The 48,694-nt window shown below is 41.3% G+C and carries 44 protein-coding genes, 2 tRNA genes and 1 pseudogene (1 of these 47 running past the window's edge); 27 read left to right on the top strand and 20 right to left on the bottom strand.

Annotated features, from left to right (window positions below; genetic code table 11):
• Window positions 1–634 precede the first annotated feature (634 nt).
• From V7K53_RS30505 to V7K53_RS30490, 4 genes are all read left to right on the top strand, one after another.
• Window positions 635–1,927: an ATP-binding protein gene (locus V7K53_RS30505; RefSeq protein WP_335194276.1), complete on the top strand. Its 1,293-nt coding sequence runs from the start codon at window positions 635–637 to the stop codon at window positions 1,925–1,927.
• Entirely contained in the window at window positions 1,917–3,746 is a 1,830-nt protein-coding gene (locus V7K53_RS30500) for a tetratricopeptide repeat protein (RefSeq protein ID WP_335201220.1), read from the top strand. The genes V7K53_RS30505 and V7K53_RS30500 overlap by 11 nt, the downstream gene beginning before the upstream one ends.
• Window positions 3,747–3,837: 91 nt before the next feature.
• Entirely contained in the window at window positions 3,838–4,254 is a 417-nt protein-coding gene (locus V7K53_RS30495; protein WP_335201218.1) for a XisH family protein, read from the top strand.
• Window positions 4,242–4,577, top strand: a complete 336-nt coding sequence (locus V7K53_RS30490) for a XisI protein (protein WP_335201217.1) — start codon at window positions 4,242–4,244, stop codon at window positions 4,575–4,577. Before V7K53_RS30495 ends, V7K53_RS30490 begins: the two co-directional genes overlap by 13 nt.
• 147 nt (window positions 4,578–4,724) lie before the next feature.
• Here V7K53_RS30490 and V7K53_RS30485 read toward each other — a convergent pair whose 3' ends face one another.
• The 5 genes from V7K53_RS30485 to V7K53_RS30465 form a co-directional block, all read right to left on the bottom strand.
• Window positions 4,725–5,789: a PstS family phosphate ABC transporter substrate-binding protein gene (locus tag V7K53_RS30485; protein WP_335201216.1), complete on the bottom strand. Its 1,065-nt coding sequence runs from the start codon at window positions 5,787–5,789 to the stop codon at window positions 4,725–4,727.
• Between the two features lie 161 nt (window positions 5,790–5,950).
• Window positions 5,951–7,204, bottom strand: a complete 1,254-nt coding sequence (locus V7K53_RS30480) for a serine/threonine-protein kinase (protein ID WP_335201215.1) — start codon at window positions 7,202–7,204, stop codon at window positions 5,951–5,953.
• A gap of 1,385 nt (window positions 7,205–8,589) precedes the next feature.
• On the bottom strand, window positions 8,590–9,216 hold the full coding sequence (locus tag V7K53_RS30475; RefSeq protein WP_335201214.1) for a cytochrome c oxidase subunit 3: 627 nt from the start codon (window positions 9,214–9,216) through the stop codon (window positions 8,590–8,592).
• A gap of 123 nt (window positions 9,217–9,339) precedes the next feature.
• A complete protein-coding gene (ctaD, locus tag V7K53_RS30470) occupies window positions 9,340–11,076 on the bottom strand; it encodes a cytochrome c oxidase subunit I (protein WP_335201222.1) in 1,737 nt (578 codons plus the stop codon).
• A gap of 67 nt (window positions 11,077–11,143) precedes the next feature.
• The gene (locus V7K53_RS30465; protein ID WP_335201213.1) at window positions 11,144–12,229 is read right to left on the bottom strand and encodes a cytochrome c oxidase subunit II; all 1,086 of its coding nucleotides are present in this window, start codon (window positions 12,227–12,229) and stop codon (window positions 11,144–11,146) included.
• Window positions 12,230–12,633: 404 nt separating this feature from the next.
• On the opposite strand from V7K53_RS30465, the gene V7K53_RS30460 reads away from it, so the two are divergent.
• The 3 genes from V7K53_RS30460 to V7K53_RS30450 all read left to right on the top strand — a co-directional run bounded on the left by V7K53_RS30460 (window position 12,634) and on the right by V7K53_RS30450 (window position 15,223).
• The gene (locus V7K53_RS30460) at window positions 12,634–13,569 is read left to right on the top strand and encodes a COX15/CtaA family protein (RefSeq protein WP_335201212.1); all 936 of its coding nucleotides are present in this window, start codon (window positions 12,634–12,636) and stop codon (window positions 13,567–13,569) included.
• A gap of 322 nt (window positions 13,570–13,891) precedes the next feature.
• On the top strand, window positions 13,892–14,845 hold the full coding sequence (locus tag V7K53_RS30455; RefSeq protein WP_335201211.1) for a heme o synthase: 954 nt from the start codon (window positions 13,892–13,894) through the stop codon (window positions 14,843–14,845).
• Between the two features lie 165 nt (window positions 14,846–15,010).
• The gene (locus V7K53_RS30450) at window positions 15,011–15,223 is read left to right on the top strand and encodes a type II toxin-antitoxin system HicB family antitoxin (protein ID WP_335201210.1); all 213 of its coding nucleotides are present in this window, start codon (window positions 15,011–15,013) and stop codon (window positions 15,221–15,223) included.
• A 75-nt stretch (window positions 15,224–15,298) separates the two neighbouring features.
• Here V7K53_RS30450 and V7K53_RS30445 read toward each other — a convergent pair whose 3' ends face one another.
• The gene (locus V7K53_RS30445; RefSeq protein WP_335201209.1) at window positions 15,299–16,387 is read right to left on the bottom strand and encodes a pentapeptide repeat-containing protein; all 1,089 of its coding nucleotides are present in this window, start codon (window positions 16,385–16,387) and stop codon (window positions 15,299–15,301) included.
• A gap of 222 nt (window positions 16,388–16,609) precedes the next feature.
• Here V7K53_RS30445 and V7K53_RS30440 point away from each other — a divergent pair, with 222 nt between their 5' ends.
• The 4 genes from V7K53_RS30440 to dhaL all read left to right on the top strand — a co-directional run bounded on the left by V7K53_RS30440 (window position 16,610) and on the right by dhaL (window position 20,482).
• Complete coding sequence (locus tag V7K53_RS30440) at window positions 16,610–17,371, top strand: 3'-5' exonuclease (protein WP_335201208.1); 762 nt, start codon at window positions 16,610–16,612, stop codon at window positions 17,369–17,371.
• 223 nt (window positions 17,372–17,594) lie between these two features.
• The gene (locus tag V7K53_RS30435) at window positions 17,595–18,470 is read left to right on the top strand and encodes an MBL fold metallo-hydrolase (protein ID WP_335201207.1); all 876 of its coding nucleotides are present in this window, start codon (window positions 17,595–17,597) and stop codon (window positions 18,468–18,470) included.
• Between the two features lie 203 nt (window positions 18,471–18,673).
• Window positions 18,674–19,750 (top strand): dihydroxyacetone kinase subunit DhaK, encoded by a 1,077-nt coding sequence (gene dhaK / locus V7K53_RS30430; RefSeq protein WP_335201206.1) that lies wholly within the window; start codon window positions 18,674–18,676, stop codon window positions 19,748–19,750.
• Window positions 19,751–19,852: 102 nt separating this feature from the next.
• On the top strand, window positions 19,853–20,482 hold the full coding sequence (gene dhaL, locus V7K53_RS30425) for a dihydroxyacetone kinase subunit DhaL (RefSeq protein WP_335201204.1): 630 nt from the start codon (window positions 19,853–19,855) through the stop codon (window positions 20,480–20,482).
• Window positions 20,483–20,492: 10 nt separating this feature from the next.
• On the opposite strand, the gene V7K53_RS30420 is transcribed toward dhaL, so the two are convergent.
• Window positions 20,493–22,784 carry an IMS domain-containing protein gene (locus V7K53_RS30420; protein WP_335201203.1) on the bottom strand — a complete coding sequence of 764 codons (2,292 nt, stop codon included), beginning with the start codon at window positions 22,782–22,784 and terminating at the stop codon, window positions 20,493–20,495.
• A gap of 766 nt (window positions 22,785–23,550) precedes the next feature.
• On the opposite strand from V7K53_RS30420, the gene pdhA reads away from it, so the two are divergent.
• From pdhA to fba, 4 genes are all read left to right on the top strand, one after another.
• Window positions 23,551–24,585 carry a pyruvate dehydrogenase (acetyl-transferring) E1 component subunit alpha gene (pdhA, locus tag V7K53_RS30415; protein WP_322670249.1) on the top strand — a complete coding sequence of 345 codons (1,035 nt, stop codon included), beginning with the start codon at window positions 23,551–23,553 and terminating at the stop codon, window positions 24,583–24,585.
• An 88-nt stretch (window positions 24,586–24,673) separates the two neighbouring features.
• Window positions 24,674–25,543 (top strand): aldose epimerase family protein, encoded by an 870-nt coding sequence (locus V7K53_RS30410; protein ID WP_335201201.1) that lies wholly within the window; start codon window positions 24,674–24,676, stop codon window positions 25,541–25,543.
• Window positions 25,544–25,604: 61 nt separating this feature from the next.
• Window positions 25,605–25,676: transfer RNA gene (locus tag V7K53_RS30405), tRNA-Lys, on the top strand.
• A 326-nt stretch (window positions 25,677–26,002) separates the two neighbouring features.
• On the top strand, window positions 26,003–27,082 hold the full coding sequence (gene fba, locus V7K53_RS30400) for a class II fructose-bisphosphate aldolase (RefSeq protein ID WP_100898838.1): 1,080 nt from the start codon (window positions 26,003–26,005) through the stop codon (window positions 27,080–27,082).
• Between the two features lie 191 nt (window positions 27,083–27,273).
• Here the strand turns inward: fba and V7K53_RS30395 are convergent, their stop codons facing one another.
• The 6 genes from V7K53_RS30395 to V7K53_RS30370 form a co-directional block, all read right to left on the bottom strand.
• Window positions 27,274–28,086: a carbon-nitrogen hydrolase family protein gene (locus V7K53_RS30395; protein ID WP_335201199.1), complete on the bottom strand. Its 813-nt coding sequence runs from the start codon at window positions 28,084–28,086 to the stop codon at window positions 27,274–27,276.
• Window positions 28,087–28,869: 783 nt separating this feature from the next.
• Entirely contained in the window at window positions 28,870–29,193 is a 324-nt protein-coding gene (gene trxA / locus V7K53_RS30390) for a thioredoxin (RefSeq protein WP_104909616.1), read from the bottom strand.
• Window positions 29,194–29,533: 340 nt separating this feature from the next.
• Window positions 29,534–30,697, bottom strand: a complete 1,164-nt coding sequence (locus tag V7K53_RS30385; protein ID WP_334717191.1) for a GuaB3 family IMP dehydrogenase-related protein — start codon at window positions 30,695–30,697, stop codon at window positions 29,534–29,536.
• 149 nt (window positions 30,698–30,846) lie between these two features.
• The gene (locus V7K53_RS30380) at window positions 30,847–31,377 is read right to left on the bottom strand and encodes a YdcF family protein (RefSeq protein ID WP_099101842.1); all 531 of its coding nucleotides are present in this window, start codon (window positions 31,375–31,377) and stop codon (window positions 30,847–30,849) included.
• A 409-nt stretch (window positions 31,378–31,786) separates the two neighbouring features.
• Window positions 31,787–31,860: transfer RNA gene (locus tag V7K53_RS30375), tRNA-Arg, on the bottom strand.
• Window positions 31,861–31,893: 33 nt separating this feature from the next.
• On the bottom strand, window positions 31,894–32,991 hold the full coding sequence (locus V7K53_RS30370; RefSeq protein ID WP_335201198.1) for a tocopherol cyclase family protein: 1,098 nt from the start codon (window positions 32,989–32,991) through the stop codon (window positions 31,894–31,896).
• 29 nt (window positions 32,992–33,020) lie between these two features.
• On the opposite strand from V7K53_RS30370, the gene V7K53_RS30365 reads away from it, so the two are divergent.
• The 3 genes and pseudogenes from V7K53_RS30365 (at window position 33,021) to V7K53_RS30355 (ending at window position 34,906) form a co-directional block, all read left to right on the top strand.
• Window positions 33,021–33,632, top strand: coding sequence for a DnaJ domain-containing protein (locus V7K53_RS30365; protein WP_335201197.1), 612 nt, complete (start codon window positions 33,021–33,023; stop codon window positions 33,630–33,632).
• Window positions 33,633–33,748: 116 nt separating this feature from the next.
• Window positions 33,749–33,838 (top strand): annotated as a pseudogene (locus V7K53_RS34165) (hypothetical protein); the annotation flags it as partial.
• A 318-nt stretch (window positions 33,839–34,156) separates the two neighbouring features.
• The gene (locus tag V7K53_RS30355; protein WP_335201196.1) at window positions 34,157–34,906 is read left to right on the top strand and encodes a hypothetical protein; all 750 of its coding nucleotides are present in this window, start codon (window positions 34,157–34,159) and stop codon (window positions 34,904–34,906) included.
• A 595-nt stretch (window positions 34,907–35,501) separates the two neighbouring features.
• Here V7K53_RS30355 and V7K53_RS30350 read toward each other — a convergent pair.
• Window positions 35,502–36,335, bottom strand: a complete 834-nt coding sequence (locus V7K53_RS30350) for a metallophosphoesterase (RefSeq protein ID WP_335201195.1) — start codon at window positions 36,333–36,335, stop codon at window positions 35,502–35,504.
• A gap of 218 nt (window positions 36,336–36,553) precedes the next feature.
• Complete coding sequence (locus V7K53_RS30345; protein ID WP_335201194.1) at window positions 36,554–37,381, bottom strand: metallophosphoesterase; 828 nt, start codon at window positions 37,379–37,381, stop codon at window positions 36,554–36,556.
• A gap of 303 nt (window positions 37,382–37,684) precedes the next feature.
• On the opposite strand from V7K53_RS30345, the gene V7K53_RS30340 reads away from it, so the two are divergent.
• On the top strand, window positions 37,685–38,830 hold the full coding sequence (locus V7K53_RS30340) for a nucleotide-binding protein (protein ID WP_335201193.1): 1,146 nt from the start codon (window positions 37,685–37,687) through the stop codon (window positions 38,828–38,830).
• 316 nt (window positions 38,831–39,146) lie between these two features.
• Here V7K53_RS30340 and V7K53_RS30335 read toward each other — a convergent pair whose 3' ends face one another.
• Window positions 39,147–39,419: a GlsB/YeaQ/YmgE family stress response membrane protein gene (locus V7K53_RS30335; protein ID WP_094348080.1), complete on the bottom strand. Its 273-nt coding sequence runs from the start codon at window positions 39,417–39,419 to the stop codon at window positions 39,147–39,149.
• A gap of 476 nt (window positions 39,420–39,895) precedes the next feature.
• Window positions 39,896–40,159, bottom strand: coding sequence for a hypothetical protein (locus V7K53_RS30330; protein WP_335194330.1), 264 nt, complete (start codon window positions 40,157–40,159; stop codon window positions 39,896–39,898).
• Between the two features lie 269 nt (window positions 40,160–40,428).
• On the opposite strand from V7K53_RS30330, the gene V7K53_RS30325 reads away from it, so the two are divergent.
• The 6 genes from V7K53_RS30325 (at window position 40,429) to V7K53_RS30300 (ending at window position 44,124) form a co-directional block, all read left to right on the top strand.
• The gene (locus V7K53_RS30325; protein WP_335201192.1) at window positions 40,429–41,061 is read left to right on the top strand and encodes a bifunctional 4-hydroxy-2-oxoglutarate aldolase/2-dehydro-3-deoxy-phosphogluconate aldolase; all 633 of its coding nucleotides are present in this window, start codon (window positions 40,429–40,431) and stop codon (window positions 41,059–41,061) included.
• A 112-nt stretch (window positions 41,062–41,173) separates the two neighbouring features.
• A complete protein-coding gene (locus V7K53_RS30320) occupies window positions 41,174–41,689 on the top strand; it encodes a L,D-transpeptidase (RefSeq protein WP_094348083.1) in 516 nt (171 codons plus the stop codon).
• Window positions 41,690–42,138: 449 nt separating this feature from the next.
• Window positions 42,139–42,672: a L,D-transpeptidase gene (locus tag V7K53_RS30315; protein ID WP_335201191.1), complete on the top strand. Its 534-nt coding sequence runs from the start codon at window positions 42,139–42,141 to the stop codon at window positions 42,670–42,672.
• A 118-nt stretch (window positions 42,673–42,790) separates the two neighbouring features.
• Window positions 42,791–43,354: a Uma2 family endonuclease gene (locus tag V7K53_RS30310; protein WP_335201190.1), complete on the top strand. Its 564-nt coding sequence runs from the start codon at window positions 42,791–42,793 to the stop codon at window positions 43,352–43,354.
• 100 nt (window positions 43,355–43,454) lie between these two features.
• Window positions 43,455–43,745, top strand: a complete 291-nt coding sequence (locus tag V7K53_RS30305) for a type II toxin-antitoxin system prevent-host-death family antitoxin (RefSeq protein WP_335201188.1) — start codon at window positions 43,455–43,457, stop codon at window positions 43,743–43,745.
• A complete protein-coding gene (locus V7K53_RS30300) occupies window positions 43,729–44,124 on the top strand; it encodes a type II toxin-antitoxin system VapC family toxin (protein WP_335201187.1) in 396 nt (131 codons plus the stop codon). The genes V7K53_RS30305 and V7K53_RS30300 overlap by 17 nt, the downstream gene beginning before the upstream one ends.
• Here V7K53_RS30300 and V7K53_RS30295 read toward each other — a convergent pair whose 3' ends face one another.
• A complete protein-coding gene (locus V7K53_RS30295; protein WP_335201186.1) occupies window positions 44,125–45,723 on the bottom strand; it encodes an Hsp70 family protein in 1,599 nt (532 codons plus the stop codon).
• An 899-nt stretch (window positions 45,724–46,622) separates the two neighbouring features.
• Here V7K53_RS30295 and V7K53_RS30290 point away from each other — a divergent pair.
• On the top strand, window positions 46,623–47,576 hold the full coding sequence (locus tag V7K53_RS30290) for a hypothetical protein (RefSeq protein WP_335201185.1): 954 nt from the start codon (window positions 46,623–46,625) through the stop codon (window positions 47,574–47,576).
• Between the two features lie 194 nt (window positions 47,577–47,770).
• On the opposite strand, the gene V7K53_RS30285 is transcribed toward V7K53_RS30290, so the two are convergent.
• Window positions 47,771–48,193, bottom strand: a complete 423-nt coding sequence (locus V7K53_RS30285) for a type II toxin-antitoxin system VapC family toxin (protein WP_335201184.1) — start codon at window positions 48,191–48,193, stop codon at window positions 47,771–47,773.
• On the bottom strand, window positions 48,190–48,441 hold the full coding sequence (locus tag V7K53_RS30280) for a hypothetical protein (RefSeq protein WP_335201183.1): 252 nt from the start codon (window positions 48,439–48,441) through the stop codon (window positions 48,190–48,192). Before V7K53_RS30280 ends, V7K53_RS30285 begins: the two co-directional genes overlap by 4 nt.
• Before the next feature lie 171 nt (window positions 48,442–48,612).
• Here V7K53_RS30280 and V7K53_RS30275 point away from each other — a divergent pair, with 171 nt between their 5' ends.
• Window positions 48,613–48,694 carry the 5' end (the start) of a hypothetical protein gene (locus tag V7K53_RS30275; protein WP_335201181.1) on the top strand. It continues 113 nt past the right edge of the window, so 82 of the gene's 195 nt are visible here — the first part of the coding sequence; the start codon lies at window positions 48,613–48,615; the stop codon falls past the right edge of the window.

Raw genomic sequence — 48,694 nt, 5'->3', positions numbered from 1 at the left:
TTGATGTCGCAAAAGCTGGTTTTGATGTCGCAAAAGCTGGTTTTGATGTCGCAAAAGCTGGTTTTGATGTCGCAAAAGCTGGTTTTGATGTCGCAAAAGCTGGTTTTGATGTCGCAGAGCTTTATCTCATGTAGAGACGCAATTTATCGCGTCTAAAAAATTGACGCGTTAGAGAGACGCGATAAATCGCCGTCTCTACAAAGAATGTACTCGTTAATTATTCCTTGACAGACTACTAACTAATAGTAACAACAGCTACCATCGCATCGGCTAGAGGGAAATGAGACGAAGCACACTAAAAATTTATTTTTATAACTGAAAATTTTATTTTATTTATATGTTAAGTAGCTTTTAGGATGTTATCTGTATAATCTATCATTCAGTTTAAATTATTGAATGTATAATCTATCATTCAGTCTGATTAATTATTGACCTCTGTTACTCATTAATAGGTTGAAAATTGGTAATTCTGGCATCTCTTTTTAACACATAACATACCACTCACCTAGTAGTTATTTATTAACGGAATCGAAGAAGTTATCTAGGCGTACTCTATCCTAGACATGACCTAAACTTGTGCTTCAAAAATCATGAGCCATTATATGAATAGTTAGCACGTTAACAGCACCATCCAATGTCTCAAGACTTATTAAACTCCTTTCAAGAAGCATACAGCAATCTCGAACTGTTTCCGTTGATGGAACGGAACGAAATGGAAAGATTTCGAGTCGAATATGGTGATGATTTGATTGCAGACCTGAACCAATTAGTCGAAGATAGTCCGAATGGAGATGGCAAAATTGTCTTTACAGGACATCGAGGATGTGGTAAGTCTACTTTGTTAGCTGAATTTAGCCGACAAATTCAAGATAAGTATTTTGTAGTTCTCTTTTCTATTGCTGACAAAATTGAAATGTCGGCTGTTAATCATATTAATATACTGTTTGCGATCGCAGTTAATTTAATGACAGAGGCAGAAGCACGCAAAGTTGATATTCCACAATCTACTAAAGAAGCTCTTTATAAGTGGTTCGCTACCCGCACTCGCACTGAAGAATCCAATTTGCAAGCAGAAGTTAGTATAGGTTTTGACCTTTTAAAGTTGATTAGTTCTAAATTAAAAGCTGATGCAAGCGTTCGGGATGAAATTAAGCAAGAGTTTGAACGCAAGTTATCAGATTTAGTTGCCAGAATTAACGAAATTGCTGCTCTAATTCAAGCTGCAACGAAACAAAACGTTTTAGTAATTATTGATGATTTAGATAAACTGGACTTAGGCAGAGTTAACGAAATTTATCGAGATAACATTAAAGCTCTCTGTCAACCTAACTTTCAAATTATTTACACTATCCCTATTGCAGTTCTTCGAGAAACATTTATTAGCACAATAATTGCTACTGAAACCAACGACCAAGTTGTAGCAATGCCTGTCTTAAAAATATTTGATAAAGGTAAAAACCGCTTCCCAAATGCCCAACCTCGCCCAGAAGCAACAAAGATTCTCGGTGAGGTTTTACAAAAGCGGATTTCAAGTGAATTAATCGCAGCAGAAACGGCTGAAAAAATCGTAATTTACAGTGGTGGCGTATTACGAGAATTAATTCGGATTTCTAAGGAATGTTGTCGTATATGTTTGCGAACGATCCGGCGAAATCCTTCAGCCCAAGTTATTATTGATGATAAAATTCTTTTGCAAGCAATCAATAAAATTCGCAATGATTTTTCGATCCGTTTAGGAAAAACTGATATCGATATTTTGCAGAGCGTTTATGAACAATTTATGCCCAACGACCCCAAACAAGCAGAGTTTTTAGATTTGTTACATGGGCTGTATGTTCTAGAATATCGCACTGATGAAACTTGGTATGATGTTCATCCAATTATTATCGAAAGCTTGAGAAGACAGGGAGCCATTAATGTTAAATGAGGAATTATTAGATGATGAAGGAGAAAATCAAGATGCGTATGATGATTTAATTGTTTCTATTGAAGCTCAAAAGCGGGGATTAAATTTACTGATTGCAGTTTGCGATGATGCGAGCTTTCGCGATGAGATTATTGCTCAATATGAAGCTGAACTACAACCCGCCTTCGGTGCATATCGAGTAACTTTAGCACGTCAAGAACCTAGTCTCAAAGCTGCTCTTAACCAATTGGTACAACAAGAAGAATATCTCCGTCAGCAGAACCTGGCGGTAATCACTGTGACGGGTGCTGAACAATTGTATTTTCTCAGGTTGGGAAATGAGCAATCAGAACAGGAAAAGTTTTTTGGTTACTTACAGTGGACTAGGGAAGGATTGCGCGAATTTCCATTTGCGATCGTGCTTTGGGTAACTAACCAAATTTTAGTCAACCTAATTAAAAAAGCTCCTGATTTTTGGAGTTGGCGCAATGGTGTATTTCGGTTTGAATCTCAAAAGACAAATGCTATTCCTGGGAAAGAATTAGAAAATATCCGCTTTGTTTTTCGAGATACAGAATTAGCTAGCACAGATACTAATGAAACTAATCGCTTTTTCTTACCTATTCAAGATTTACAAAGGTTAATCGAGAAAGTAGAACAAGAACGGGGAACTAAAGACCCTACCTTGGCTACTTTATACTCAAGATTGGGCGATATTTACCACAGCAGATTAGATCGTGGTGAATCTCAAAACTATCAAGAAGAACAGGAATTAGCAATTAAATATTGGCGACAGGCGAGTGAGCTACAAAATGAATTAGGTTTGCAGATAGACTTAGCTAATAGCCTCAACAATTTAGCAGGAATATATCGTGCAACGGGAAACTATAGCGAAGCCGAACCCTTATATAAACAAGCTTTAGAACTGAGAAAACGCCTGTTAGGAGAAAATCATCCTGCTTTTGCTACTAGCCTGAATAATTTGGCAGGACTTTACAAATCTACTGGCCAATATAGTAAAGCAGAAGTTTTATATCAACAAGCTTTAGAACTGAGGAAAGGGTTGTTAGGAGAACACCATGCCGATGTTGCCGCTAGTCTGAACAATTTGGCATTACTATATGATGAACAAGGACGTTATGACGAAGCGGAACCTCTGTATTTGCAATCATTAGAACTCGAAAAACGTCTGCTGGGTGAAAATCATCTTTCTTTTGCTCTTATACTAAATAATTTAGCGCTACTTTATTATCATCAAGGACGTTACAGTGAAGCTGAACCTTTATCGCAACAAGCAATAGAATTAGATAAGCGATTTTTGGGAGAAGAAAATCCTGATGTTGCCACAGATTTGCACAATTTAGGTTTAATATACCGCGCTCAAGGACGCTACAGTGAAGCGGAATCTTTGTTTTTGGAATCATTAGAACTCAAGCAGCGTGTATTACAAAAGGCGCATCCGCTTTTAGCAGATACTATCTACGCTCTTGGTTATATGTACAGGGAACAGGGACGTTACAATGAAGCGGAACCCTTATGTATAAAAGCCTTAGAACTTGATAAGCACCTATTGGGAGAAAATCATCCCAATGTTGCCGAAAGTCTGAATAATCTGGCAGAGATTTATCGGGAAACTGGACGTTACGGTGAAGCAGAACCCCTGTATTTGCAAGCTTTAGATATTTGTGAACGAGTCTGGGGTGTAAATCATCACCGTAGTGTCACTATTCGTCAAAATTTAGAGAAACTTTCCACAGCAATGCAGAATAATGGAGAGTGCGATGTCTTGTCTACGACACGCTGCGCGAACGACAACCCGTTTGGGGAACGCACTGCATAGAGCAAAAATCTAATTTTGGGTTCAGCTAAACGCTAAAATATCATAAAAATAGAATATTTTCATTTTGAGACTCTAATCTAGAGATAGCAAAATGGCTAAAGATGTTTTCCATCAACAGGTAAAAAAAGCATTAATCAAAGATGGGTGGATAATTACTCACGACCCTTTTACAATTCGTGTTAGTGAAGCCATTAAACTACAAATAGACTTAGCGGCTGAAAATGCCATTGCCGCAGAACGGAATACAGAGAAAATAGCTGTTGAAATTAAGAGTTTTATTGCAGATTCAGATATTAGTGAATTTCATACTGCACTCGGACAATATTTGAATTACTGCCAAGCTATTGAAGAGAAAGAAGCAGACAGAGTGCTTTATTTAGCTGTTCCTATCGAAACATATGAAGACTTTTTCCAACTTTCTTTTGTCCAACGCACCCTTCATCGTTACCAAGTTAAGTTGATAATTTACGACCCAAAACGTGAGGAAATTCGGCTATGGATAAAATAGAACGCTATCGACAATTTATCAAACAAATTCTCAGCGAACATCAACAAATCACGTCTTATAACGATACTGTCAAATCACAATTAATTTTAGACAACGAAAACAACCATTATCAACTAGCTTACGTTGGCTGGCAAGGAGATAAGCGGGTGTTTGGCCCGGTCATGCATTTTGATATTCAAGATGGGAAAATATGGATTCAGTATAACGGTACAGAAGAGTCTGTTGCTGAACGATTGGTTGAGTTAGGTGTACCTCCTTCTGATATTGTTATTGGGTTCCATTCTGCTTTTAAGCGCCAGTTTACTTCTTATGCTGTCGAGTGAATGTAAATATTTTCAACTCAGATGATAAATACATAAATAGTAAATGTTGCGTAGTTTACCGTCGTAGGCATCGCTTCCCCAATATCCCCGACTTCTTAAAGAAGTCGGGGATCTGAATAATCTGTAGTGGAAAGTGCGATCGCTGTACTAGCGAACGCCAACGAAACCAGCTTGTTCAATTGCTCTTTGCCCTTGGTCAGTTAATAAAAGATTGGCATAAGCATTTCCAATCTGCTGTTCTGAACCTTTATTCTGCTTAATAATCACAAACAAATTAGCAATCATCGGATAGCTGCCATTTTTGATCGCCTGAGTATTTAGCTGGTTGCGCTGACGCGGACATTGTTCAGGTGAAACCATCGGCTGCTGATAGGGGGTAATTAGCCGATCGGAAGTCTGACCCAATGGCAAAGCCTTGACGCTACATTGAAAGACTACTGAACGGGCAGAAGCGTAATACACACCACCAGGGGTTTTACTGAGTTGGCGCACTGCATCTGTAGCAGAGTAGACATACTGCACATTAGAGCCAAATGCTTGCCCTTTTAAGTCGCGAAATATTACTATATCTGCGTCCTCTGGTCGTTGAGAAAAAGCTGTGATGGGTAGATTTGGCCCGCCGACTTGATTCCAGTTAGTAATTTTCCCTAAATAAATTTGCTGCAATTGTTCAACAGTTAAACCAGGCACATTGAGTGATGGGTTGACTACCACTGCTATCCCATCCATACCCACTTGACGTTGCTCAAGGGTGAAGCCTCGCTCTTTTGCCATAGCTTGTTCTTCATCTGTGAGGGGACGGGAAGACTGAGCAAAGTCTAGTTTCCCATCAAGCAACATCCGAATCCCGGAGCTAGAACCAGGACTACCATTAACAGGATTTACATAACGTAATTGTAGTTCCGGGCGATCGCTCTGGATCTGAGAATCTACCAACTGCCGAATAGATGCCCAAGCCGTACTACCTCCGTAATTGAATGAGGCAGGGGGAACATCAGCAACTGTCTGAAAACTTGATGCATTATTAGAGATGCGATTGAAATTTTGATTAGAGGAGTTAACGCTGTTGCGGGAGAATACATTTGGCTTCAATAACCACCAAAGTAATCCGCCAATAACCATAAGTGTGAGAACTTTACCAATAATCAAACCTCTGAGAAAGAGAGAGATTTCGCTGTTAATTAAAGCTTTTCTTTGATTTGTATTGTCCATATTTTTAAATATTGTTTCATTGTATTTATCTTACAGGAATATCTAAGTATTTATCCTACAGTAATCTTGAAATATTTAAATTTACAGTAAATTTGTAATAGCTAGTTAATAGCCAGTCTGATGATTGCTGCTAGATGATTAACTTTTCTAATGTAGTGAAATTAAATTTGCTCTTTGGTAGCTTTTGCAATGGTGCAATTGCTTTGACAGATTTTTCTGTTAGGTGCTGATTTAGCTAGTAGATTACTTGTATTAGTTAACGGGAACTCAACAAATCTTTCTAGAAAACTCTTGAGTGGAGTAGGTTGATTTGGAAGCGATGTCCCCGTATTAATAAATGTGTAGATTAAAACTATTACTATCAAACTCGTAGTTGCACCAAGACCAATACCCAGTAGCAAAATAAAGTTTCTATAAGTTAGCAAATAGGTATCATCAGCCTTGGGGTTGATGTCAGGAGATTGTGAAGACTGTGGTAAGGCTACGTCAGAATTAAGTGCTTGTAAAGCTTCTGTGGCAGACTGATAACGCTGGTTGTAGCGATCGCGAACCATTGTATCTAAAATATTTGCCAGAGCATCACTTACCTCTGCCTTATCGCGCCAGATAACTTCTCCAGTACTGGGATCTTCTGGTAATTGCTCAGGCATTAAACCTGTTAAAGCTTGAATGCCAATCATCCCGACTGCATAAATATCGCTGCAAAGTTTTGGCTTTCCCTTAGCCTGTTCGCTTGGCATATAGCCAGGAGTCCCAACCGCAATTGTTAAGCCTGCTCCCAAAGCACCAATTTTCTTAATACTCCCAAAATCAATTAGCACAATCTTTTGATCGGAGTACCGCCGCATTAAGTTTTGAGGCTTAATATCTCGATGAATAATATCGTGCTGATGAACGAAAGCCAGTACTTCTAGAATATCTTTTAATAAATTTACGACTGTATTCTCGTTCAGACGCTGACCTGGGACAATTTCTTGAGTCAACGCATGACCGTCAATAAATTCCTGGACTAAATAGAAATCTCCATCTTCATCAAAATGGGCAAACAGTCTCGGAATTTGATCGTGGTCGTTGCCTAGCTGATATAAAACTTCCGCTTCCCGATCGAATAGCTTTTTAGCGATGGGTAGAACAGCAGGGTTGGAATCTTTCGGGTGGAAATGTTTGACCACACAATGAGGTTGTCCTGGTAAATCCAAGTCAATGGCCAAGTAGGTATCACCAGAACCTCCACTTCCTAAGTGTTTGACAATCTCAAAGCGATTCCGAAGTGTTTTTCTGTTGAAAGACGATCGATGTCTGTTACGTATAGCACCCCCTAATAGGTAAGTATTATCAGATTCTCCGCTTCCCATCACTTTGACAGTCTCAAAGCGACTCCGGAGTGTTTTTCTGACTAAAGGGTTGTGGCTCATGTGGCGTATACTACTTCTTAATTTACTGACCATTCAGAGCTTGAGTAAGGTTATGAATAACTGCTTGCTGCTAGATTTACTGGTATTTGCGGCAGTTAGCCATCGCGCGACCTATGCTTTGGATACGTTTGCTGCTTAGTTGCTTGATTGCTTTGTTTAATACTCTTATAAGTATCTTAATACAAAATTAATTTATGAAATACTTCTGTAATATTATCACTTAAGTAAATTTAACACTAGTCCACAGGGTTTAAACTGTGGGCAGAGAATAATATTTATCAGTCAGGATGGTTATTTTTAACTGTTAAGTCTGATTACTGACAAAACCTTGAACAGTGAAATTTAAAGGCACAAATACCTTTACGGTGTTCGCCACAGTTTTGTTACCAGATTTTAGGCGTTATTAACTGCGATCGCTTTGTCAGATCAATGTGAGTTTGACGAAAAAACTAAAAAATATCGGGTAAGTTTTTGAGTTAAATATCGAGTGATGGTTTTTGAGGTAAATTAGGTGTAACTTTTTAATCACTCACACATGTTACGATCTCGATCTACTCATAATTCTGGCAAACCTGTAATGTGTATTCGCTTTAACGAAATACCACAATTAACACGTGTGATACCAATTCTTAAAAAATAATCCATCCCTACCTACCCTTAGCAAGACAAGGGTACGCGTCAGCGCTGGTTGGGTTATATGTCGCAAACATTTTTTGAATTGGTATCAACTACTTAAATGAGAAAGCAAAATTGCGAATTACAATACTTGCAATCTTTCCAATAACTTCAAGTTTCTACTTTTATGACTATAAGAAATATTAGGACGGCATTTCCTTAAATTAAATCCGCATAAATTTGCGAACTTTCTTTGTTTATTGGTTTACTCAGTCCTTAGAATATCAATTTACAGTATATTAACTGGTTATTCAATACTTTCTCCCAAACATCCTACTTTTCCGACCTTTCCCACCTTTTACTTTACTTGCATCTATATCGCTTCCAATAACTCAATTGCATAATAGTAGGAATAGTCTTAGCTAAAACTAGCCCTTTCAAGGTGACAAATGAACATACGTTGTTTCAGCGCTACCATCTTGAATCCTCCGCTCAGATTTTGGGCTTTCTGAAAGTTGAAATAACCAATCTTTGTTTCAAATTTCACCACCTTGAAAGGGCGAGTCCTATTAGCTTGTTTTTATATATTTTTTATTTAACTTTTTTAGGAAACCGATAAATATGTATTATCTGTAACCATTGTATAAGGATAGTACTGCTACGTCTCTACAATCTTTTTCACTGATATTTTTATTCTGTTAATAAAAAAAGCCCCTTAGTGGGGGCTTATTAAGTTGTCCGCGTGGATTGAACAACTAGTTAATTAATACTCACAGTAGATACAGTAATCCGAACAAAATAATCCAAATCACGTCAACGAAGTGCCAATAGATTTCGGCTGCTTCAATACCAAAGTGCTTTTCGTTACTATAGTGACCTGGAAGGCGCGATCGCCACAACACAGCAACAATTGCCAAAACGCCGAGAGTAACGTGCAATCCGTGGAAACCAGTCAAAACGTAAAATGCACTGGCAAATAAATTGGTAGTTAAACCAAATTCTAAATGGGTATATTCATATACTTGACCCACCAAGAAAATAGCACCCATTGCAGCAGTAATTGCTAACCAGATTTGCGCACCCCGTGTATCGTTCTTTTTAATAGCTGTGTCGGCATTGTGCATGACAAAACTACTAGAAATTAGATTGATGGTGTTAACTCCAGGTAGCAATAGTTCTAATTCTGGGGTACCGGCTGGGGGCCATGCAGGTAAGGTAGCACGGAAAGCCAAGTAGGCTCCGAACAGTCCCAAAAAAATCATCCCTTCAGCAATCAGGAAGACTATTAGCCCAAACAGACGATGGTCTGGATGTTCTTCATGATGACCGACGGACGCTTCCGCTGCATGGTGATGATTCAGTTCCGTTTTAGCTGGGTCAATAGTTTGACTTTGCATGAATTTTGATAAGTGGGGAATGGGGAGTTAAAAGTTAAGAGTTAAAAGTTAGGAGTTAAAAATTTTGAACTAACAACTTTATTAAAGTCATAACTCATCATTCATAACTCATAACTCCTAACTCTATTTCCGGTCTTCGGGATTGGCGGCAACCGCTGGGTCGGGTTCTGCTCTTAATACTGAGTTTGGCCCACCAGATAAGACGGGATTGGGATCGGATAAAGGTACATCTTCATTAGCATTTTCCAAACCGTAGTCGTAGGGGCCTGTAGCCAGTACTGGGGTTCGATCGAAATTCTCGATCGCTGGTGGTGAAGTTGTCATCCACTCTAAGGTAAGTGCCCTCCAGGGATTATTACCAGCTTTCTCGCCGTATAACCAACTCCAAATGGCATTGATGATGAAGGGGAATGTCGAAACTGCTAGTATGTAAGCGCCATAAGTGCAGATTTCGTTGAGAAAGGTAAATTTGGGGTCATACTGGGCAATACGGCGGTTCATGCCCATTAATCCCAGCTTGTGCATTGGTAAGAAGGTCATATTTAGACCAACTATTGTTAAGGCAAAGTGAACCTTACCCCAAAATTCGTTCACCATGCGTCCCGTCATTTTTGGGAACCAGTGGTAAATCGCTGCATAAATGCCGAGAACACTACCACCAAATAGCACGTAGTGCAAGTGTGCTACCACAAAATAGGTGTCGTGAACGTGAATATCAAAGGGCACTGCTGCCAACATCACGCCACTGATCCCGCCAATTACAAAGGTGCCAACAAAGCCAATAGCGAACAGCATGGCACTGTTAAGCCGGATTTTTCCACCCCACATGGTTGCTAACCAGCTGAAAATTTTAATTCCTGTGGGTACGGCAATGATCATCGTGGTGATCATAAAGAACATCCGCAACCAACCGGGGATACCGCTGGTAAACATGTGGTGCGCCCAAACAATTAGCCCCAAAAAGCTAATAGCAAGAGACGAATAAGCGATCGCTTTATAGCCAAAAATCGGCTTGCGGGAATGCACGGGGATAATTTCTGAAATTGCGCCAAAAAAGGGCAAAATCATGATGTAAACCGCTGGGTGGGAGTAAAACCAGAACATGTGCTGGTAAACTACAGGGTCGCCACCGCCAGTTGGATTAAAAAATGTTGTCCCGGCGATTAAGTCAAAGGCAAGCAGAATCAAACCTGCTGCTAGCACTGGTGTAGATACCAAAGTCAGTGCCGAGGTAGCAAACATCGCCCAGCAGAACAAGGGCATTTGATGAACCCCCATACCAGGGATACGCATCTTGAGCAATGTCACCAAGAAATTGATTGCCCCTAAAATCGATGACGTACCTAGTAAAAGGACGCTCATAATCCAAATTCCCTCACCGACTTGACCTGTTACCAAGCTCAGGGGAGGGTAGGAAGTCCAACCCGCATCTGGTGCATCGCCTACCACTAAACTAGCGATCAACAATAAACCCGCAGGGGGAATCATCCAAAAGGCAACAGCATTCAAGCGCGGAAATGCCATATCCTTTGCCCCAATCATCAAGGGAATGAGGAAGTTAGCAAAACCCGCACCAGCTGGCACGATCCACAAGAAAATCATGATCGTGGCGTGCAGCGTAAATAAGCTGTTGTAAACTTCAGGGGTGACAAAATCGACTTCTGGGGTTCGCAGTTCTGTACGAACCAAGTCAGCCATCACCCCACCAATGCAGTAGAAAATGAACGTAGTAACTAGGTATTGAATCCCAATCACCTTATGGTCGGTGTTGAAGCCAAAGTAGTCTTGCCATTTTCTGATCCCCGTCTCTTCACTAAGGGCGGGGATATTGGCAGTTTCTTGCAACTGAGCTTGTGTCATAGTCATTAGTCATTGGTCATTAGTCATTAGTCATTAGTCATTGGATTTTGACTAAATAACATATTGATTAATGGTGAACTTGATGCAGAATTTCTGGTTTAATTCCCATATCCTTGGTGTAAGGAGCAAGAAATTCATTTGGGGATAGATCGGCAGGGTTAACAGCAATGGCTTGATTTAGCGTTTCTTTGCTGGCAACTAGCTGTTCTTGCATCCACTTGTCAAAGGCTTCTTGTGGCTCAACAACTACTGGCGCTCTCATTGCACCGTGATAGGGGCCACAAAGTTCAGCACAGATCAGGGTATAATCTCCTGCTTTTTGGGGGGTGAAGCGAATCTCGCTTTGCCTACCAGGAATCGCATCTTGTTTCAGGCGGAACTCTGGCACCCAGAAGGCATGAATGACATCGTTGGCGGTCATACTGATTTGCACTTCTCGCCCGATGGGGACGTGCATTTCACCTGTAGTTATACCAGTTTCAGGATAAGTGAAAATCCAGGCATATTGTAGACCAGTGACGTTGACTTGTAATTCTGCTGGTTTACCTGCTTTATCAGGAGTTCCCCCAATTGTCGGAGCAACACTACCTACACCTGGGGCATTCCGCTTTTGCGGAATTTGGTCAGCATTACGAACTGCTGCGGTAGCTGGGTCTTGCATTGCCTCATCAGATTTTTCTTGATTGAGGTTGGGTTCGGTGCTGGGAGGAGTATCGCTTAAAGTTGCCGCCATCGCACTTCCAGGCATTGCCATTGACTCCTGATTCATCATCGGCGCTTCATGAATAGCATGGGGATCAAAGCCACCGATTTCGTTGTAGACATCAAAGCTGTAAACAGAAATACCGATAACGATAATTGCTGGGATCGCTGTCCAGAGAATTTCTAGAGGTATATTGCCTTCAACTGGTGGACCGTCTTTATTGTCACCTGCACGCTGACGATATCTAAATGCAGAGTAAATTAAAATACCTTCAACGAGCAGAAATATCCCTGTAGAAACGATCATCATCGCGTTGAACAGACCATCCACCAAGACGGCTTCATCAGTGGCGGCTGCTGGCAACAGACCGTGATTTTGACCGTACCAAAAGCTGGCTAGCGTTAGCACGATGCCAATGAGTAATGTCCAGATGGAAGTTGGAATCTTCACGGCTTACTTAATTGAATTTACTATGTTATCTCGAAGCTACTCACTTACTAAGGTAGTCTAGGCTGTCAGACATAGGGGACAAAGGTCTGAAATTTTTATTAATTTCTTTGGCTATTTTAGTAATTTTGAGTATGAGTTTACTATCATACAACGCCAAAAATAGATGAAAATCAGTGAAAAAGTTTAAGGAAAAATTTAGAATGCTTAAATTAATTGTGATTAATCCTTTTCTGACATCTTGAAAAATACCTAAAGCTTCAGGTAAAACCTTTCTGGAGTGATTCAAAGTATAAGTGAGTGCTAATCTATAAACCCTTAGCCTATACGCTAGGGTGGAGATAGGACGCTAAAAGAAAATTGAAAATTTTAACAGATCCACCAAGAGCGGGCAGAAGGTATCGTTAATGAGCGAATTTGTCCTACAACAACAAAATGAAGCGGCTCTTCAGCAGCAAAAGCCCAAGGAAATGATTCGTCGCTTGGTGTGGAAAATATGCATAGCCACCTTAATTTTGATGGCAATAGGCAGTGCCACCCGCGTGATGAATGCTGGACTTGCTTGCCCAGACTGGCCCTTATGCTATGGCGAACTGGTGCCAGCCAAGCAAATGAATCTTCAGGTGTTCCTGGAGTGGTTTCACAGATTGGATGCGGCTTTAATTGGTGTAAGCGCGATCGCACTCTTCGGTTTGTCCTGGTGGCATCGTCGTTTCTTACCCAGATGGCTGCCTTGGGCATCAACATTCGCCCTGTTTTTAATTGTCTTCCAAGGCATCTTGGGGGGACTTACCGTTACCGAACTGTTGCGGTTTGATATCGTTACCGCTCATTTAGGAACGGCGCTATTATTTTTTAGCACCCTCCTGATTATCGGCACGGCACTCACTCCCTATCAGGGAACTGGAACCGTTGGTAAGTTGCCTTGGGTCGGTTTAACTGCTGCTGTTCTGGTTTACCTGCAAAGTTTGCTGGGTGCTTTGGTAGGCTCTCGCTGGGCGCTACACCAATGCCTCGGCGGTTCTCAACTTTGTACGGTAATGTACAGCCATATTGCTGGTTTGGTGCCGCCAACAGTGGCAACCTTGGCAATGGTATTTATCTGTTGGCGGACACCAGCGCTACATCCAGCCTTACGGCGACTGGCAAATATAGCTGGTGGGTTGTTAACCTTACAAATCTTGTTGGGATTCGCCACTTTCAAATTACACCTCCAAGTCGAGCCTCTCACAGTCTCTCACCAAGCTATAGGAGCTACTTTGCTGGGTACTTTGGTGGTTTTCACAGTTCTCGCACTGCGTGACTCAGTGAGTGCTGATTCACGGGTGCTGAGTGCTGAGTAGGGAATGGGGCATTGGGGAGGCAGTGCGGTCTTCTCCCAAGGGGAGACGCCAAGGGCGATAGCGCAGCGTTAGCGAGTCCGCGAGCGTCTGGGGTCTTCCCAAATGGAGCAACTGCCGTCATTGAGCATTGGTTTTTCTCCTTCATCTCCCCCTGCTCCCTCATCTCCCCCTGCTCCCCACTCTTCACTAAACGACGAAAGCCGCAACGGCGAGTATTGCGACCCACGCAGGTGCAGAAAATCTGTGTTTTCGTTTGCCTAAAAGAGCCAGCTTGAGCGGGGGCTGCATATAAGTTGTTGAAAAATAAGGAACCAGAGCCAAAATGATTGAGACTAATGTCTCTCGCCACCACGAAACATTTTTACAGGTAATTCAAAGTTACTACCAGCTAACCAAGCCTCGGATTATTCCGTTGCTTTTGATTACCACAGCTGGGAGTATGTGGATTGCTGCTAAGGGAGAAGTAGACCCATTGCTGTTGCTAGTAACTCTGACTGGTGGCACTTTGGCTGCTGCAAGCGCCCAGACGATTAACTGTGTCTATGACCGGGATATTGATTATGACATGGAGCGGACGCGCCATCGTCCGATACCTTCGGGTAAGGTGCAGCCACGCGATGCTCTAATTTTTGCGATCGCACTGGCGACGATTTCCTTCACACTCCTAGCAGTATTTGCCAATTTGTTAGCCGCAGTGCTAGCTTTCTCTGGCATCGTCTTTTATATTTTGGTCTATACCCACTGGCTAAAACGCCACACCACCCAGAATATAGTTGTTGGTGGAGCTGCTGGGGCAATTCCAGCTTTAGTGGGTTGGGCTGCTGTCACAGGCACATTAAGCTGGTCAGCATGGTTAATTTTCGCCATCGTCTTTTTGTGGACACCACCCCATTTCTGGGCTTTAGCTTTGATGATTCGGGACGATTACGCAAAGGTAGGGATACCAATGCTACCTGTGATTGAAGGTGATACGGCAACCGTGAAGCAGATTTGGTACTACACGCTGGTGACAGTATTTGCAACCGTGTTATTGGTTTATCCCTTGGGCGCGAGTGGAATTCTTTATGCTGCGATCGCCCTAAGTCTGGGAGGATTATTTATCCACAAATCTTGGCGGCTGTTGCAAAATCCAGAGGATCGCACTGTCGCTAGAGAGTTGTTTCTCTATTCCATCTCCTACATGATGCTGTTGTGTCTGGGGATGGTAGTTGATAGTCTTCCCGTTACCCATAATCTAATTAATGCAGCGATCGATCAGTTGCATTTTATAGCTTAGGGGATGGAAAATTTAGCGATCGCGTTTGGTAAAGTGGCGCGATCGCATTTTTGGAAATTAAAAATTATACATAATAATTAGAGTTTGGCGGATTTGCGATTAAAAATAAAATTTTAGTTATAACCAAATTGATCAAAAAGCTGAATGAAGTTGTAAAAAATATAAATGTTGACAAATTACATTCGTACAGCAATGCACAAAGCAACCTACGAGTTGCTTGAGGATGGAACTTTCTATAGCGAAATTCCAGAGTGTCCAGGAGTTTGGGCAAACGCTGCAACACTAGAAGCTTGCCGGGAAGATTTGCAAGATGCTCTTGAAGGATGGATTATTTTAGGATTGCGTTTGGGTCATACTCTACCGATACTTGATAGTTAAGTTACTTAATCTTTGTAAGTCTATCAAAAAGAAGTGCGCTGGTTCTCCCAGTACAACCCAATTTAGGCTTAAAAGCTAAAAGTTTTCAAGGAATCTGTCTTCTTCGCTGCTCAAAGATTGATACAATTTGCCATCAGGCATGATTGCTCCCTTCAAGCTAGCACCGTCCAAATTAGCATTGGTTAGATCAGCGCTCCGTAAACTGACACCAGTCAAGTTAGCACCAGTCAAGTTGGCACCAGTCAAGTTAGCACCAGTCAAGTCAGCATCAGTCAAGTCAGCATCAGTCAAGTTAGCATCAGTCAAGTCAGCACCAGTCAAGTCAGCATCAGTCAAGTTGATACATCTCAGATTGCTAGTACTTAGATCAGCTTTTCCTAGTTTGGCTTTACTGAAGTTAGCATTACTCAGATCAGCACTAACTAAACAAGCTGCTTCTAAGTTGGCATCAGCTATATCGGTATCAATCAGTTTTGTCTCACGCAGGTCTGCAAACTTGAGATTCGCTTTCCTGGCTTTGGCATTTGTCAAGTTTGCTCCTCTCAAGTTGACTCTAACCATTTCTGCATTATCTAAATTTGCTTCTTTTAAAACAGTCCTACTTAGGTTTGCCCACCCAAGCTCTGCATTTTGGAGAGAAGCTTGGCTGAGGTCTGCTTCACTCAGTTCCGTACAAAACAGCTTTGCAGACACTAGTTTTGCAAAAAGGAGCTTTGCCTCTCTGAGTGTTGCTTTCTTTAAGTTTACCCCTTCAAGATCGGCTCTTCTCAGGTCAGTCTGATCTAGGTTAGTTTTGCTCAAATCTGCTTGACACAAGCATGCTCCTGTCAGGTTTGCTCCTGTTAAATTTGCTCCTGTCAAGTTTACGTGACTTAGAATAGCCCCGCCTAAATCTACACCAGAAAAATCCCTTTCTCCTGCATCATATTGCTTTATAAGGTCATGCTCTTTCATTCCTTCAGCTTGCATAACAAACAAATCACCCAAGTCACAGCCAAAGTAGTTACACAAAACTTCAGCAGTATTGCAGTCAATTCGATCAAACTCTTCTTTATAAAGTCTGCCAATAGCATTGACGCTAATACCAGTGTTTTTAGCTAATTGGTACTGGGATAAATGCCGTTTTTCCATAAAGTCTTTTAACTTACAGCTAATCTTTCTCATAAATGCTCTTTAAGACTTAATTACGAGGTATACATTAGCTTACACTAGTAAATACTATTATCGCTATCGTATACTACGATAAAAATAATATACCCGCTAGTGTTGACAAAGCAATACGGACAAAGTAACGTGTATATATTCGGCAACAAAATTGCCAAAAAAAATGCCCTCAAGCTTTCAACTTGGTAGGCATGTTTTCAATTATTTATTTCTACTTCTATTATGACCCAAAATTCTTTCGTTTCATCCAATGCTCAGTTTCCTACACCCGATCAGGTTCTAATCCTTGATACAGAAACCACAAACTTAGACGTTAAGACAGGGCAGGTTATAGAGTTAGGAGCTATTTTGTATTCGGTGAAGCACCAAACTACTATTAAACAATATTCAACTCTTCTCCCAGCACAGAGTAATCCGGCAGAGTATATAAACCGGATTAAGCCAGCACCGTTAATGGAAATAACAGAAGAACAAGCGGTTGAAAGTGTGTTGATGATAACTGAGATGGCAAAGAAGGCGCAAGTTATTGTGGCACACAATGCTGAGTTTGATCAGAAGTGGTTTGGTTCTTCAAATAATGGAAAGAGTCTGCTACCTGTTTTGTTGAACTCTAAAAATGAACCACTTCCTTGGGTTTGTACCTGTACTGAATTTGAATGGCCTCGTCAAATCCGATCTGGTCAATCTCTTATTGAATTAGCAGCAGCGCATGATGTTGGTATTTTTGGAAATCATAGGGCATTAACAGACTGTCAATTAATTGCATATCTTTTTGATCGGATGGAGAACCTTAGCGCCATGTTTCAAATGGCGTTAAGACCCAAAGCTTGGTTTAAAGCTCTTGTAACCTATGACAATAGGGAACTTGCAAAAAAGGCAGGTTTTAAATGGATTCCTGAACTTAAGAGTTGGGTGAGGAAAATGGCAGTGGATGATACCAAAGAACTTCCTTTTATGGTAAACCAAATTGAATTTTGTCAGTAATCTAGACGAAGTTCATTTATTTCTGAAATAAAGCGATTGCGCCTATGTTATCCCAGGCGTTGGCTAGAGGTGCGATCAATCTTTAACTTTAAGTCCAGATAGGCTGTCTTTTTTAAGATAGCCGATATCTAACCTTCAGGAGTCTACAGTTTAAGTCAACTTTTGCTAGCGTAGTGATATAAGGTTTATCGCTCCCCAAGCGCCTGGAAGCAAAAGGATTAATATGGCTCATTTAAATCAGCGTCGTCCCCAAAATGTCAACGGCGATTTTTATGTAGATAGTACCTGTATTGATTGTGATACCTGTCGCTGGATGGCTCCTGAAGTATTTTATGATGTTGATGACCAATCGGCTGTTTATCATCAGCCATCGAATGAAGCGGAAAGATTAGCAGCGCTTGAAGCACTTTTAGCATGTCCTACTAGTTCTATTGGCACAGTTGAGAAACCAAAAGATATCAAAGTTGCTCAAGAAAAGTTTCCAATATTAGTAGCGGAAAATGTTTACCACTGCGGCTATCATTCTGAAAAATCTTACGGTGCTGCTAGCTATTTAATTCAACTTCCAGAAGGTAACATTTTGGTGGATTCTCCCCGGTTTACGCCGCCTTTAGTCAAGCGTTTAGAAGAAATGGGGCCAATTCGTTATATGTACCTAACTCATAAGGATGATGTGGCAGATCATCAAAAGTTTGCCGAGCATTTTCAGTGCGATCGCATCCTCCACACTGATGATATTACTGCGGATACTCGCAATGTAGAAATACAGCTAACTGGTTCTGAACCATTTTCTTTGACACCAGATTTCTTAATTATCCCAGTTCCCGGTCACACTAAAGGACAAACTGTTTTACTCTACAAAAATAAGTTTCTATTCACTGGCGATCATCTCGCTTGGTCAGAAAGCTTGCACCAACTGACTGCATTCCACGGTGCCTGCTGGTATTCTTGGTCAGAACAGACTAAATCAATGCGTAACTTGGCTAATTACTCTTTTGAGTGGGTACTACCAGGTCATGGACGAAGGTTTCATTCCGATCGGGAAACCATGCGCCAGCAGATGCACAAGTGTATTCAGTTGATGGAATCTTTGAATTGACATTAAATAACTGACTTTTCACATTATATGGAAAAGCCCAGGAAAAACCTAAGCCCTTAACCCCCTTCCTGACGCGAGAAAGGGGAAATTTCAAAGTCTCTCTCCTTTTAGGAGAGAGATTTAGAGAGAGGTCAGACTATATTGCATACAAACCTGAAGCGCTATAACCTGAGTTTTAGCACCCTTTTAACCAAACACGGATTATGAAAAAGCTGATCAACAAGCCAGAAGACTTTGTGCGCGAAAGTCTAGAAGGTATGGCGGCGGCTCATTCCGATTTAATTAAACTGAACTACGATCCGACTTTTGTCTATCGAGCCAATGCACCTATTCCGGGTAAAGTAGCAATTATTTCAGGTGGTGGCAGTGGACATGAACCAATGCACGCTGGCTTCGTGGGCAAAGGAATGCTGGATGCCGCTTGTCCTGGTGAGGTTTTCACTTCACCAACTCCAGACCAAATGCTAGAAGCAGCAAAGCTTGTAGATGGAGGCTCAGGTATCCTTTATATCGTCAAAAATTACAGTGGCGATGTCATGAACTTTGAGATGGCAACGGAGTTAGCCCGTAGTGAGGGCATTCGATCGCTAAATATTTTGATTGATGACGATGTAGCAGTTAAGGATAGTCTCTATACCCAAGGACGGCGGGGTGTGGGAACAACAATACTAGCGGAAAAAATTTGTGGTGCGGCGGCTGAGGCAGGGTATGATTTGCCACAAGTAGCAAATTTATGTCGTCGGGTAAATCTGAATGGGCGGAGTATGGGAATTGCTCTAACATCTTGTACAGTTCCCGCTAATGGAACACCGACATTTGAATTAAGCGATCGCGAAATTGAATTAGGCATCGGTATACACGGTGAGCCAGGAACAGAACGTACAGCCCTCAAATCAGTAGATGAGATTACCGAAATATTGACGCGATCGCTCCTTGAAGATGCAGCATACAGCCGCATGCTACGCGAGTGGGATGAAGATAAAGAACAATGGGCAGATGTAGAGCTAACAAATCTCCCATTTGCCAAAGGCGATCGCTTATTAGCTTTCGTCAATAGTATGGGTGGAACTCCGATTTCCGAACTGTATATTGTTTACCGTAAACTCGCCCAAATCTGCGAGCAGCAAGGATTGCAAATTGTGCGAAACTTGATAGGGCCTTACATCACATCTCTAGAAATGCAAGGTTGCTCCATTACCCTGCTGAAATTAGATGACGAGATGATCCGGCTTTGGGATGCACCAGTCAAAACACCAAGTTGGCGCTGGGGAATTTCATAATTACGAACTTTTACTGAGCTTGTCCTGAGCTTGTCCTGAGCGTAGCCGAAGGGCGTAGTCGAAGTGCAGCCTCTGGTAGAGAAGTATTACGAATTACGAATTATGTTGAGTCAGTCGCAGATATTACAGTGGTTGCAGGCTTATGCAACCGAGATAGAACAGAATAAAGCCTATTTGACAGAATTAGATGCTGCGATCGGAGATGCTGACCACGGGATCAATATGGATCGCGGCTTCAAAAAGGTAAGCGCTCAGTTACCAACTCTTACAGACAAGGACATCAGCAGCATTCTTAAAGCTGTGAGTATGACCTTGATTTCTTCCATTGGCGGTGCTAGTGGTCCTCTTTATGGCACCTGGTTTTTACGAGCCAGTACAGCAGTAGTTGGTAAGCAAGAATTAACAGAACAAGATGTTTTAGGACTACTCCAAGCAGGTTTAGACGGCGTGGTGCAACGTGGCAAAGCGCAACTAGGAGACAAAACGATGGTGGATGTGCTATCTCCGGCTGTAGCCGCTTTTGGGCAAGCTGTAGGAGAAAGTAAAGGAACGCTGGAAGCTATGCAAGAGGCTGTAGCAGCAGCCCAAAAAGGGTTGCAGGAAACTATACCAATGCAAGCGAAAAAGGGACGGGCTAGCTACCTGGGAGAACGAAGTATCGGACATCCAGATCCAGGAGGGACTTCTGCTTATTTGATGTTGAAAAGTTTGTTAGTAGTATTGGAAACCTAAACATTACAACTTATCTAATTATCTGATTCACAACAGATGCATCCTGAATACGCCATTTACCTCGTTGTCGAATTAAATCATACCGAACTCGCAAATTGTCATTAGAAGAGTTTTTAAACTGACCATTTTCATATAACTGCGTCGCTTCTTTCACCGTAGCTACCACTGCGGCACGATCTGCGAATAAATCAATTTTCTCTACAGATTCTACCTTTACGCTATGCTCGTACTTGCGGTAGCGGTTGTCAGACCTAGCCTGTTGAGCGATCGCCCGCCATTGAGACAAAGCTGAACCAGTTAGAATCTGCTCTAAATTATTAATCTCATGATTCGGCCCTAAAGCTTCGGCTTTAGTAGATAGCCAAGTGCGAATGATTTGCTCTGCCGCTGCATCTGTTAAAGAGCCATCTAGTCCTTGTGGTGGACTATTTGGAGGGGGAATAGATATTGGTGGTTGATTTATTTGTACAAACAACTGTGAAGGAGGTGCTGATCTTGTTGGAAAAAACAGATTTTTTAACCATCCAAAAGTTGTTGTGGCTAACACCCAGAAAACTAAAATACTCACTAAAGAAATAAACACTCTCCATACCAGCCGTGTTTTCCCTTCAATGGTGTTAGCAAAAGTTCGCCGCCGCCGAGGACGCCGAGAATGGGGACGATTATCCGATACACGCTCCCGGATATTAGATGGAGTAGGTTTTCTCCGCCGACGCTTTTGGTTATGAGCAGGTGTAGCACTTTTAGCTGAACCGTTCAAATTCTGATTAGTGCCTCTGCTCGTTCGTTCAGCAGCAGGAACCTCTGATTTTACACTTCCAGATGAATTCCACATCGGTGGTGAGAAGTTTAAATGTTCTGGTGTTTCTGGTAAATCTAGGTCAGGTGTTCTGCTGTGGTTAAATTGCTTTGGAGTCCTAGTCGAATTTTTAGGGAAAGGCGAATTATTTATCTGCGGCTGGGGAAAATTTTGGGGGTTAATTACAGCCCACTCATTTGTTGTTTCTGCATCCGTTGGCAGTGCTTCTAAATAAGCTTGTACCTGTTGGTTAGCAAAGTAATCTTTTAAAAAAGCTTGCTGGTTTGCTAAATCCCGAAAATGGGGAAATACTTCGTGTTGCAACCACTGTTCTGCATATAGACACAGCCCTGGTAATAAATCAGGAGAGTCTTGAGATTTTTCTCTAATAAAAGCTAAAGCTTCGTACTCCTGACTAAGTTCTAAAACTCGAGTTGCTTCTTCAGTTTGTCCCAAAAGTAAAGCACATAATGACTGTTCTAAATGTACATCTTGACGCTTACCCAGACGTATGAGCATTTGCCTTGCTTGACGGATTAAAGCCGGTTGCCGTTGAGCAAATCCCCGCGCTATCAAGGCATAAACAGCTAAGTAAGTGGCAACAGCAGAATTACGTTTGCTTTGGGCTTCAAATAACTTATGCTGTTCGGCGACTGTTAAGTGGTTGCGTAACTGCTGAATAAACCGCAGAAAGTCATCTATGTTTAAACCAGAATCATCATTATTCGTGCCATCAATCCCGCCACGATCTTCTAAGAGATTTTGTAATAATTCCAAACCTTGGCTTCGTTCGGCAGTCTTTTCTTGAGGTAGTGCCAACAACTCCAAAATTCGATATGGTCGCAATTTATAAAGATCCGCCTGAATTTCCGCCTGGACACTGGCGAACAACCCTTCGCGTACTAACAGTTCTTGACCAGTTTCTAGAGATATAGCGGCATTTTCATAGTGACCTTGTTGCCACTGTTCGCGACCTAATTCTAGACAAGCAAGGGCGACAGTGAGGACAACATCAGGATGTTCAGCACTTTCGTGTATTTCTTCGTCTGCTAAATTATTGCCCTTTCTTGCACTTGTAGCACTATTTTTATTTACCAGGTACGGACGACCTAGTTTTAATACAAGTTCGTATTCCCCCAACTCTTGCAAAATTAATAAAGCGCCAACTAATTCGTCTTGGCTAATTTCGATGCCCAGGCTTTGGGTATCACTACCCCTTTTGGTGCCTTCTGGACGATTTTCCAGTGCTACTGCGGCAGCAGCAAGGTTATCAGGGTCATAGGCGTGAGCAAGATAAAGCTGATCGTAGGTACTGCGTTGTTTTGGATCTGATAAAACCACGTAAGCTTCTTCTATGAGTTGTTTACGAGAAGAAATTGCTGCCTGAGAATACTCACGTCGTGGCAATTGTACAATGCGATCGCTGTATGCCTGTCGCAATTGTTCATCACTTGCCGCTAACGGTAGTCCTAAAATTCGGTAGTAATCTAGCGGAATTCGCACAGCCTACTTCCCCTGCACCGCGATCAACATAATTTACCTAGAGCGTTCCAGGCCGTAAAACCGTGCCATAAAAATGCCGTATAGAATTTACTCTACAAGTGTATATTGCAACAACTTGTTTTGTACCTTCCCGAAATTTTGAGTCACATTTTAGTACTAATTTTTTGCTTTCGCCTAGAAAGCCTCAATTGTTTGTTTTAATTCTTAGTATTTTTGTTTAACACAACTATTATCAGCCTTCGATACCACAAACCACAACTACCGCTTTTGATCGCAGCATAATTGTTGTGGCTGGAAGAATCTATTGATGATTGATTTTTTTGGTACTTTCCCACTAGATAGGTAACAAAAATACCACTATTGGGGATTTACCCTGATAACAGGAGAACGAAATCATATCATAATTTACCTTTAATTACAATTACCTATTTGGATATTATAGATTTTTGCCTCCTTTTTTTTAAATTGTTAATGGATATGCAGAAAGCAGTCTATCTTGATTGCTAGTCTGTGAAGGGGAATAGTGAGGGAGAAAACCGAAAGCGCTAGATATTGCCCTTAGAGTCAAATCCTCACGGGGCATGAGCTGAAAAGTTAAAAATCAAAAATTAAAAATTCAGCTATTCCCTAAGACCCTTTTTTGGTGCATAAATAAAGTTTGATTGTTGGGTCTTACAAACGCTAGCCTGTTAAAAGCTGAGGTGTTATCAGACCAACTTATTTAAGACCGTAACTTTAAGTTGTACAACAGGGATACTCAAAAATAATGGTTCAAGAGCGTACTTTACCCACTTTTAATCCTGCTACTACGCAAATTACTAAGGAAGAAGGGTTACGGTTGTATGAGGATATGGTATTAGGGCGCTTGTTTGAAGACAAGTGTGCTGAAATGTACTACAGAGGCAAAATGTTTGGTTTTGTCCACTTGTACAACGGTCAAGAAGCCGTTTGCAGTGGTGTTGTGCAGTCGATGCGACCGGGTGAAGATTACGTTTGTAGTACCTACCGCGACCACGTTCATGCTCTGAGTGCGGGAGTACCAGCAAGAGAGGTAATGGCAGAATTATTTGGCAAAGCCACAGGTTGCAGCAAAGGGCGCGGTGGTTCCATGCACATGTTTTCTGCCGAACATCGCTTGCTGGGTGGCTATGCTTTTGTGGCTGAGGGAATTCCTGTAGCAGCTGGAGCGGCTTTTCAAAGCAAATACCGCCGCGAAGTGCTGGGAGATAAAAATGCTGACCAAGTGACAGCTTGCTTTTTTGGTGACGGTGCAGCTAATAATGGTCAGTTTTTCGAGACACTAAATATGGCAGCCCTATGGAAACTGCCAATTCTGTTTGTGGTCGAAAATAATAAGTGGGCTATTGGGATGTCTCACGAACGAGCCACTTCCCAGCCAGAGATTTATAAAAAAGCCAGTGTCTTTAACATGGTGGGCGTGGAAGTAGATGGCATGGATGTACTAGCAGTTCGAGCCGTGGCTCAAGAAGCTGTAGCCCGTGCCCGCGCAGGTGAAGGCCCAACATTAATTGAAGCGCTTACCTACCGCTTTCGGGGTCACTCCTTGGCAGACCCAGATGAAATGCGAAGCAAAGCGGAGAAAGAATTTTGGTTCGCCCGCGACCCAATTAAGAAGTTAGCAGCTTATTTGCTGGAGCAAAACCTGGCGGATGAGGGAGAAATCAAAGCAATTGATCGTAAAATTCAGGATGTAATCGACGAAGCCGTTAAATTCGCCGAAAGCAGCCCAGAACCCGACCCCAGCGAGTTATATCGTTTCGTGTTTGCAGAAGACGAGTAACAAAGTTAGGAGTTAGGAGTTAGAAGTTATGAATTTTTAACTCTTAACTCCTAACTCATAACTATCCCTAATCCCAGGACTAAAATTTGTGTTTAGCATTGCAGTTCAACAGCAACAATACAAGACCTATATTCTTTCTGACGAAGCCGTTGGTTCTCAATTGGAAGTCGTACCCGAACGCGGCGGTATCATCACCCGTTGGCGCATTCAAGGGCAAGAAATTTTCTACCTGGATACTGAACGCTTTACTCATTCTGAGTTGAGCGTCAGAGGTGGAAATCCAATTTTGTTTCCTATTTGTGGCAATCTACCAGATAATACTTACACTCATAACGGACAAAAATATACTCTCAAACAACATGGTTTTGCCCGTGAATTGCCGTGGAAAGTAACAGAACAAGAAACTGGAGATAAAGCTAGTCTCACTGTCGTTCTGAATAGCAACGAGCAAACTAAAGCTGTTTATCCTTTTGATTTTCAACTGGCTTTCACCTACGAACTACAAGGTAATACCCTAGAAGTCCGCCAACAGTATAAAAATTTATCATCCACACCAATGCCCTTTTCGGCTGGTTTCCATCCCTACTTTCTATGTGGTGATAAAAATCAGTTAGAGCTGGAAATTCCTTCTAAGCAGTATCAAGACAATCAAACTAAAGAAATTCACTCTTTTGACGGCAATTTTGACTTTAGCCGTGATGAAATTGATTTTGCCTTTGGACAGCTAACAAGTAAATCGGCTACTGCGATAGACCGCAGCCGGAAGTTAAAACTCACCTTGGATTATGATGATTTCTCTACCTACCTGGTATTTTGGACAGTCAAAGGCAAAGAGTTCTACTGTCTAGAACCGTGGAGTGCGACCCGTAACTCTCTCAATACTGGCGATAACCTGACTGTGTTAGCACCAGGAGCTAGCCACACAGCATCTGTAAGGTTGACGGCTAATTTTTTCTAAACCTCTTTACAAATCTACAGATGTATATGCTATGATTGCAAAGTTGCGAAATGCAGCGAAAGGGTCGCTAACTCAACGGTAGAGTACTCGGCTTTTAACCGATTAGTTCCGGGTTCGAATCCCGGGCGACCCATATAAAAGTTTATTAAATAATGTAAAGAGGCGATCGCTCTTCTTTGTAATTTTAGTAAAGAGCATTTTGAATACTGGGCTACCAAAGCTACTAGTTGTAGGGTAGCTAAATGTACAGCAGTAGAGAGCAAGTATAGGACATAGTACAGCAGTAGGGAGCGAGTATAGGACTTTTTTATAGTAACTATGGCGTAAAGTTTTTCAACATATATACACCACACTAGTTATAATTTCCTATAAGTAAGTTGAAAAAACTCTTAAGATTTAGCGTAATGATTACGCTTCTCTCAGACCGACTAGCTGACAACCACATTAGGAGGACTATCTATGGCGCTTGTACCACTGCGGCTGCTGTTGGATCACGCAGCTGAAAACGGTTACGGCATCCCAGCTTTCAACGTTAACAATTTGGAGCAGATTCAGGCAATCCTGAAAGCTGCTGTCGAGACAGATAGCCCCGTAATTTTACAAGCTTCACGCGGCGCTCGTAATTATGCAGGAGAAAACTTCCTTCGCCACCTGATTTTGGCAGCGGTAGAAACCTATCCTCACATTCCCATTGTCATGCACCAAGATCATGGTAATGCCCCTGCTACTTGCTACTCAGCAATTAAGAACAACTTCACCAGCGTGATGATGGATGGTTCTTTAGAAGCTGATGCAAAAACTCCCGCTAGCTTCGAGTACAACGTTAACGTTACCCGCGAAGTTGTAAACGTAGCTCATGCTTTGGGTGTCAGCGTTGAAGGTGAACTCGGTTGTTTGGGTTCTCTAGAAACTGGTGCTGGCGAAGCTGAAGATGGTCACGGGTTTGAAGGCACACTCGACCACTCCCAATTGCTAACCGATCCCGATGAAGCTGTTGACTTCGTAGAAGCAACCCAAGTAGATGCTTTGGCTGTTGCCATTGGTACTAGCCACGGTGCTTACAAGTTTACCCGTAAGCCGACTGGTGAAATTTTGGCCATCAGCCGCATTGAAGAAATTCACCGCCGTCTGCCTAACACCCACTTGGTAATGCACGGTTCTTCTTCTGTACCTGAAGATTTGCTTGCACTGATTAACCAGTATGGTGGTGCAATTCCTGAAACCTACGGTGTACCTGTAGAAGAAATCCAAAAAGGCATCAAGAGTGGTGTACGTAAAGTAAACATTGACACCGACAACCGTTTGGCTATCACTGCTGCTGTACGTGAAGCTTTGGCTAAAAAACCAGAGGAGTTTGACCCCCGTCACTTCCTCAAGCCTTCTATTACATACATGCAGAAGGTTTGTGCTGAACGCTATCAGCAATTTGGTACAGCTGGCAACGCCAGCAAGATTAAGCAAATTTCTTTGGAAGATTTTGCTGCTAAGTATGCTAAAGGTGAACTCAACGTTGTTACCAAGGCAGCTGCTAAAGTTTAATTTTGACAACCAACTAATAAATAGGGGCATAGTCTTGCTATGCTCCTAAAAAACTGAGGATTTGAATGTTGTCAGAAACCGGGTAAACACCCGGTTTTTTGTTGTATTCATAAGGGCTAGGAATGGGGCATTGGTCGATAATCAATAGTTCTTCTTCCCCTGCTCCCCCTGCCTCCTTTGCTCTCTACTCCCTAGAACACCCGATGTTGTAAAGAGGGCATTTGACGGCGAACTTGTTCGAGCCTAGTAGGTTTGATTTCTGCGATCGCAATTCCCGGTTTTTCTCCAGCATCGGCTAAAATCACACCCCAAGGGTCGATAATGACGGCGTGACCGTGTGTTAAACGACGGGCGTAGTTGTTCCCCGTTTGAGCGGGAGCAATGACGTAGGCGGTATTTTCGATGGCTCTGGCTTGTAGTAGTACTTGCCAGTGGTCTTTACCTGTAAAGGCGGTAAAAGCGGCGGGAATAAAGATAACATCGGCTCCCTTCTCTGCCAGATGACGATACAGTTCTGGGAATCGGACATCATAACAAATAGAAAGCCCTAGATTACCGAGCTTTTCTGAGAAATACACGGGGGGTAGTTCAGTACCAGCCACAACAGTGCTGGATTCGCGGTAGGTGTTGCCGTCGGGGACATCAACATCAAATAAGTGTACTTTGTAGTAGCGGGAAAGTTCTTGACCGCTTGGGTCGATAAGTAGAGTGGTGTTATAAACTTTGCCTGTATTGTCTACTGGAACTGGAAAGCTGCCGCCCAAGATGGTAATTTGAAAGCGTTGAGCCATTTTTTTGAGAAATTTTTCACTTTCAAGAGCGATCGCATCACCTTGTGCGAGTTTATCTTTTTCTTCTCCCATATAGGAAAAGTTTTCTGGCAAACCTACCAATTCAGCACCTTGACGCACGGCAAGCTCTATTAATTCTTCTGCCTGTGCCAAATTTTTATGTAAATCCGGCACACTGGTCAATTGAATAGCGGCGGCTAAATAAGACTTCATAGATTCAACAACGAACAGTTGATTTATGGAAGATAGATTATCAAAATATATCGCTACTTCAAAATCTGTGGAACTTAATTAGAAATCCATTAGGGTTCTTTTTCTTTAACAGACTTGTTTTATTGCTGCTCTTAATCTTTCTCTGGGTTCTAGCAAACTGAATAATATTGCGATGAGTTGCGATCAAACCCTGATAAAAGCTGCCTGATATGAATATTTCCGTATGACAGAGTAACTAAATTTATTTATGAGATTGTTATACCAATTCTATAGGACTCCTATTTGATTTGCGAAAAAACTTCAGTACAAATATATTCACTTCTTTTTTGTTCTCTCTTACTTTCCTAAGCAAGTAAGTTCAAGAATTAAATCAGATTCCTATATGTGAGGTTAAGCTTTATTCACGTAGGAATAATTCATCTAGAGACATACTCCTACAGAGAAGCAAGTTATACCAATTTGAAAAAAAGAATTGATATTAATTTTGAATTCTGAGCATACCCTTTCTCTTAAACAAGCTATGCACAGCCTCTGGTAGAGAATCCATGTACGTGACTCAGCTTTTGGGCTTTTTGTTAGGGGCGTTAGCGCTAGAAATTGCTAGTGCGGAAATTAGGCAGTTGTTTTTGAGGTAGAAAACTCCTAAAAATATTCTGGAACTGTATACAAATGTAAACAAGCTTGAGAGACAGGAAATTCGTGCCTCTCAAACTTGTTTATGAAAATTAACTTAAAGTTAGAACAAAATGGATAACTCAAGAGGATTTGATTGCCGATTGAGTTTCAAAGATGCTTTTCGAGAGTGGAAGCTAATGTAGTTTTAGGCACAGCGCCGACCACCATATCCACTTTTTGTCCACCCTTAAAAATCATTAATGTGGGAATGCTGCGGATGCCATACTGACTAGCAACATTAGGATTTTCATCTGTGTTGACTTTTACGACCTTTATTTGACCTTTGTACTGTTCGGAGATTTCATCGACAACAGGAGCTACCATACGGCATGGTCCGCACCAGGGTGCCCAAAAGTCAACTAAAACTGGTACATCGCTGTCGAGTACTTCTTGCTTGAAACTAGAATCGGTAACTTGTGCGGCTGTTGACATGCCTAAAACCTTCGCCAATAATATCTGAACTTGGTGAAAATTCTACCATAGCAAAAACCTCAGCTTGGGAGTGCGAGGATGTACATTTGCAAAGAAGCTCTAGAATTTATTTACAAACATAAGGAACCGCCCGAACAGTAGTCCGGGCGGAGTGTGGTGTGAGGAGTGAACGGAAACATGCGTCTCCGCTATCTCTATTGTAAGCGACATATCGGATTTTTCCAGCAATTGTTTAGGGGCCAGAAAAATTTATTGAAGGATTATTGAGGATTAGGGATTAGGAATTAGGATTAAAATAACTCTTTTCCAGTACCCAGTACCCAGTCCCCAGTCGCAAATTCTATTTCCCCATACCTAATTGTTGAGCTTTTTGGTAAACTTTGCCTTCGGTTAATAAAGAAGGTGCAATCACAACTTCCACCTGCTGCATTTCTTTAATATTTTTCACTCCCAAAGTACCCATGCTGGTCTTTAAGGCTCCTAAAAGATTGTGAGTGCCATCATCTAGTCCTGCTGGGCCAATGAGTATTTGCTCTAGGCTACCAGTGGTGGCAACGCGAATGCGAGTGCCACGGGGTAAGACTGGGCTAGGAGTCGCCATACCCCAATGATAACCTCGTCCAGGGGCTTCTGCGGCTCTAGCAAAGGGGGAGCCAATCATCACACCATCAGCACCACAGGCGATGCATTTGCAAATGTCGCCACCGGTGATTAAACCGCCATCAGCAATAATGGGGATATAGTTGCCAGTTTCGTTATAGTAATCATCTCGTGCTGCGGCACAATCTGCGATCGCAGTTGCCTGTGGCACACCCACACCCAATACCCCACGAGAAGTACAAGCCGCACCAGGCCCAATTCCCACCAGTACCCCAGCTGCCCCAGCTTTCAACAAATTCAACGTGACTTCGTAAGTCACGCAATTCCCCAACACCACAGGGATGGGCATGGAACGACAAAATTCTGCTAAATCGAGTGGTACTAAAGACTCTGGTGACAGATGTGCAGTAGAAACTACCGTAGCTTGGACAAAAAATAAATCTGCCCCAGCTTTTGCCACTGCCTCACCGTATTTACTTGCACCGGCTGGAGTCGCACTCACCGCTGCAATGCCACCTTGTTGTTTAATTTCCTGAATACGTTGTTCTATTAATTCCGGTTTTATTGGTTCGGCATAGAGTTCTTGCATGAGGGCAACAAATTCATCTTTCCCCACAGAGGCAATCCGATCTAATATTGGCTCTGGGTCGGCATAGCGAGTTTGAATACCCTCTAAATTGAGGACACCTAATGCTCCTAACTGTGACAAACGTACAGCCATACGAACATCTACTACGCCATCCATAGCACTAGCAATTATCGGGATTTCTCGCTCAATATTGCCAATACGCCACTTAGTATCTGCCAAACTGGGGTCTAGTGTTCTATTACCAGGGGCTAGAGCAATTTCATCTATTCCGTAAGCTCTGCGAGCTGTTTTTCCCCGCCCAAGTTGAATTTCCACGCTTTAACTTTACTCAAATCTGTTTAAGCTAGGGTATCAAATTGTGGGGAAATTTGGGGTGTTTTTTTCCCGAACCAGATAAGTGACTAGTGACGGTTGTCATTAGTCTTTTGGATTTTGACCGATTAAAAATCCAAAATTAGTTGGATTTACCGTTTATTTTTAGCGGCATCCACACCAGTGTAACCAGTTGCTAACCAAATTATCGCTCTAGCTCCATCACGAACAGATTTTTCGATAGATTCAGGGGGTTTTTCGGAAGGAACTGGCACTGGTTTTAAATAAATACCCCGACTACCTAAAATAATTTCGCCGATGACACAAGCCCGGCGCATGTGGAAGTCTGAAGTAATCAAATAAACGCTCTTAATGCCGCGAGCTTGCAAATCATCTACCAAAGTAGTAAAATTAGTAACTGTATCTACTGCTTCATAATCCAAGTGTAAACGTTGAGGATCAACACCAGCTTTGGTAAACACTCTTTGGGTGAATGTACGTGGACTGCCACCTGTAATCCAAATGGGTATATTTGGATGCTCCCGAACGAATTTTGCTGTAAATTTTTCTCGCTCTAAATGTCTCGTTGAACCACCTAACACTACAACTGCTTGCGGCTGCACAAATTGGTTTTGTACTTCTTTGTATCCCCACCACATAAATATTGGTAGGACAAAAGCCATAAAACGAAAAGATTTATTTGTAAAGAGTAGCTTATTCAAGGCTCAATAACTTAATTTACTTAGTACACAATTTTCTCTGGCTATAAGAAAAAACAATTGATAGTAGAGTAGCAAACTTCCAAAGAATTTGCCCAAATTCTGCCCAAATATAAATTTGGTTGGTTTTCGTGTAGCAGCGCGATTAAACGTGCCTGGAGTTTTTCCTCTAATTGATGGATTATCCTAACCGATATCGGACGATTCATCAAAGGGTTCTAACCACTTTATATAGTAGTTCTCAATTGCACAGAATCAGCAGCCAGTCGCGTGGACGGATATCCCGACTTGGGCGAACAGGTGTACCACTGTTAGGGGCACAGCAATGCTTTTACCATATTAATTGCTGTATATATGAATTGTCTCAATATAACGGGACTGGTGCGACTTGAACGCACGACCTGACGCTTAGGAGGCGTCCGCTCTATCCAACTGAGCTACAACCCCAACTGCGAAGCATATATAATTATAGCAGTAGTTTTAGGGAGACTGCCAAAAATTATCCCAAGAGCCGCCGCCTACTTCTAAACCACAAAGAAAACTTTCGGCTTTTAGAATTATTTTAGATTTTCTCCCATTTAGTTCTCGTAACTCTAAATTTAGTTTTCCTTGCATGGTGTCCCGGCAACAGTATCTTAAACCTTCTGCTGTCGGCGCACGTAGAGGTGTACCAGGTAAATCCGTGGTTCCTGTTAATTCAATTTCATAACTAGAGCTGCTAGCTTTCATTTGCCATCTACCCCAAGGCTGAATTTCCCACTCAACTTGGGAATTCCAGGGAACAAATTCATAAAACTTGCCTTGATAGTGCAGTCCAATCATCGCTACAGATTCCATCCACCACAGCACACCCCGCCGTCCACCGCCAGCAGTTAATGCTAAGTCGGGTTCGCCCTCGAAGCAATTACAGTTTATCCAAAACCATTTCTGAGGAAAAGCACCACCCCAATTTTTCTCACCGTAGGCTGGGGCGTTAGTGAATTCGTAGATTTTGCCATTCCAGTCAATCTTCCCACTGGCTAAACCGTGAGCCATCAAAATTTGCCACCCAGGTTCAAAAATCTGTAAGAATGACAGCCAGCCTGCGGTTGATTGCTGAATGCTATTTTGATTGCCCCAACCGTATACTGGTTGAATTTCATACTGCCAACGACAATAATTATTGGTGGCGCGATCGCGAATGATTCCCTGATTCAAGGTGGCTGTAGCTTGATATCCTTCTTGAACGTGATACTCAAACTCTGCTGGCAGGAGGTATAGGGGAGAAACTTGCAAATTATTTTTACCCCAATGACCTAAACCCAAAACATCCCGACTACCCCAAAATTTGTTGACATCAGGAAAAGTACGGCAGAGATACTCATCATCCGGGCCGAGGATTTGGGCTGCACCGCCACTGTGAGGTTTACCGCCGATGGGATCTTCAATAGAGTACATAAAGGCGAATGTTTGCCCAATTTCCGGCAACGTGACGCGGTAATACCAGCCTTCAAAGAAGCGACGGCTACTGCCATCCCAGTGATAACCAGAATGGGGCGTTTGGGTTGATTGGAGAGGATTTTTGGGAATAGTTAACATAGGTTTAGATAGTTGCCGATTTTTTCAGTATGCGCGATGTCTTTGATATCAATGATGCTTATGAAATTCTTGGGCTAAAACCCGGTGCGTCTCAAGCACAGGTGAAGCGAACTTACCGTAAACTGGTGAAAATTTGGCATCCCGATCGCTTTGTCGATCAAAGGCAAAAACAGGAAGCTGAGGAAAAAATAAAATCAATCAACGCAGCTTACAACAGGCTCAAATCTGAAATTCCATCTGAGCCTCCTATTCCTGAAAATCCATCTCCATCTTCGCCTAAAAATCCCCCAAAAATATCTGTCAATCGTTGGGATGCAGAAACTTTCTACACTTTAGGAGTAGAAAATGCTACTCAAGGAAGATATGAGGATGCGCTCGCAGATTTTACCCACGCAATTCGTCTCAATCCTCACTATATTGACGCGTATAAATATCGTGGGCTAGTTTGCTCACAATTGGGATACGAATATAGAGCCGCTTCAGATTTAAATAAAGCTGCACAAATAGAAGAAGAGTTAAGAAATCCGGGGAGTACGCGTAGATCGCGATCGCCTAGATATGTATCAAAACCTAGACCTCTGTTAGAAAGATTTTGTCAGAGAATAAAAAGTTTACTGCGGCTAAATCGGCGTTGGAGATAAGCAGCGGATATAGTTTAAGACACTTCAGACGGTGACACCAGACCTGGAGTTACTCTTGCTGAACATCGCAGCTATGTTGGTTCGATCGCTTTTAGTACCGATGGTCATATTGTTGTGTTAACTCTGTCGCTTTCAGTCCTGATGGCAAAACTTTGGTTAGCGGTAGTCGAGATATGACCATCAAGCTTTGGCGATGCGATATTTAACAACAAATTAAAAATTTAGAGAATTGAAGCAAATTGCTAGATTTTTCGATCGATGCATTAATTGACAGTTTGATAACATCCATCTTTGGGATACTCTTTCTCTTGATTAAGTATTAACTCTCTAAAGATTAAGTATTAACTCCCTGGAGATAGAGCCACTTGTTTGAGGGCAGGGGTTATTCTGAGATCACCAACAGTTGAGTAGCAAATAAGACTCAATATTTATCAGCAACATATATTTTCAGTTCATTAAAACCTCTTGTTCTCACAAAGCTTTAGTTCGTCAATATTTTAATCTGAGGAGTTAAATCAACGGCTATGTCTATTCCCAATGAACGCGAAATCAAAAACAGTGAAGTCAAGCAAGAATCTTACACTGATATTAATGGTAATACTCACACTGACTTGACGCGAACCACTGAAACGGTTAAGAACAATACAACTAATCCCAACTCTTACACCAATGGTTACGTACAAGGTCGAAATGTTGAGCGTAACTATCAGCAAGCAGATTTAGCCCAACGTGATGAAAACAATGCTAGTGGTGGTTTGCTGTTAGGTATTATCATTACTTCCTTGCTTGGTTTGGTTATAGGTGGGGTTTGGTACTTCAACCAGCAGAATAACGCAGCAGTTAACAATGCTGTACCAGTCGTGGTTCCTGTTCCGAGTAAGAGTAATCCAACTCCCAGTGCATCTCCTCAACCACAAACGATAATCAAAGAAAGCATTAGGGAAGTACCTGTACCTGTTGCTGTTCCTGTTCCCCAACAGCAGGTTGCACCTCCGTCTGCACCTCGCCAACCGGATATTAACATTACTATTCCACCGCAGCAGCCTGCGGCAGAAAAAGCACCTTCTGTAACCCAGCCAGCTCCTAAAGCGTCACAAAGTCCGGCGACGAGTCCAACTACTAATACTCCGGCTTCGCAGAACGATAGTTCTACCAATACTGTTGCTCCTAGTACGAAAAGTGACACCTCTAAAACCACTACACCTCAAGGAGTAGACCAGTCAAACAGTACATCTAATAGCGGTTCTTCTACCGCAGGCGGTTCTGGTCAATAAAGGCTTCTGAACTTTCAGCCCACTTGGTAATGTTGGCGTGAATGCCAATATTACCAAGTGGGACAAATTTTAAGCAATATTTCTGAATTGTTGCGATAAATTAATGGTATTCAAGTTTAGTAAAGGTGTCTTGTAGCTAAACAAACACAATGCTAGATTAAGACCAAGGTACAAACAGGTTAAAAGTTAAACAAAAACTTTCAAGTTAGAGCCTGTGCCTCCTGCTCTAATCTTCTCGCGATCGCTATGATTGGTTGTGACATCCGTTGAATGTGTTTTTGCCTTAAGTTCAATGAGTTGTTTTGGAGGTTTTAGAACGCACAGCCAGAAAATGCCTGCCTAGTTGGAATGTAAGGATGTGCAATTCTGAGTAAAGCGATCGCGAATACTGTCCACCTTATTTTGAGTTAGTCATTTCTGAATTCTCCAATCTTCAAGAAACCGCCCCAAGCTATTGAGATTTATCCATCGTAGCTTCAGGCGGTTTCTGCTTTTAGTTTATGTATTTAAATTGCACTCTGACCTGTGGGCTGTCATTTGTCCTTTGTCCTTTGTCCTTTGTCATTTATTTAGACCAATGACCAATGACCAATGACTAATGACCAATTAAAGTAATTACAGTCACTTCAGGCGGACAAAATAAACGTCCTGGTTTATAAGTTCCTAAACCACGATTGACATATAGTTGATTTTCTTCTACCTTGTGAAACCCTTGCGCCCACTCCCAATATCGGACTACTTTCGAGCAGTCTCCTAATAAAAATGTTACCCAACGCCGTAATTTTTTGGGAATTTGTTTGAGTAGCTTTTTGTAATAAAGTACTACAGGGCCAATGCCCGGAATGACAATGTGACCACCGTGGGTATGACCAGATAGTTGCAAATCTACGCGCCATTGTTGCAATATTTTGGCTGTATCTGGGTTATGAGATAAAACGATGCGCGGTGTAAGCGAGTCTAGTTGATTCATCACTGGTGCGGGGTAAAATTCCCGCGACCAATAATCAGCTAGTCCTACCAATGGTAATTCTTTTCCTAATGGATAGGCGATTTCATTCCAAAGCACATGCACTCCAATGCTGGTTAACGCTTGTGTAACTTCTGCTTTGGAGTGGCTGTAATAGATATCGTGGTTCCCAAGGACGGCGTAGATACCACAGCGACTTTGCAGATGCTTGAGTCGAAGCACCAATTGGTGAATTGGTGTGGGATCGTCAGTTACGTAGTCACCAGTTAATAGAATTAAATCTGGTTCAGCTTCATTAGTAAGTGCGATCGCTTTTTCTAACATCTCTTCCGACAGTCGCAAACCATCGTAGTGAAAATCTGACAATTGTACTAACGTTGTACCTTGTAAAGATGCAGGAAGTTCCGCAATCTTAACCGTTATTTTATCTACTCTTAAATGTCCCGTAAACAACCAATGCATAAGTTAACCGATACTCCTCATACCAGCGCTTACAGCTTACCAAAAATAAAAATGTAACTTGATAAAATGCAATAATTTATGTCATCTAATTCAGATACAATTAATTCATTGATTTAAATTTTGGCGATGAAAGTAGCAGGTTATGCCTAAGTTTGCAGGCACTCATTAACCAGAGTACCTGCTGAAATTGCGTTCTTTTTTGTTAAATTTGGAATTACCTACTCACCTTGTAGGGTGATTATAGTAACTTCTGGGCGACAAAATAAGCGTCCTGGGAGGTAAGTTCCCAAACCACGATTGATATATAGCTGATTTTTACCTAGCCTATGCAAACCCTGCGCCCATTCCCAATGGTTGACTACAGAAACATTTACTTCTAGAAATGGGAATCGACGCCTCACTTTTCTGGGTATTTTTTTTACAAGCTTTTCGTAAAACAACGCCGCAGGGCCAATTCCGGGAATCACGATTTGACCACCGTGAGTATGACCAGATAATTGTAAATCAACTCGCCATGTTTGTAATATCTCCGCAGTATCTGGGTTGTGGGATAAAACAATGCATGGTGTGTCAGGGTTTAGCTGGTTCATAACTGTTGCGGGGTGGAATTCCCGTGACCAATAATCAGCCAGTCCAACGAGTGGCAATTCTTTTCCTAGTGGATAGGCAATTTCGTTCCAAAGGACGTGAATTCCAATGCTAGTAAGGGCTTCTGTAACTTCTGCTTTTGCGTGTTTATATATATCGTGATTGCCAAGGATAGCATAGATACCACTGCGACTTTGCAGATGTTTGAGTTGAATTACCAGTTGGTGAATTGGCGACGGATCGTCAGTTACGTAGTCACCAGTTAATAAAATTAAATCTGGTTTAGCTTCGTTAGTAACTGCGATCGCTTTTTCTAACATCTCTTCCGATAGCCGCAAACCATCGTAGTGAAAATCTGACAACTGCACCAGCTTTTTACCTTGTAACGATGCAGGCAACCCTGCAATGTTAACCGTCAATGCTTCTGTACTCAACGGCCCAGATAACAACCAATGCATAAGACGTTCAATAAACTTCAATCATAGCGCTTACAGCTTAACGAAACATTGTCAATTCGTGTACAGCGACCAGTGCAAGTTATTGAAAATTTTATTAAAGCTGTATATTTTAGTGTATTTATACTTATTAAAATCAGATATAAATTTGCTGTTAATTTATGTCAGAGTATGTTTTTTCTCTGAAAGACAGAAACATCGCGATTCATGTTACGTACATAAATCAACTATATGGTCAGGGTTTATTTCGGTAGAGTATACTGTATTATACACTACCACTTTGAGCCAAAACACTTAAGGCTGTTTATGTCGTCATCACTAGAGCCACAATTCATCCAGGATTTTACCCACTTTGAGCAGCACGTAGCAAAATTGATCCATAAAGCAGATTGGACAGTTGAAACTGCAAAAACCAATCAACCTGGCTACGATCTAGTCGTTAAAAAAGGAAATCTAGTTGGTGTTGTTCAGGTTAAATGGCTAAAAAGTAACGTAACAGCGCCACAGCTCTTAAAGTTTGCTGACTTTTTAGATTCTAACGAAGGCAAAAAATTTAATTTTGGTTGGTTCATAACTACAAAAGGATTTGGCGGCCCAGCATTGGCATTAATGAGAACCTGGGGTAAAGATACTAAAGTTCGCTGTGGGATTGCCCATGAAAATAAGCTGGTTGTAATTGATGACCCAATTAATCCTGACCCTCCGCGAGAACCTCAAAAAAAAGTTTATTTTGGAGTTTTTACCTGTAAAGGTGGAGTAGGAAAAACAACTGTAGCAGGTCATTTAGCAGGAGCATTAGCCCTGCAAGGATTTAATGTAGCACTTGTGGATTTAGACCCAGAACAAAATCTGCAAAAATTAGTAGGTGATGGGGTTTTTGTTCCCAATCCTAAAGGGGTAGGTACAACTATTCAAGTTTTTGATGGAAATGATTGGCATGAAGATGCTGCCCGTGACTGTCAAATAGTAATTTGCGATTGCTCACCAGCATTAGAGCGTAATCCCCCAGAGCTAGTTAAGCGATTAGATTATTGTATTATCCCAACAACCTTCAATCCACTGGGAATAAGTAAGCACGGAAAAGTTATTCAAGATACTGTTAAAGAAATACGCGAAATCAATAATTTAGCTCATTTATTTGTACTAGTTAACAACTTTAAAGATCCTGGTATTAAGCGCTTAAAGCTTTTAAAAGAAGTCTATTCTAATGCTTATAAAGAAATTAGTAAAATAGATAAAAAATTTCATTGTATAGATCCAGAAGAAGTTTGCATTCGGACTAGTGACCTACTTTACTATTGGGGTATACATATACTCGAAAATCCAGAAAATCCTGCCAGTAGATTAGCTTTTGATCTAGTTGGCGGAAGATGCTACCCGCGTGAAGATTTTATCAACTTAGCAGATTACATTGAAAGAGAAGCTGGTATAGGAATTCTTAGAGCTAATTAATACTATAAAGAAAATTGTACGCTTAGAGATCGTTAATCTTCCTATAAAATTGTTACCAATATCTTTCCCAAAATCGAGCCTAATACAGAAATTCCCCTCTAATCTGACGGTGTAGAGAAGATAGAGGGAATGTAGTAATGCACTTAACAATGGAGGGAGCTTGGGGTTAGGTCTGTACTGGACTCTACTGAGAACCTCTATAATCACAAAATAGCGCCAGACTTATCACAGACTGGCGCTATTTTTTTTATTTAATTCACAGTTAAAAATAGTTAAATGAATTTGCTAAATCTTTGTCATTGATTGACCGCAATTTTTATACAGCACTGCGGTTGGTTAATAAATTCCACAGGAAAACTGCGACAATTGCACCAAGAACTGCTACCGCAATACCTGGAATGCTGAGACTAGGAGCTGCTAGAGATAAAGTTCCCGTACTGAAAAATACACCTAAACTACCCCCAACAAAAGCACCGATGATTCCTAACACAATTGTTCCTAGAATTCCGCCACCTTGATGACCAGGGTAGATAGCTTTTGCGATCGCACCAGCAATTAGACCTAAAACAATCCAAGCAAGAATATTCATTGTTGTTAAGTTGGTAAACGTTTTTGACTTACAACTACATATTAACGATCTTCATTTTTAACTTAATCTACCATCAGAATTAATTATGAATATCCATTAGGAATAGTTTAATTGCTACTAGATTTTTTAATATATTGCGCCTACCATCCTACTTAGGACAAGTCAGCTATGGATAGGTGTGACTAGGCGTTCTCTTAGGATTTGCCAATGTCCTAAGCTGTCCGATCGCTGCTATATGACCAATTTGAGGTAGATAGTCAATTAAAAAAAAGCTCCTAGTAGGTCTTTAACTAGGGGCTTATACAAACTATTGCTTGGTAATTGCAGTATATGCATTTTTAATTAGCTCTCTCCTCTACTAGAAGAATTAAGCTGAGTTTTTAAAGACTGTCTCTAAAGTAATGTAAAGGAAGCAAAATCGGGCGATTGAGACGATCGCCTATCCCTTTGCAAGTTTGATGTCTAGTTTTTAATTTTTAATTGCTTATCCCGCGATCGCTACCAATGACTTGATGGCTGATCGATGGAAACAGTCTGCGGTAAGACCAATGCATACTTAGAAAAATCAGACTTACTAAGGTTAGCAGCATAACGCCCATAATCGTTGTATATGCCTTAGTACGCCACCAAAAGTCATTTGCACCTAGTCGCACAAGCTTCCATAAATTAGCTATATCAGCGCTTTCAGAATCGTGAATGGTGATTGGTAAGGATGCTGTGTTTTCTCGTGCAATTGTCATTTTAATTACTCCTTTAAACCCAAATGCTAAGACACTAATTTTAATCTACGGTAACGCTATAGGATTTGTGCTATTTATATGTAATATCTCATAGCTTGATGCAATAAGCAAGTTTTAAGGGCATTGGGAATAGGGCAGAACAGTTGTGCTAACATTACTCAGCGCTCTTGAGAGGCATTGGGCATTAGTATTAAAAATTAGGTATTTACTAGATTGAAAACTATTCTCTAGTCTCAATCCCTACTCCCAGTCCCCAATCTCTAGTCAAAATGCCTAATCAAATTTGGTTATCACAGTTGGAAAAACACCGAGCGATCGCAGTTATCCGCGCCCCTCAAATGGAACTGGGACAACAAATGGCAATGGCTGTAGCATCTGGGGGAATGCAGCTAATTGAGATTACTTGGAATAGCGATCGCGCTGGGGAGTTAATCAGTCAACTACGTTCAGAATTACCAGCCTGTATCGTTGGCACTGGTACGCTATTTAATGTGCAGCAGTTACAAGATGCGATCGCATCTGGGGCGCAATTCCTCTTCACACCCCATGTTGATTCAACAATGATTCAAGCAGCACAAGAAAAAAATGTGCCGATCGTACCAGGAGCGCTGACTCCTACAGAAATTGTTACCGCTTGGAGTCAAGGCGCTAGTTGTGTAAAAGTGTTTCCCGTGCAGGCAGTGGGAGGGGCTGATTATATCAAAAGTTTGCAAGGGCCACTAGGTCAGATTCCCTTAATTCCTACTGGCGGCGTGACTCTCGAAAATGCGAAAGAATTTTTGCAAGCCGGAGCGATCGCTGTTGGTTTGAGCGGGGAATTATTTCCCCAAAAGCTTGTCATAGAGGGAAATTGGTCAGCGATCGCAACTCAGGCAAAAAACCTAATGCAACAGTTAGGTTAACTTAGAATCAAATCATCAAAATTCACGTCTATTAAAGTAATAGATAGGGAAATAAAGGTGAAACCCGATCGGTTTCTCATGACCCCATGATTTGAGTGTGAGTGTATCTAAAATGAAAAGACAAATTTCTCCTGACTGGGTGCGTCGCCTACAAATAATCCTCACTGGTACAGTACTGTCCCTAAGTGTTTTTACTACTACTGGAACCAGTGAAGTTTGGGCGAATTCCAAAACTCAAGTGATTGCACAAAAAATCCAGACATTACAACAATCAAATCAGCGCTGGATTCAAATCGATCTTTCCAAGCAAAGATTAATAGCTTGGCAAGGTGACAAAGTTGTTTATGGAAGTGCTATTTCCTCTGGCAAAAAAGCCACTCCTACTCTTGTTGGTACTTTTAAGGTTCAATCCAAGTTTAAAACTACGCGGATGCAGGGAGAAAACTACAATGTTCCCAACGTTCCTTATGCGATGTTTTACCAAGGTAATTACGCTATTCACGGAGCTTACTGGCATAAGAGATTTGGCACTCCAGTGAGCCACGGCTGTGTGAATATCGCACCTAAACATGCAAAATGGCTATTTGAGTGGGCATCGGTAGGGACACCTATAGTCATTCATAAATGATAGGTGAAGCAGCCAAAAAGCAATTTAGTTAAAATTATAAATAACAACAAATCAAGACAATTAAGTGATTCCCAGCAATATTTTATGCTGGGAATCTTCGGAGTCGAAATTACTGAATTTGAAATAAAATTTAGAAAAGGGCATTTAACGATTTGCCCAAAAAATAAGCGGAAATCCTGACAATTCCTCTATGAAATTACAAATGCAAACATAAATTTGGGGAAAGTTTGTATTTAAGCATTTAAATGACAGATATTTGTAAAGATTGTCCTTTGTAATTAGTCATTGGTCATTGGTCATCATTTAACCAAGAATAAATGACAAATGACAAATAAAAGATGAACTGCGTAAATCCTGCACAGAAAGCAAGTAGTCGATCTGGAAATTTGTAGTTTTCCAGAAAATTACTTCACTTGATGATTTTTGCGTAGTTTAGAAGGTGAGGCATAATGCAATCCTGGATTCGCAGTGGTGGAATTTGTTCTTCAGGAACTTTTTGTACAGGCGTGGCGCTGATGGTGGTGACTTTATTCTCTTGGTCATCGCCATTAACAGGTATACCTAACTCGACTACAGCAACAGCTACGTCAGTCGATGAAAACAGCATCACTGTATTTAATAATATTAGCCAACCTCGCTGGATTGAAATTGATTTGTCAGAGCAACGTTTACGTGCATGGGAAGGTAATAAACTTGTTCATTCATATCGCATTTCTGGAGGTAAGCGAGCGACTCCTACACCCATAGGTAGATTTCGGATTAATTCTAAGTATCGTATTAACAGAATGCGAGGCAGAGGCTACGACATTCCTGACGTTCCTTACACAATGTATTTTTACAGAGGGTATGCCATTCACGGCGCTTATTGGCACAACCGTTTTGGGACTCCAGTCAGTCATGGTTGCGTAAATTTACCTGTTAAGCAAGCTCGTAATCTTTACAACTGGGCTTCAACGGGAACATTAGTAGTTGTGCGGAAATAATTCGTAATTAAGAGTTGCAATTCTTCCTTTGATGTATAGACGGGTGCGTTCGTGGAGTTAAGCACCTGTTTATACATCTTGCTAGACTAGAAAACAATCTTCAAGGGATTCAGGAGCTATGAGCGTCATAATTACTCAACCTCTCACATTGGAAGAGTTTCTGAAGCTCCCAGAAACAAAGCCTGCGAGTGAATATATTAACGGAGAGATTATTCAAAAGCCAATGCCAAAAGGGAGACACAGCCGCTTACAAGGCAAGCTCTGTGCTGTTATCAATGAAGTCACAGAGAATAAGAAGATTGCCTATGGGTTTCCCGAATTACGGTGTACTTTTGGCGATCGCTCAATTGTACCTGATGTAGCTGTATTTCTGTGGGAACGCATACCATTCACAGTTGACGATGAAGTACCTGATAATTTTGAACTTTCACCAGACTGGACGATTGAGATTCTTTCGCCAGAACAAAAACCCAACAAAGTAATTGGTAACATTCTTTATTGTCTAAAGTATGGTAGCCGCCTTGGATGGTTTCTTGATCCTGATGACCTCAGTATTTTGGTATTTCTACCGGAGCAACAGCCAGTGTTACTCCAGGGAGAAGATTTTTTGCCTGTATTACCAGAAATTGAACTTGCACTAAGTGTCAATCAAGTTTTTGGATGGTTAAAAATGGGTGGCTAGAAATACACATTCGTCGTTAAGTGTATGCTTTTTGATGAGAATATTATAGACATTAAGTTATGTCTATAATAGACATGATTATGAATAAAAGAGGTTTTAGATGAACTGGAGAATTGCAGAAGTGAAACAGAGGTTCTCCGAACTAATTCATGCTGTCACTAAAGAACCGCAACTCATCTACAACCGAAATCAACTGGTGGCTGTTGTTGTTGAAGCTGAGATGTTTGAAGAATTTTTGACGTGGCGCAAGCAGCGCGAAGATATGTCTCTAGCTGATTCTTTTAAAGAACTACGTCAGATAGCTGCTGAGGAAGATTATATCCTCGAAGTACCCTCCCGCCAAGACCGTCCTAACCCTTTCGCTGATGCCATTGATGACTTTTCTCTGTGACACTAACATTATCAGCGAATTAGTAAGACGGCAACCTAACTCTGGTGTAATGAAATGGGCAGAAAGAGTTTCTTTAATAGTTCTGAGTGCAATCACTGTTGAAGAAATATTTTATGGACTGACATCCAAACCCAACCCTAAAATTCAAACATGGTTCGATAACTTTTTGGAAAATAACTGTCAAGTATTGCCCATTACCATTGAAATTGCCAAGCGCTCCGGTGAATTGCGAGGTCAACTAAGATTAAGTGGGAAAACACACACCCAAGCAGATATGATGATTGCTGCTACTGCTCAAATTCATCAATTGACCTTAGTAACGCGCAACATCCGGTATTTCGATGGCTGCGGTATCCCACTTTTAAATCCTTTTAGTTAATTAACTCAACTGTGCCACAAGTTGATTTTCCAACAGCGTATCATTCGTTAACAAGTCTTCAACGGTGATTCGCAAAAAGCGTTGCTCATCAACTTGAAAGAGGATTTTGATGCGATCGCTTCCAGGATATCCGGCTGGTGTCAGTTGGGCAATTGTCTTCGCACCTTCTCGATCGTTGAGGGGTTTGACGTTGGTTTCATTATTGTCCATCCGGCGAGTAATTAAGCGATCGCCATCAAAATAAACTTCAGTACTACCTGTATCTGCTCCCAATTCTCCCATAATTAGTTCAATACTGGGTTGATTTTCTACAGAAGCGCCTAAGACTAATTCCACTGCTTGACTCATCGGATATGCCTGTCCAGCTTTAATTAAAGAATGCCATTTGTGACGCTGATTGCGGCGATCCCAGTAGCGGATACCGTAACTATGGTAGAGAAAATCTTTAATTTGCACACCTTGAGCTAACTGTAATGCACCTTGAGCGATCGCTTCAAATGGACGTTCGCAACGGATTTTTTCTGGCTCAAAATACTGTTTGATCCATGTCTGCACTGCTGGTAATTGCACAGTTCCACCAACTAACAAAACTGCACTAATATCTGGAAGTTCTATCCCTTGGCGTTTTGCTTGCTGCAACAGTGTCGTCATCGACTCATCCAATAACTCAAAAAAGGCGTGTTCTTTGAGGATATCGTCAAAAGTATCGCGGTTTAGTTCCAGTTCATAGCTTTCAAATGTTTCATCATCAAAATAAACTTCGCTGGCTTGGTTTTGGGTTGATAGCTGAATTTTTACCCGTTCTGCCAATCTTGTTGTCAACGGACTTATCGCTAGTTCTTGAGTTTTGGCAAAGTAATCTACTAACCAGTTATCAATATCAGTACCACCCAGATTTTGCCCAGCTTTCGCCAGGACACGGGCAGTTTTGACTTTTTGTTTTGAATCTTCAGCCAAAGATTTATTACCCCATTTGAGGAGAAACCCCAAGGGCTTTGTGCTTGCTTGCACGCTTTGATCCAACCGAACAAGGGACAAATCCAAAGTTCCACCGCCGAAGTCAATCACCAAAAGATTTTCTCGATCTGCCAAACCATAACCCAAGGCGGCGGCTGTGGGTTCATCCAGCATTCGTACTTGTTCGACAGGGAGGCTTTGACATACTGTTCCCAACCAATGACGATAGGCTTCAAAACTGTCTACGGGTACGGTTAACACCAGAGAATCTAACCCACCTTCCAGGGGTGCTAGTTCTTCAATTACTTTGGTGAGGAACCATTGCCCTACTTGTTCAAAGGTGACAATTTGCCCATCTAGTTCGGGTAAGAAACCTTGAATATCTGCACCAATACCGCGTTTGAAGCTGCGGAAAAATCGCGTTTCGCCTTTGAGATCAAAACCGCGATCGCGTACTTGTTGCCCGACTAAGACTTTATTTTGGGCTGCGTCTTCAACATAAACCAAGCTGGGAATCAGTGGCGGATTGAGACTTTGTTTAATTGACAAGCCTGGTAGAGTCAGGGTTTCTGGCTGCTGGGTTACAGGGTTCCAACGAGCAATGACTGTGTTGCTAGTACCAAAATCGATTGCGATCGCCATATTTTATATTTATTCTCTCGCACGAAGATGCCAAAGCTGCTTTATCTGTGATTATTCTCTATAAGCTACCAAGAATGCAAATGCGTCCAGACGTTTGCTTCGTTGCATCCCAACCCAGATATCGATAGGGAAGTATTAGCTGCAACGGATAGCAGAGTTAGACAATTGGCTTGTCAGAAAGCATGGAATCATTGGCTGTAAATTTATAAAAGGAGCAATAAACTCAACAGCAGGCTTTATCATAGTTCCAGTCTTTGTCTTATTGGCATGAGGTGCTTAAAACTCACTTCACACGCAGATGCTGAAATGTCATAAATCGCCCCAATCAAAAGAGATCGCACCTCAGTTGGTGTAAGGTATTCTCTAGACCTGTAATGCTTGTTAGGTAGACGAGTTGGGGGTGGCAACCTCATTTATTCTTGATGGTAGTGTCCGGTTTAGGCGTTCTATTATGGACAGTCTACCGCGCTATGATCCCTATTCCGACGTTGAGAGTCGCGCCACAGAATAGTTATTGCGAACTATTATCAATTAATCAATACATCCATCTTGGCTCAATGCTAAATAGTCAGTCTGCGATCGCGGTCGTTGTCTAATCCGTGACTGAAGATTAGCTGTATCTCTGACTGTGTTAGAACTTTGGCGCGTCCGTACCAATTTATTTTCATTGGCAGACTGTAGACCCTGCCGGGCAGAACCTACAACGATTTGACACCCAATTAGTAAGAATTGCTTGACCTAAGTTAGGGAAAAGTCCCCAAAATATCATGCAGGTGGTGACATTCAGTGAGTTTAAGAGCGATCACTATTCTTTTCCAAGACGGGTGATCGCTTTTTAACTATCTATTGGGTACTCTAACCTCAGAGTTTTCTGTAAATAAAATTAGAAGGAAAAAATTATGAGTAGTTTGTCTCAAAATAAAGAAAACTGGATAAGTTATGAAAAAGGTTATGAACCATATATAGGAATAATGACAGCAGAGAAACTAGAAAAAGCTTTTGAAAGAACTGAAAAAACTTTTAATCAAGCTCTTATTGAAGAAGATTCTAAAAGATTGATCGATATTATGAACAGTTTGAAAAAATATAATAAATTTTTCAGATTACCTAGTATTGCATACGTAGAATTTGACAGAGAAGATGATAATGATGATGATAATCCTATACGACACAGTTACATCATAGGAGGCAGACATAGAGTCACTGCGTTACTGAAATTACTGGAAAAATCGAATAAAGATAAATCTCATTTTAAAGTTCAGGTAGAAATGAGAAAAGTAAATGATTTTTTTGATATTATTGAATTAATTATTGCAGATAATGAAGGAAGAAGTATGTCAAAAGCTGAAGAAATTTACTTACGGCAGCTTCAAGATATTTTACCTTTAATTCAAGATCCTAATATAACTTTTGCTCAATTTATAAATCAAATTTTAAATAATAACGCAGTCAACAAGAAAGCAAAAGAAAACATTATCTCAGCTTATGTAGATTACCAAAAAAACAAGATAGGCTTCAATAAAATTATAAAACTACATGGAAGTAAAACATATACACAGTTAATAATTAAATCGCTGTTAGGTAATCTTTTAAGTACAAACCCTCAAATAGGAAGATGGGATGGAATAAAGCTAGAACGTGCAATAAAATGGTGTTGGGGAGGTTACAAACAAAGCCCTATTACAAATGTGATTAACAAATCAAATATTATTTGGCGTAGTAAAAATAAGCCATTTATAGCAACATTACGGGAAACTCAGAAATTAAGTAATGGTGACATTTATATAGGTAGATGCTATAAGGAGATAGCAGATTACGCGGTAGAAGAATGGGAGTTTGCTAATAAGCCTTGAGGCAAATGAATTAAATAAATATAGCTTTGCTAAAAGCTAGTTCTAAACAATTTACATCTGGGGCAATTACAAACTGTCGTGTTATGATTTTTGCATTCGTGCAATTAAACCTTGAAAACCTAATAATACAAAGCTTATAGAAGCAAGCCATTGCAATTAAGCAAAATCCATATTAAGGATTGAAACTTGTAGGCTCACAGTTCTTCTGGCATAATCACAGAAATTAATTGATTCCGATTTTTCCTATAAATCCTAAAATCACTATCAAATGTGAGCAATTCACTTTCAGTTGCCAGTTCTGCCATCCTCACCAAACACGCATCTGCTAAAGACATTGGAACTGACTTATAACGCTGCATCAACTCGTCAACAGCAGCAGCTTCTTCAGAGAGCCGAAACGGGAGATGGATAATTCCCTTTTGTACAAAAGAAATTACTGCTGCTTCTCCTCCATAAACATTCTGTAAGAGAAAACAAGCCTCTGTAACTACCGCTTCACAAGTTAACAAAGGTGGTTCAATCTGTCCAAACTGATTTGTCACCCATTTATGAAACTGCTCTCTCCGATTGACTAAAGCTATTAATGGGCCTGTATCTAGCAGTACCGCTTGCTTCATTCTGTTAATGGTCTTTTAAGGTACTCCTTGTTTGTCGAGAGATCCCCAGGCCCAGAATCCACGCAGCCAACTAAGTCTCCTGCTGCTTCTAAAGCAGACATTGGCGTGCCATCATGGTGCAAAAACTCCACTGTTAGTGATTTCAATTGCAGAAATTCTACAAAGTCAAGTACTTGCTGCTGTTGTTCTTTTGATAAGGTAAGAACCTTTTGGGCAATAATTTGCTCTAGACCAATTGCTCTCGTCACCAGTCTTTCCTCCAGTCCCATCACTTCAAGTCTAAATCCAACTGCCTCAGTCACACAGAAACCAGCAGAACGTTAAAAATTTTGAGATGACTAACTTTTGTCAATAAGATAGCGTAGGTGGCGAAAAAGCTAATTATTTCGTTCACCAATCCAGGCGATTAACCCAGACTTATGAATAAGACACATAGTAAACCTACTTACGTAGATTATATTGTTAAATTGCCTGAGCGATCGCTGGAGGAGTTTTGTCGCT

It is taken from the genome of Nostoc sp. (genome assembly GCF_036917355.1).
Classification (GTDB): domain Bacteria; phylum Cyanobacteriota; class Cyanobacteriia; order Cyanobacteriales; family Nostocaceae; genus Nostoc.
Note: the sequence above shows the minus strand (reverse complement) of the source record. Positions and strands in the feature narration are given on the sequence as shown.

What these genes read in the sequence shown, in the direction of transcription:
- V7K53_RS30505 (WP_335194276.1), top strand. Translation starts at nt 635, where the DNA reads ATGTCTCAAGACTTATTAAACTCCTTTCAAGAAGCATACAGCAATCTC.
- V7K53_RS30500 (WP_335201220.1), top strand. Translation starts at nt 1,917, where the DNA reads ATGTTAAATGAGGAATTATTAGATGATGAAGGAGAAAATCAAGATGCG.
- V7K53_RS30495 (WP_335201218.1), top strand. Translation starts at nt 3,838, where the DNA reads ATGGCTAAAGATGTTTTCCATCAACAGGTAAAAAAAGCATTAATCAAA.
- V7K53_RS30490 (WP_335201217.1), top strand. Translation starts at nt 4,242, where the DNA reads ATGGATAAAATAGAACGCTATCGACAATTTATCAAACAAATTCTCAGC.
- V7K53_RS30485 (WP_335201216.1), bottom strand. Translation starts at nt 5,789, where the DNA reads ATGGACAATACAAATCAAAGAAAAGCTTTAATTAACAGCGAAATCTCT.
- V7K53_RS30480 (WP_335201215.1), bottom strand. Translation starts at nt 7,204, where the DNA reads ATGAGCCACAACCCTTTAGTCAGAAAAACACTCCGGAGTCGCTTTGAG.
- V7K53_RS30475 (WP_335201214.1), bottom strand. Translation starts at nt 9,216, where the DNA reads ATGCAAAGTCAAACTATTGACCCAGCTAAAACGGAACTGAATCATCAC.
- ctaD (WP_335201222.1), bottom strand. Translation starts at nt 11,076, where the DNA reads ATGACACAAGCTCAGTTGCAAGAAACTGCCAATATCCCCGCCCTTAGT.
- V7K53_RS30460 (WP_335201212.1), top strand. Translation starts at nt 12,634, where the DNA reads ATGAGCGAATTTGTCCTACAACAACAAAATGAAGCGGCTCTTCAGCAG.
- V7K53_RS30455 (WP_335201211.1), top strand. Translation starts at nt 13,892, where the DNA reads ATGATTGAGACTAATGTCTCTCGCCACCACGAAACATTTTTACAGGTA.
- V7K53_RS30450 (WP_335201210.1), top strand. Translation starts at nt 15,011, where the DNA reads ATGTTGACAAATTACATTCGTACAGCAATGCACAAAGCAACCTACGAG.
- V7K53_RS30445 (WP_335201209.1), bottom strand. Translation starts at nt 16,387, where the DNA reads ATGAGAAAGATTAGCTGTAAGTTAAAAGACTTTATGGAAAAACGGCAT.
- V7K53_RS30440 (WP_335201208.1), top strand. Translation starts at nt 16,610, where the DNA reads ATGACCCAAAATTCTTTCGTTTCATCCAATGCTCAGTTTCCTACACCC.
- V7K53_RS30435 (WP_335201207.1), top strand. Translation starts at nt 17,595, where the DNA reads ATGGCTCATTTAAATCAGCGTCGTCCCCAAAATGTCAACGGCGATTTT.
- dhaK (WP_335201206.1), top strand. Translation starts at nt 18,674, where the DNA reads ATGAAAAAGCTGATCAACAAGCCAGAAGACTTTGTGCGCGAAAGTCTA.
- dhaL (WP_335201204.1), top strand. Translation starts at nt 19,853, where the DNA reads ATGTTGAGTCAGTCGCAGATATTACAGTGGTTGCAGGCTTATGCAACC.
- pdhA (WP_322670249.1), top strand. Translation starts at nt 23,551, where the DNA reads ATGGTTCAAGAGCGTACTTTACCCACTTTTAATCCTGCTACTACGCAA.
- fba (WP_100898838.1), top strand. Translation starts at nt 26,003, where the DNA reads ATGGCGCTTGTACCACTGCGGCTGCTGTTGGATCACGCAGCTGAAAAC.
- V7K53_RS30395 (WP_335201199.1), bottom strand. Translation starts at nt 28,086, where the DNA reads ATGAAGTCTTATTTAGCCGCCGCTATTCAATTGACCAGTGTGCCGGAT.
- trxA (WP_104909616.1), bottom strand. Translation starts at nt 29,193, where the DNA reads ATGTCAACAGCCGCACAAGTTACCGATTCTAGTTTCAAGCAAGAAGTA.
- V7K53_RS30380 (WP_099101842.1), bottom strand. Translation starts at nt 31,377, where the DNA reads ATGGCTTTTGTCCTACCAATATTTATGTGGTGGGGATACAAAGAAGTA.
- V7K53_RS30370 (WP_335201198.1), bottom strand. Translation starts at nt 32,991, where the DNA reads ATGTTAACTATTCCCAAAAATCCTCTCCAATCAACCCAAACGCCCCAT.
- V7K53_RS30365 (WP_335201197.1), top strand. Translation starts at nt 33,021, where the DNA reads ATGCGCGATGTCTTTGATATCAATGATGCTTATGAAATTCTTGGGCTA.
- V7K53_RS30355 (WP_335201196.1), top strand. Translation starts at nt 34,157, where the DNA reads ATGTCTATTCCCAATGAACGCGAAATCAAAAACAGTGAAGTCAAGCAA.
- V7K53_RS30350 (WP_335201195.1), bottom strand. Translation starts at nt 36,335, where the DNA reads ATGCATTGGTTGTTTACGGGACATTTAAGAGTAGATAAAATAACGGTT.
- V7K53_RS30345 (WP_335201194.1), bottom strand. Translation starts at nt 37,381, where the DNA reads ATGCATTGGTTGTTATCTGGGCCGTTGAGTACAGAAGCATTGACGGTT.
- V7K53_RS30340 (WP_335201193.1), top strand. Translation starts at nt 37,685, where the DNA reads ATGTCGTCATCACTAGAGCCACAATTCATCCAGGATTTTACCCACTTT.
- V7K53_RS30335 (WP_094348080.1), bottom strand. Translation starts at nt 39,419, where the DNA reads ATGAATATTCTTGCTTGGATTGTTTTAGGTCTAATTGCTGGTGCGATC.
- V7K53_RS30330 (WP_335194330.1), bottom strand. Translation starts at nt 40,159, where the DNA reads ATGACAATTGCACGAGAAAACACAGCATCCTTACCAATCACCATTCAC.
- V7K53_RS30325 (WP_335201192.1), top strand. Translation starts at nt 40,429, where the DNA reads ATGCCTAATCAAATTTGGTTATCACAGTTGGAAAAACACCGAGCGATC.
- V7K53_RS30320 (WP_094348083.1), top strand. Translation starts at nt 41,174, where the DNA reads ATGAAAAGACAAATTTCTCCTGACTGGGTGCGTCGCCTACAAATAATC.
- V7K53_RS30315 (WP_335201191.1), top strand. Translation starts at nt 42,139, where the DNA reads ATGCAATCCTGGATTCGCAGTGGTGGAATTTGTTCTTCAGGAACTTTT.
- V7K53_RS30310 (WP_335201190.1), top strand. Translation starts at nt 42,791, where the DNA reads ATGAGCGTCATAATTACTCAACCTCTCACATTGGAAGAGTTTCTGAAG.
- V7K53_RS30305 (WP_335201188.1), top strand. Translation starts at nt 43,455, where the DNA reads ATGAACTGGAGAATTGCAGAAGTGAAACAGAGGTTCTCCGAACTAATT.
- V7K53_RS30300 (WP_335201187.1), top strand. Translation starts at nt 43,729, where the DNA reads ATGACTTTTCTCTGTGACACTAACATTATCAGCGAATTAGTAAGACGG.
- V7K53_RS30295 (WP_335201186.1), bottom strand. Translation starts at nt 45,723, where the DNA reads ATGGCGATCGCAATCGATTTTGGTACTAGCAACACAGTCATTGCTCGT.
- V7K53_RS30290 (WP_335201185.1), top strand. Translation starts at nt 46,623, where the DNA reads ATGAGTAGTTTGTCTCAAAATAAAGAAAACTGGATAAGTTATGAAAAA.
- V7K53_RS30285 (WP_335201184.1), bottom strand. Translation starts at nt 48,193, where the DNA reads ATGAAGCAAGCGGTACTGCTAGATACAGGCCCATTAATAGCTTTAGTC.